We start from the raw sequence: 57,671 nt of genomic DNA on the forward strand, positions 1-57,671 counted from the left end.
GTAGTTTAGGTTGGTAACTTCTTTGAGAATGCCTTTTAGTTTATTGTTGATCATAGCTACACCTTGAATTTCAAAGTAATGATAACTAAATATTAAACCATCAACACCAAACTACAACAGAGCCATAAATAAACATTAGTTTTATTGGTAGAGGTATTTTATAAAATCACCATTTTTAATGGCTATTGCTGAAAGTATGCGTATGAAAAATTATGCAGAAAAAACAATTAAAGCATATATTTATTGGATTACATCTATACATACCCGTTACCAATCAAGATGCATTTATCAGTCGCTAGCTCGAACATCAAGACAAGGCGTAACAGGATGTTAATGACTAGTCCTTATAGAGTGTTGCAACGCTGCATTGATTTTTGAGCGAGTGACCGATAGGGCAAGCCGTGAGGCAAGCATATTCGTTGTTGTAAAGTCTCGATTTAACCCGTTAGATCTTCATCTTTACGCCTAGCCTCTGCTTACCTCACGACTTGCTGATTTTTGCACCTTGAATGATAACGGGTATAAATTTCAATCAAAAAAAACACACTATTAAATGCCACAATCAGGATGTTGAGTCTTTCCTTTCATTTTTAGCTAACCAACGAAATGTGGCCCCTAAAACACAATCATTGGCATTAAATGCACTGGTGTATCTGTATAAAGAATTTTTAGATAACCTTTTAACATTAACACTTAAATTTAACCGCAGTCATATACAACCTAAACTTCCTGTTGTTTTAAACTTAGCAGAAACGGCATTATTATTAAAAAATATACCTACACCACTCTCACTTCCCTGTAATATTTTATATGGTAGCGGTTTACGACTTATGGAAGTGTTAAGGTTACGAATACAAGATATTGATTTTGATTATTCATCACTTCAAATTTGGAATGGTAAAGGAGGTAAACATCGTAGAGTTACGTTGGCAAAAGAACTATTAGGGCCTTTGAGGGACCAAATATCCAGTGTACGTTTGTATTATCAACAAGATATTAAAAATCCTTATTACAATGGTGTTTATTTACCTTTTGCACTCGCTGCTAAATATCCGAATGCATCAAAAGAATTGAGCTGGCATTATTTGTTTCCATCATCAAAACTAAGTTTAGAACCTGGCACAAATAATTTAAGGAGGCATCATTTACATGAAAGTAATTTACAGCGAACAATCAAGCTGACTGCAAAAAAATTAAACTTTGATAAACACGTCACTTGCCACACATTACGTCACTCATTTGCAACACACCTCTTACAAAGAGGTGCAGACATAAGAACAGTTCAAGAGCAATTAGGACATTCAGACTTGCGTACAACCCAAATTTATACCCATGTATTACAAGCTGGTGCAAATGGTGTACGTAGCCCTTTCTCTGATTTACAAACGATAAATGAGTAATAAGCCCTTATGCGTTACCACGGAGACCGTGGATCGAGGAACGAACCCACCTCAAACAACACAAACAAAAAAGGGAGATAACATCACTACTTCTAGCGATATCACCTCCCTTCTTTAAAGCTATTTTTTAAAAGATTAATCTTCTTTTTTAGCTTCTTCTTTCTCAGTCTTAACAACCGCAATATTTAACTCAGCAAGAGCAGCTGGATTAGCAAAACCCGGTGCGTTAGTTAACGGACAAGCAGCAGAAGCAGTTTTCGGGAAGGCAATCACTTCACGAATTGAACTTGAACCAGTCATCAACATCACGATGCGGTCTAAACCAAATGCTAAACCTGCATGCGGTGGAGCACCGTATTGTAATGCTTCTAATAAGAAACCAAATTTATCTAAAGCTTCTTCATCAGAGATATTCAAGATGCGGAAAATCGCTGCTTGCATATCTTGTTTGTGAATACGTACTGAACCACCGCCTAACTCACAACCGTTTAATACCATGTCGTAAGCATCAGAAAGAGCGCCTACTGGGCTCGCTTCTAGTTCTGCTGGTGTCATGTTTAATGGTGCAGTAAATGGGTGATGGATTGGCGTTAATGCGCCGTCTTCTAATGGTTCAAACATTGGAAATTCAATCACCCAAAGTGGTTTCCATTCGTCTTTAATTAAACCAAGATCTTCAGATACTTTCAGACGTAATGCACCAATTGCTTCAGCAACTACATTTGCTTTGTCTGCGCCGAACATGATGATATCGCCATCTTGTGCGTTGGTACGTTTAAGTAACTCAGCAACAATCTCTTCATTTAAGAATTTAGCGATTGGCGATTGAACACCTTCAAGGCCTTTAGCGACTTCATTCACTTTCATCCATGCTAAGCCTTTAGCACCGTAGATAGTGACGAATTTACCGTATTCATCGATATTTTTACGAGACAGTTTTGCGCCGCCTGGTACACAAATAACCGCAACACGGCTATCGGCATCATTAGCAGGGCCAGAGAATACGTTGAACTCAACTTCTTTTAATAAGTCGGCTACGTCAACTAATTCAAAATCGATACGTAAATCAGGTTTGTCACTACCAAAACGACGCATTGCTTCTGCGTAAGTCATTTTAGGGAATGAGCCTAAATCAACATCTAACATTTCTTTGAAAAGTTTAACGACCATCTCTTCTGTTTTTTCCATGACCTGATCACCGGTCATGAATGATGTTTCGATATCTATTTGTGTAAATTCAGGCTGACGGTCAGCACGTAAATCTTCATCTCGGAAACATTTTACAATTTGGTAGTATTTGTCTAAACCAGACATCATCAACAATTGTTTAAATAATTGTGGTGATTGCGGTAAAGCAAAGAATTGACCTTTATGCGTACGACTTGGCACTAAATAGTCACGTGCACCTTCTGGTGTCGCTTTGGTTAAGATTGGAGTTTCAACATCTAAGAAACCATTGTCGTCCAAGAAACGACGTACAAAGCTACTGACTTTAGAACGAAATACCATACGTTCAGCCATTTCTGGACGACGTAAGTCTAGGTAACGGTAACGTAAACGCTGCTCTTCTGAGTTTGTTTGGTTACTATCTAATGGAGATGGTTTAGCACGGTTTAAAACTTCAAGCTCAAGACCACAGATTTCAATGCCACCTGTTGTCATGTTTTTGTTCACTTGTCCTTCAGGGCGAGCACGAACAAGTCCTTTCATTTTAATACAAAACTCATTACGTACTGTTGCAGCAACGGCTGTTGCTTCTGGTGTATCACCATCAAAAAATACTTGAACAATACCTTCACGGTCACGTACATCTAAAAACGTCACACCACCTAAATCGCGCTGTTTGTTTATCCAACCTACTAACTCAACTTCTTGACCAATATTTGCTTCGGTCACTTCACCACAATACATAGTGCGCATTATCGATTCCTGTTTTTAAATACGTTACAAACTAATTGCACGTATTATAGAAGAAAACCACTGAGAGTCATATGCTTAAATAAAAAAATGACCCTGCCACACAATTTAAGTAAAATGCGCGGCAATACGTCATCAATAACACCGTTTAACCTTAAATAATTAGGCAGCCTTATGAGCCAAACCGACAATATTTTCAGTCAACCACTAGATAAAGTAGATAGCTTTAGTTTTGATCAACAAGTGGTACAGGTCTTTCCAGACATGATCAAACGATCTGTTCCAGGTTATGAAAACATTATTAATAGTATTGGAGTGATCACGCAACGTTGTGCGATTGATAATTCAAACCTATATGACTTGGGGTGTTCATTAGGTGCTGCCACTTTATCGATGCGCCGAGGTCTTGATGAAAAGACAGGTTGTAGCATTATTTCCGTTGATAATTCATCGGCGATGGTTGAATCTTGCAAGCAACATATCCATGCTTATAAGTCAGATATTCCGGTCACGGTAATACAGGATGATATTTGTAACATTAAGATTGAAAATGCGTCTGTTGTTGTGCTTAATTTTACTTTGCAGTTTTTAACCCCTGAAAAACGCCTTTCTTTATTAAAAAATATTTACCAAGGGTTATTACCTGGCGGTGTATTAGTACTTTCTGAAAAGTTTATTTTTAATGACTCAACAAGTAACCAATTGTTAGTTGACCTGCATTTAGACTTTAAACGCAGCCATGGTTATAGCGAGTTAGAGATAAGTCAAAAACGTTCGTCTCTCGACAATGTATTGATTTCCGATACCGTTGAGCAACATTATGCGCGTTTACAACAAGCTGGATTTAAACATAACGACCTTTGGTATCAGTATTTTAATTTTGGATCCATTCTTAGCATTAAATAAATTCTTAACTTTAAATAAACTCTTAATATTAAATACATTAATCGTAGCAAGGCATTGACATGATCGATTTTAATAATTTTTACAGCATCATCGCTAACAACCGCTTAAACCATTGGTTACGTACTTTACCTGCACAATTACATGAATGGGAAAATATCCATGTCCATGGCACTTTAGCAAGTTGGATACGTGTATTAAATAAGTTTCCCACCATCAAAACTGAGCATATTGAACTCAAAGATGAAGTGCGTATTGGTAATGACTCTGCACTGTCAGCAGGTGAAACTAAGAAATTAGAGAATCTATTACAAAAGTTTCACCCATGGCGTAAAGGCCCTTTCCATATTCATGGTGTGCATATTGATACTGAATGGCGCAGTGACTGGAAATGGGATCGTGTTTTACCGCATATCAGCCCGCTTAAATATCGTTACGTGCTAGATGTTGGTTGTGGTAGTGGTTATCACATGTGGCGTATGCGTGGTGAAGGTGCTGAATTTGTAGTCGGTATCGACCCGAGCGAGTTGTTTTTATGCCAATTTGAAGCGGTACGTCACTTTGCGAATAAAGACCAAAATGTACATTTATTACCATTAGGTATTCAAGAGTTGCCTAAATTGGAAGCCTTTGATACGGTATTTTCCATGGGTGTTTTATACCATCGTAAATCACCAATGGATCATATTACACAACTACAAGACCAGTTAGTTGAAGGTGGCGAATTAGTGCTTGAAACCTTGGTCATTGCAGGCGATGAAAATGATGTATTAGTGCCTTTTGATCGTTACGCTAAGATGCGTAATATTTGGTTTTTACCAAGTGCAAAAGCGTTAAAATTATGGGTAGAAAAATGTGGTTTTGAAGACGTACGCATTGTGGACATTAACGATACGCTAACTGGCGAACAACGCAGCACCGCTTGGATGACTAATGAATCTTTAGAAGATTACCTAGACCCGAACGATGCGACTAAAACTGTTGAAGGCCACCCTGCGCCAAAACGTGCTTTATTGATTGCTAAAAAAGCAATTAAACCACTGAATTAACTGTTTGCACTGTCATTAACTCTACACAAAGAAGCCTGATATTAGTATTTCAGGCTTCTCTCTTTTACTTTCCTTTTCATCTTCTTCACGTTATAAAATGAGCTTAATTTAATGCTATGTAATTAAAATGAGGCGAGTTTCTTCATGGAGTTAGTATTAATAATATTGTATTAAAATGAGATATAGCTTACTTTAATAAGTAGGCATAAACGTAACGTAATGAAATAACGGCTGTCAATAAACACTAGCAAACAGTCACAGGAGAAGGTTATAAGACATGAATAAACAACACTTTCTTAGTCGTTTCATTTTACAACAAGCAAACTCAACTGCCCCTTCTTCTCATCTTGCACAATTACAATTAACACAAAAAAAACCATTAAAAAAAGCCGCGATATTAATGCTACTCGTTCAACGTGAAACGGGTTTACACATGATATTAACTCAACGAGCATTACATTTAAGGCATCATGCTGGGCAAGTTAGTTTTCCTGGTGGACGATATGAGCTAAGCGATGACTCTTTAGCAGAAACGGCATTACGTGAAACTCAAGAAGAGATAGGTATTCAACAAAAAAGCATACAGTTAGTGGGTAGTTTATCGCCTTTAACCACCACTACTGGATATCACGTCACGCCTTTTATTGGTTTTGTAGAGAATAGTGAGCAAGTGATTATTGATCGTCATGAAGTGAAAGAATGCTTTGAGGTGCCTTTTTCATTTTTATTGAATAGAAACAATTTTACCAAGCAGCACTTAATCGCTAATAAAAAACGTCATTTCACTTATTGTTGTGCTTATCAAAATCATTTAATTTGGGGCGCAACTGCGCAAATGATCATTAATTTGCAACGGCACTTACACCGCTAAAGACAATACTTAAGTGAATTAATGTTAGTTATTTTTTTAAAAACACCCATATAAGATCTTTCTATATTATTATACGTATATAGGGGTAAATATTTCTAAGCTTAACCATCAAAACTAATTTAATAAATGGTTGAAAAACATCACTATACTCTAAGTGATTCTCGTTAATAATTTTAATCCAAACGCTATAAAATAAAAATTTAATAATTCAATGATAGTGTTATTGGATGCATAAAATAATAGTGTCGAAATGAATCAGTTCTCTACTTTGGAGCGATTGACGCAATGGCTAATTTTAATCAGTAATATTAAAAATAACATGGCAACTAAAAAATATATTAAGTTGTATTAACGCTTTATTCATAACATCGCTACTTTTAATTTTACATCTTAGACTCAAAAATACAGTCAGGCATATCGAATGAATTACGTATGCTGCTGACCGCATTAAATAATAATAAACATTGTTTTAACAATGAATTGGAAAAGGAAAGAAATATGGTTGAACACATCACAGGTATGCTGGCATTAATCGGTGTGCTGTCGCTTTTGTGTCAATGGGTAGGTTGGAAATTACGTTTACCCGCTATTTTACCATTACTCGTTTGTGGATTAGTGTTGGGACCTGGTTTAGGCGTATTGGATCCCGATGAAATTTTTGGCGATTTATTATTTCCAATCATCTCTCTAGGGGTTGCGGTTATCCTTTTTGAAGGAGCGCTCACGCTTAACTTTAAGGAAATTAAAGAACACGGCCGCATGGTGACGCATCTTGTAACGATCGGTGCGTTCATTACGTGGGCTTGTATCGCCCCTGCCGCGCATTATATTTTAGGATTTGATTGGCTAATTGCGATGTTATTTGGTGCTTTAGTCGTCGTAACTGGGCCAACAGTAATTGTTCCCATGTTACGTACCGTACAACCGAAATCTAATTTAGCGAGTATTTTACGTTGGGAAGGGATTGTTATTGACCCTATTGGCGCTTTACTTGCCGTACTGGTATTTGAATATATTGCTGTAACAGCAGATCCCACATCACATGTTTTATACGCACTGGGTTTAACATTATTAATTGGTTTTGGCTTAGGGATTATTACTGGTTATTTAACTGGCTTATCGATCAGAAAAAACTTATTCCCACATTATTTACGCAATACCGCGGTGTTAACCATCATGTTGGGTATCTTTGTTGCGTCTAATATTTTACAAGAAGAATCAGGCTTACTAACAGTAACGGTCATGGGGATTTGGTTAGCGAATATGCGTGGCGTGGATATTGCTGACATTTTAGAATTCAAAGAAACACTAACAGTATTACTTATCTCTGCACTATTCATATTACTCGCGGCACGTCTGGATTCGAGTGCGATGTTAGATCTTGGCTGGGGAGGCTTAGGGGTATTATTAGTAGCGATGTTTATTGCTCGTCCTTTAAGTATCTGGGTGTCTGGACTTGGTACTAACCTCTCATCAAAAGATAAATGGTTCCTAAGCTGGGTCGCTCCTCGCGGGATTGTCGCAGCAGCTATTTCATCGCTATTCGCGATCAAGTTAGAATCTGTTGGTTTAGAAGGTGCAAGCTCAATTGTGCCGTTAGTGTTTTTAATTATTATTGGCACCGTTGTGATTCAAAGTTTAACCGCAGGTCGTTGGGCTAAGTTTTTAGGTGTTAAAGAAGGATCTAACGAAGGGTTCTTAATGTTTGGTGCTTCTAAGTTCTCTCGAGAATTAGCAACACTGTTAGTTTCAAGAAATATAAAAGTGATTCTAACGGACAATAACTGGGACAGTATCCGTAAAGCACGTATGCAAAACATCCCTGTTTATTTTGGTAACCCAGCCTCAGAACATGCAACAAACTACATGGATTTAAGTGGTATTGGACGAGTCTTAGTCATGTCGCCTTACCGTCAATTAAACCCTTTGGTCACGTTCCATTTTCAAGATGTATTAGGTGTCGATAATGTTTATGGTTTAAATAACGCTGATATTGCAAGCGCACGACATCAGTTATCTGAATCTTATTTGAAACGTTTAAGTTTATTTGGTGAAAATGTTTCTTATGCCAAAATAGCGAATTTGATGGTAAAAGGTGCAATATTAAAAGTCACTAATATTACCGAAAACTTTACCTTTGAACGCTTTAAAAGACGTTATGGTGAAACAGCAATGCCATTGGTTTATTTAACAAAAGAAGGTGAAGTAACAATCGTCTCAGGCTTAGAAGCAATGAACTTCCCTGTTGGTATTGAGTTAATCAGTTTATTACCACAAGAAGCACAAGACGAAGCAGTTATTCAACGAGCGATAGATGAAGAAGCTGAGCGTAAAGCGAAAGCTATTGCAAAAGCAGAAGCTAAAGCAGCGGCACAAGCAGCAGCTGAAGCTAGAGCAGTTAAAGAAGCGGAGGAAGCCGCACAACGCGCAATTGAAAAAGCACGTCGTGAAGAAGAAGCACTAGCCGAGCAACAAGCAATTGAAAAAGCACGTATAGAAACTGAGGCACTAGCTGAGCAACAAGCGATTGAAAAAGCCCGCATAGAAGCTGAAGCGTTAGCTGAGCAACAAGCGATTGAAAAAGCACGTCGTGAAGAAGAAGCACTAGCCGAGCAACAAGCAATTGAAAAAGCACGTATTGAAGCGGAAGCATTAGCTGAACAACAAGCAATTGAAAAAGCACGTATAGAAGCTGAAGCATTAACTGAGAAAGAAAAAGTTACTGAACAAGATGAAGCTATCGATGCAAATGCTGAGCATGTCGACAATGAGACTAAAAGTGAGAATAAAAGTAGTAGTCACGATAAAAAGAAAGACGAGTAGTCACTAAACGCTTTAAAATATCACCATATAACGGCCTATATAAATTAACTTTTATATAGGCCGTTTTGTTATAACTCACAATAAAGAGATAGCCAAATTCATTATGCCACTACATAGAGGCGTTAATAGAGAGGTTAATAGAGCTCTTCGTAAAGTTATTAATGAAGATATATAACCGTTACTATCCAAAGTGTAAAACTCAGCAAGCGCTGAAATGAACAGATATTAGGTAAGAAGAGGAAATCACTACAACACTATATCGAAACATCACCACATAAAAATAAGGACTATTGCGGTACGAGAGGCTCTGGCTTAGCAAAGTAATAACCTTGCGCATAATCGACGCCCAATGCAGTGAGTGCCTCAACTAAATTGTTGTTTTCAACAAACTCAGCAATAATTTCTTGTTTCGCTGCTTTACCGATTTCACAGATAGATTTGACCGCGGTAAAATCGATTGGATTGGTCAACATATTAGCGATAATCGCCCCGTCTATCTTGATCTTATCTGTAGGTAATTGCTTAATGTAGGCATACGAAGAATGCCCACTACCAAAATCATCAAGTGCAAATTGACAGCCTAATGCTTTTATATTTTCCATAAATAATCGCGCACGCGTAATATTTTTAATCGCAGCCGTTTCTGTAATTTCAAAGCAAATTTTATCAGCGGGTATTAAACTCTCAGTAAGCTTGCTGATAATAAACGTTTCTAATTCAGTATCAGTTAATGAGTGACCAGATAAGTTAATAGCAATCGTTTTAATTGATGTAAGCTGTTCATGATGGGATATAAAGTGTTCACAGACAGCGTTAATAACCCAACGATCTATTTTACTGGTGAGTAAATAACGCTCAGCGACTGGTAAAAAACATGCAGGGCTAATGAGTTGCCCTTCACTGCCTAACATTCTTAATAAAATCTCAAAGCTTTGACCTACTTTTTGCTTCTGTAACGGGATAATATCTTGCTTATACAACACAAATAAGTCGTTATTTAATGCATTATTTAAATGATGAACAGATAATAATTGTTGCTTATCATCTTCTACAATCTGCTGGTTCATCTCAAATAAATGAACACAATTTCTACCTGATTTTTTTGATATGCCACAAGCAATATCTGCCGAATTTAATAATTCAGTCGCACTGCTTTCATCCTTTTTAGGCGCAATACCAATACTCGCACTCAATTGAAAATCTTCGCCTTGGCAATGGTAAGTTAATTGATTAATGCTGCGCTTTATTTGTTCAGCAATATCTAATGCTTTATCCACTGGGCAACGGTTAATTAAAATAGCAAATTCATCCCCACCCAATCTCGCGACCGTATCGTAGCTGCGTACTTTTTGTTTTAATATACGAGCTACATTAACTAATACCTGGTCACCTACCGCATGACCACAAGTGTCATTAATGGTTTTAAAATAATCTAAATCGATAAAACATAAAAACCAATTTTGGGCATTAACGGTTAAATGCACATTATTATATTTCATCACCTCATTTAGATTACGTTCAAAAGCTCGGCGGTTATAGAGCTCTGTTAGCGGATCATGTGAAGCCTGATGAGACAATGTTTGTGTTAATAATTTAAAGTCATTACTTAACTCGGTAATTTCCTTAGGCGCATTATCTGTTGTTTGAAAATCATGACCTGTTAATGCTTTATGTGATGATGCAATAAGGTCATTTAATGGGTTACAAATTTTTCTATTGGCCCACCACCAAATAATGATAATTAATAATAAGAAAAACGTTCGAGCAACCCAAGCAGCCGTTGCAATAAAACTTTTTTCTTCCTTTAAAGATAGCGCCTCTTGCGTTATGACATTCTTAGTTTCAGACATCATAAAGTGGATACTTTCAACTAAAGATAAACTGACGAAATCGTAATCTGGCAATAACTTACGTAAGTGTATGATCAACTCTTTCTCTGGTATTTTGCCTACCGTATCAAGATGATTATTAATTTTTTGAATATTAATAATCGTTTTTTTTATCTCTGTACTAATGATAGAGGAAAGGTTTCCATCTTGGAGTTTGGACAGCTCAGTACTAATGTAATCTCCCATATTTTTTGCACCAAAAATAAGGTAAGTATTACCAGAAGCAATCACCAGATCGGTAGACACTAAAAACTGTGAAGCACTGTTTTCTATTCGCTCAAAATCTTTGGCAAGTAAAAGACTTTGAGTATATTTACTCGCTAATGTTTGAACATGATTATAATGGTACCCTAAAACTTGCTCCAACATATAAGCGCCAAGTAAACAGGCCAGTACAAGTAATGCTAAATAGCTTCTTATTCTCATTCAATACCTTTAATTAGTCTATACGCATCATGAGCGATACTCGTTACCGTTCAAGTGCTTTGCTTAGTCATTAGCTTGGATTCCAAATCAAGACGTAACATGGTGACAATGGCGAGTCCTTATCAAAGGTTGTAATGCAGAGTTGTTTTCAAGCTAACGCGCCACAAGGTAAGCCGAGAGGCAACCACCCTTGTTGTTAGAAAGTCTTAATTTAACTCGTTATATCTTTACCTTTACCTTTATATCTAGAATCTGTTTGCCTCACGACGTGCTGATTTTTGCATCTTGAATGATGACGGATATATATGATAATTAACTGCTTTCCAGCTTTTTAATATCTTTTTCCCAACTAATATCAGTAATAGCTAAGGTTTTTAATGCCGAACGTAATACTAACAATGCTAATACTGGCGAAGTTGAAAATGCACGTTCTCCAGTTTCAGATAACGCCTCTCCATCTGTAGAGAGTAATAACTTTAATTCTTCTATATTTTTATTATGAACTTGTTTATTAATACTTTGGACAACAGTATCGTTACATTCAGGGCTACGACAACGTTGAAAATAAAAGCTTTTTAAGCTCCTATCTATATTGATACCCCATGCAATTTCTACCAATCCCCATTTAGCCCATTCTGACCGAGCTTGTAGAAAACCAGCATGTTTTCCGTCCTTATAGAGTACATATAAAGTATGTTTACTGACTTCGCTTTGATGAATAGTAAAAGGTAATTTATCTTTAACTGCTAACCTATCTTGCTCTGTAACAGTTGCGACCATGGACCGATATTGATAATCACCTTGATAGAGTATTTGAATGGCTGACACGGGATCTCTTAAAGAACAAAAAGCCGCATAAGCAGAAGAGAGAGTAAAAAACTCTACTGTTAGCAATAAAACTAAGACATAAATTTTATTTTTTTTCATAACGTCTACCATTACATTCTATATCTCAATTGCAAACTCAAACTAGGGGCAATATTTACATTCTCTGCTTGTTTTAATTTTTGCTTATATTGCGCACTAATATCGAACCCATCTTCACTTAGCCATTGCACGCCAGTAGTCCAATAACTTGTTGAGTCTCTTTGGCTACTGACTTCATGATCAATTTCGGCACGTTGATAACCCACTTGTGTGTAAATTGATAAGTTCTCTCTTGCGTTGCGCCATAACAATTCAACAAAACCATTCATCGTATTATTACCGACCATTTTTCCAATCGATGACTCCGCCATCAATTGCCACTGGTAATAATAATAAGAGGCATCTATCCCTACTTTTGTCTGTTCAACAACACCATTAGCAGCTAATATTTCACCTGTTAACCATGACAGTCCAGTTACTATATTCTTATTGCTCAGTGTACCAATTCGACCAGAAAATAAATGAGGGTTATCACGACGACTAAAATCAACACCTGAGCCACGGGTAAGAGCTATTTCATATTCAAAACGAGGCATAATACCGTTAAAGGAGAATCCCCAGTCTGTTTTTATACCGCGCTGTGCGGCAGTTAATTGATGTAACGTACCATTGGTATCTATTTGATATTCTAATCCAAAAGGAACCTCGAAATGTCCGAGTCGAATATTGAACTTACCTTGGTTTAAAGCAGTGTAATTAAAGTTTGCAATGCGCCACGTTAGCTTTGTATCGTTACCATCATCAAAAATAAAGTTGGGGTTATTCACGTTATTTAATTTAACGATATAAGGTTGTAGTATTAAGGTACCTATATCACTCGTATCACTGCTAAATACTTTGTGTATATCAATCCCGAACACATGTAGAAAAGAATATTCCTGTGTATCAAGATTACTACTAACACGCGAAGAAAGATCAATTGATCCTCGACTATTTTCACCTAAAAAACCCCAGTCATTTAAACTAGAAAAAGCTAGATGAGGAAATAAAAAACCACAAGTCGCTATAATAAGCCTAATTAAGTAACTCTTTTTCATAGACGACATCCCTTACTCGCGCTAACACTTAAAACAGTCAGAAAAGTGAGATGGTTTATTAACTGATGACATTATCTAATAAATTAATCTGTTAGATTAAATGCATCGTTAACCACCATTCTCTATTAATTCTTATTATAGTATAAAAAAAATATACATAATGAGATAGTTTAATTAAAACTATAAAGAAAAAAGCAAAACAATACGCCTACTTTATTTCATCTCTGTCTTTAGTCATGTTCGAATAGCCAAACTTATTATCTAAAGGAAAAGAATGGCATTTATTTTATAATAAATTATGGTACCAAACGTCTAAAAAGCGGAATCTTAACTAAGAACATCGTCAAGATTAATGACAGTATTAAGGTAACCAAAGAGATCACGGGAATGGCAATCCAATGACTTCCAAAGAAGGCATAAAAACCATTATTTAATTCACGTACAGGAATCAATAAAAGTGGATGGATTAAGTAAATACCTAAGCTATAAGTAGAAATAAGTGTAATCAGTGCGCGAAACTTGCCTGTTATTTTTTCAGCATAGGCTTGGGCTAATACAAATAACATCCCGCCAATAACAGCAGTGTTCAGCGTTTTATATCCCATAAAGAATGAGCTGTATTCACCCGTTTCATTCGCTAAAAACCAGGTACCAAAGAAGTTAAGCAAAAGCATGCTCGTACCAGCAATAAGCCATCGTTTTAGTTGTGGACGATTGTCTCTATTAAATAAGTACCAACCTAAAATGAGATAACCACTGTATAACACTAAGTTTTGTTGTAAGAAGCTTCCGACTTTTAACCAATGCATAATGAATAAAATAGCCCAACTGAACAATGCTAATTTAATATGATCTGGTGATGCTTTTTTTAGTAATGGAATTAAAAATGGAATAACAAAATATAAAGGAATGAAGTCATAGAAAAACCATAAGTGATACCAAACAGGATCAATCGCCGAATTTTTTAAGACATCAATCGCTGTACTGCTGACCCATTGACCAGTAAATACATCATCAATCATAAAGCCTGCGATCAGTCCGTAGATAATACTCCAACCGATAAAAGGAATAGCCACTTTACTCAGGCGTTTAGTGAGGTAATGCTCGCATTGAAAAGTTCTTTCAGTGGAAAGCAACAATGCCCCACTAATTAACATAAAAACAGGCACGGCCCAGCGAGTTAAGCTATTCATTCCAGCCGCCGCTAACCAATCACTATCTGGGATATCACCATACAGAAAACGAAAAGGTCCCAGTACATGGATAGTAATAACTGCAATTGCGGCAATAAAACGTAAAAAATCTATATAAAATATCGATGTGCGTTTTGTTGGCATACTAATAACCCATATTAACTTAATTAAAAAAGAGCACCTACTTGCTACTAAGCTTGCAATGATAGGTAGTTAAGACAATATAACCTACTTGCAGTTCATCCCTTAAAACAATCTTATCGAAGTAAAATAATTTACCGCATTGATATATCTGCAACACCTCAAAAATGAGGTATTGCAGAAAGATGAAAAAACACGATAATAAGCAAAAATACCCTCCTATTAAATCACTATTATTTAACACATATAATTAAGTCTATATATGAGGCTATTAAATAATGGCTTTAACTCTACTCAAGGATTTATCTGTGATTATCACAAAGCACGCTACTCGTTCGCTTTTTTTATTATTCTCTATATCAACGCACAGCTTATTATTTGCAGCAGAAGAGATAATAAGTGATATCCATCAATCAGCGGCAGATGATGTTAATAACACGTCAAGCAAAGTAGCTTATCCCAAAGTGACGTCTACTAAATCACCTATTTCTGAAAATAATGATTTACAAAAAACATCGGTATATGAAGGGACAGATCAACAACTACTGGATCCACTACCAGAAATTCTAGCAGAAGATGTTCAAGCAGAAACAACCGATAGCGAGGAAGAAGAGGCGAAGTACAAAACTGCGTTTACCAACTCAGCTTGGGAACAATTTGATGTGCCAGAAAGCTTTTATGACAATCCTTATAAAGTTTCTTTATTTTCCCCAAAAAATGGAGAAGATAGCGAGCGTCTATTATCACAAACGTCTTCTATTTTTTATTATGGTTTAGGTGTTATTTCAGTACTTGCGGTTATGCCAGAGTCAGTGACTAATTGGAACAACGATGATGATGTGAGCTTAGCGCAAAAGTGGCTTGATCATGTGTCAGAAGGCCCAGTATGGGATCGAGATGACGCCGTATTAAATTATATTATGCACCCTTATTTTGGTGGTGTTTACTACCAAGCAGCACGTAAGTCAGGCTACCGACAATGGGACTCATTTTTATACTCAGCGCTTATGTCTAGTGCATTTTGGGAATATGGTGTTGAAGCTTTTGCAGAAAAACCGTCTATGCAAGATTTAGTGGTGACACCCGTATTAGGTTGGGTTTATGGTGAATGGGCTTTTAATACTGAACGCGAAATTTGGGCTGGCGGTGGTACGGTATGGGGAAATGAATACTTAGGTAACACTGCCCTCTTTTTATTAGACCCGATTGACTCTATTGGACGTAACTTTAACCGTTTATTTGGCAGAGATTTAATTAAAGCCGGTACTGGTTACATTAAAATTTCAGAGCAAGGCGATGATTCAAGAGTCCCTAACGACAGACAAATTATGTTTGAAATAAATTACCTGTTTGGCGAAGATAGTAGCTCAGCTCAATCCGGCATTAGTGGTAAGCGTAAACTAGGCTCTGGTTATACATTTGCAAATTCACGTGATCCCGTTAATTTCGGTATTGTCGGATTAAGTTTAGGATCGGGTTACCTTAATTACGATAATAAACGTGGCCTCATTAATGAGCAATATGCTCAAGTCTCATTAGGTTTATATTTTTCTCCACGCTTTTCAGCGCGTTTAAATTATGGCTCTACAAAAATGATGCAAGCATTGACAACACCAAACGAAACCTATGAAACCTTTAGTGTTGATGGTCAATATTACTTTAATGCCAGTTCAAACTTACGCCCTTATATAACGGCAGGGTTAGGCGAAGAAATTTGGAATGAAGATGATGATCAATACAACTTTCAACTTAATACAGGTGTTGGCCTTCATTACCGTTTAAACGCGAACTGGGCAATACAAGCTGACTATGTCAATTACTTCACTACACATGAAAGCAGTCATGATCAGCAAATGACGGGTAAACTCGTCTACCGTTTTGGTGAAGGCGAAACAATGCAAGTTCAATAAACGTTAAATCAGCTGTAAAAAAAAAGGCCTGTGATAACGTTTATCACAGGCCTTTTTTTAAATTCGAATTGAAGGTTAAGTTTAAGGTAAAATTTAAGGTAAAATTAAGCCGAGTGAGATATCAATTAACCTGTGATACTACAGCTCTCACAGCCCGATTTTTAGCTTCAGACTTTCCACTATTACTGTTTCAACATTCGCTTTTCATTACGTCCACTAATGCTTCCGCAAGGTAGCTAACTTGGGCTTGTTTTAAACCCGCAATGTTAATTCTGCCATTTAACATACCGTATATTGCATGTTTTTCACGTAAAGCGATCATCTGCTCTGGCGTTAACGGTAACAAAGAAAACATACCTTTTTGTCTTGTTACTGCTTGTAAAGAAACCGGTGCATTCATTTCTAACAATAAGTTTCCTAATGCTTTACGTAAATCATTAATACGCTCTCTGCACACTGACAGTTCGGCTAACCAAGGTTCAGGATCTGAGAACAATAACGATGCGACTGCCGCACCATGATTTGGTGGCATAGAATAGTTTGCACGCGTAATACGTTCTAATAAAGTACGTAAAGGAGCATGTTGAGAGTGATCATTTGTTATCACCATCGCGACCCCAGTACGCTCACAATATAACCCCATATTTTTTGAACAACTTGCCGCCACCAGCATGAAATCAACTTGATCAACAAACAGTCTTAAGCCAGCAGCATCTTCTTCAGGCCCATCACCAAAACCTTGATAAGCGATATCAATAAAAGGCACGACTTTTTTAGCAAGACAAAAATCAATAAATTGTTGCCACTGAGCGAGTGAAGGATCTACGCCAGAAGGATTATGACAACTCCCATGTAACAATAAGATATCGCCTTCTTTCGCTTGCTCTAGATCTTCAAAACACGCTTCTATATCTAAAACGCCTCCAACATGCTGCCAACGAAACGGTTCAACGTTGAGGCCAGCCCCTTCCATAATTGGACGATGATTAAGGTAACCTGGGTTAGTATTCCAAATTACAGCATCGGGTGATAGTGTCGCAACAAAGTCGGCGATAACTCTTAACGCACCTGAACCACCAACGGTTTGAATAGTGCATTGATCAGAAAATCGCTCACTGTCACCCAATAAAAATTTGGCCATGTGGTCATTAAACTCAAGATTTCCAGACAACATTTTATAAGACTTTGACTCGGCTGCCGCAGCTAATTTTTGTTCTGCTTTCTGTACTTGTTGCATCACAGGTGTTTGCCCTGTCTCATCACGATACACACCCACTAACATATCAATCTTATGGTCTCGTTGGTCTGCATTAAATTGATGTAATAGCGCCCAAAGAGGATCGCCTTGGACAATAGGTAAGTTTTCTAACATAACGACATTCCTTAAATAACAGGCTTAGAGAAAAGAACTAAATAAAAGTACTAAGTAAAAGTACAGAAATACCCATACTTAAATAAAAAAACTTAAAAAAATAAACTAACAACGACTCGATAAAATAACGCCTATCACTGTTAAGGCGACTCCAATACAAACAAAAACAGATAATGATTCACCTAAAATCGGCACGGCTAATAATGCAGTGGCGGCTGGAGAAAGTGAGCCTAGCACTGAAGATCGAGCTGAACCTAATTGGCTTACAGCATAAGAAAAGCAAATAGTTGCCACTACGCCAATACCAAGCCCTTGGATTAAAATAAATGGTAACGCTTGTTGGAAAGAGAAATGCCCCAAGTTACTTGGCACCATACCCGTTGCAATCAGCAGTAACATAATAAAACCTGAGAGGTAAGAGATAATAAGCGTAATAGTCATTGGTTTCAAAGCGATTTTTCTAAGGCCAATGATATAAACAGACCAAAGAAAACTAGGGCGTGTTGATCTTTCAAGAGTGATTTTTGAACAGCATGGTGGAAATGTATAATGGTTTCGCCAAAAATCAACATACAAGAATACCACCATGCCAAGAACAATGTTAACAGATGCACTGTGGCTAAAGCTATTACAGTTAATGCAACACAGTGGAAGAATTTATAACAAACCCGAACATAGAATGACCTTTGAGGGGATCCTTTTTAGAATGCGGACCGGTTGTCCATGGCGAGACTTACCAACTGAATTTGGGAAATGGAGTGCTGTATTTCGGCGCTTTAATTTATGGTCAAAAAAAGGCGTTTTACTTAATTTATTCAACTGGTTATCAAAAGATACAGAGTCAGAATGGCTGTTTATTGATGGTAGTATAGTCCGTACTCATCAGCATGGAACGGGTGCTGCCACAAATGACGATGAAGCAATAGGTAAAAGCAGAGGCGGTAACTCAACAAAAATTCACTTAGCAGTGGATAGTTATGGGCTCCCCGTTTGTTTTTCATTATCTGGAGGTCAAGTACACGATATTATCCATGCCGAAGAGCTGATAAATCAATCTCCTAAATCATCTTATATTGTTGCAGATAAAGGTTATGACAGTGAAAAGCTTAGAGAGCATATACATGAAAAAGGTGCCATTTCAGTCATCCCTAGACGAAAAAACAATAAAACAGGAAACAATGACATAGATTGGTGCCTGTATAAGTATCGACATTTAGTTGAAAATGCATTTGGAAGAATTAAAAATTTCCGAGCAATAGCAACGAGATACGATAAATTAGAACAAAATTATGCAAGCATGGTTGCTTTAGCATTCACTATTATGTGGCTCCCTATGCATGCAGAGTAATTATTGAGCACCAAAGATCAACACGCCCTAGCACTAAACAAAAAACAAATACCAATAATCACATCCAACGACATATCTTCTGACTCGCCAACAATCATAATTAATATGCCAACTAATATAAATGAGAGTGTAAACAATCGTTTTTTAGAGAGTGCTTGAGCCAGAAAGAAGTAAGAGATAATAGCGACAAAGAATGCAGGAGTACCAGCGAGTATGGTCCCAACGTAAGCCACAGGAACACTTTTAGCACCTAATGCAGCTAAGAAAACAAAAGGAATTCCACCAAGCAAAATAAGTGCAATATCGGATAACTTCACTTTTTTGATAGTTTTACAATGAGAAACCAACCAGGGTGACAATAATATTGCAGGTACTAAAAAACGAATTAACGCGACATCAGCAATCTCTAATGCTGAGCCATCAATAATACGTATAGTCAAAGCAAAGCCAGACCAAATGAATAAAACCAATAACATTGAGATATATCCCCAAATAACAGGGGAATTTAAAGCGATAGAGAAGTTATCGCTTAATCGTTTATAAACGTTGCCTTTATAAACATTACTTTTATAGACATTACCTTTATAAACATTGCTACTAACCTGCTCTTTATGGTGACTATGCTGTTGAATTTTTTGCATTTTTGAAGTCCTACCAATTGTTTATAAAAAGTATCTAATAAACAATATTATCCATTAAAAGCGACGCTCTTATCGCTCAAAGAAAGGCCAAAAACCTCAGATATTAGCTGATACAATCGATATATAAACAAACTAAGCATTAAATCACTAAAAATAAGAGTCAGGTGAAGAATGGATAAAATAGACCAACACATATTGAAGCACCTTCAAAAAGAAGCACGTATATCAATAGCAGACCTTGCCGATAAAGTCGGTTTATCCGCGTCTCCCTGCGCCAGACGCTTAAAACGATTGGAAGATGAAGGCTTCATAAAAGATTACCAAGCCAATCTAAATAAAGAAAAAGTCGGTATTAATATGACCTTTTTTGTTGAAGTGAGCTTAGATAGACACCAAGAAAAAGCCATTGAAGAGTTTGAAATTGCGTTATTAAAAATTGAAGAAGTGATCAATGCACATATCGTTTCAGGCGCTTTTGATTACTTATTAGAAGTTGTTAGCCCAAATTTACAAGGCTATGAAACCTTCACCACTAAACTCCATAAAATCTCCAGCGTTAAAGATATCCATACACATTTATCTGTTAGACAATTAAATACGCAACGAGAACTGCCTATGTATATTTAGGTGTTATGAAAAACTCAGGAGTTATATTAACGAGCTCAGAACTTGGCAGGTTAAACGTTGAAAGTCATAACTTTTGTTGTTGATAAAAATAGCAGAATAACGAAATAGCAAAATAATAAAATAATAAAATAATAAAATAACGATGCACAGCCTTATTTAATCAATGAATATTAAATAGGGTTATGCATTTTCTAAGCTAAATATTAACTTAAGCATCAGCCCTTAAGCATTAACCACAAAAAGAATAATTAAATATAATCTCGTAATGCGAACGATAATTGCTGTTTACGTTGTTGGCAACAGAAACTAGCAGTAATGCTGTTCTCAACCAGTTTAATCATTTGTTCTTGAGTCATATCTAATGATTGAATTAACGCTTCAAAATTCTCAGTCATATAGCCACCAAAATAAGAAGGATCGTCAGAATTCACTGTGACACAAATGCCTAGGCTTAATAGATCTAAAATATTATGCTGGTTCATATCATCAAATACTTTTAACTTAGTATTTGATAATGGACAAACAGTCAATGGTATTTGACTCTCCTGTAAGTATTTAATCAAAGCAGGGTCTTGAATGGCATTAACGCCGTGATCTACTCGTGATACTTTTAAATCATTAATCGCGGTCCAAATATAATCTGCAGGCCCTTCTTCACCGGCATGCGCAACCGTTAATAAACCTAACTCACGTGCTTTAGCAAAAACACGGCTAAACTTCTCAGGCGAATGCCCTAACTCAGAACTATCTAAGCCTACTCCTTTAAGTTTATCTAAGTGGTCCATCGCCAATGTTAAAGTAGCGAAAGCACTTTCTTCATCTAAGTGACGCAGAAAACACATGATCAATTCACTGCTGATACCTAGCTTTTCTTCGCCGTCTTTTAACGCACGATCAATCCCATTGATGACAGTAGCAAAACTAATACCACGTTCAGTATGTGTTTGAGGGTCAAAAAATGGCTCTACATGGAGTACATTTTGCTCTTTACACTTTAATAAATAAGCCCATGTTAAGTCATAAAAATCTTGTTCAGTCACTAAAACGGTTGCAGCTTGATAATAAATATCTAAAAAGTCTTGTAGCTGAGTAAATTGAAATGCTTGCTTTACTTCCTCTACGTTTTGATAAGGTAATGTAAGTTGATTACGAACCGCTAAATCAAATAGCATTTGGGGCTCTAAGCTCCCTTCTAGATGTAAATGCAATTCTACTTTGGGTAATTGCGCTAACCAGCTTAATAACATAGGGTCGGCTTCAGGAGAGCTGTCTGGATTTAATGTTGAATGCGGCATAATGTTCTCTTTTAATTTTACACTGGTTAAGCATAACTAATTTCTCATCCATAAAAATAAAAACAATCATTATTTAACAGTATAAACTCTGAAATAAATGTTAAGTACTTTAATTAAAGCTTGTTTTATAAGCACTAATCATTATGATCACAGGATTAAAGACCCTTCCCAGCTCGACGTAAGACCTGTCATAAAAGCAATAAAAAATTAAGGACATAACATGTATAAATTTTTTGAAAATTTAGTGCCTGCACTAGATGATCAAGAGCCAACTCAACCGCCTAAAACGCTAGTAGCTTTTTGTATGCATTATACAAAAGGTTATAAAAAAGCGCTTTTTGCGATGACACTATTAACCGCTTTATTAGCGATTTTAGAAGTGTCGTTATTTGGTTTTATGGGACAGCTAGTAGATTGGTTAATCACTAAAAACCCAGAAACCCTATTACAAGATGAAGGCCAAAAATTATTAATCATGTCAGTCATTGTATTGGTTTTAATTCCTTTATTAATACTGCTGCATTCTTTAATTGTTCACCAGGTTTTACTCGGCAATTACCCAATGTCGATACGCTGGTTTGCACACCGTTATTTATTAAAACAAAGTGTTTCTTTTTATCAAGATGACTTTGCCGGTCGTATCGCTACCAAAGTAATGCAAACCGCATTAGCAGTACGTGAAACCGTCATGAAGTTATTAAATGTCATGGTCTACATTTTAGTTTACTTAATTTCTATGATTGTGATGGTGGCACAGGCCGATTACCGCTTAGCGATTCCAATGTTAGTATGGTTGGTTATATATACTTGTATTCAATACTATTTCATTCCAAAATTAAAAAAAGTGGCAGTAGAACAAGCTGATGCTCGATCAACGATGACCGGTCGTATTGTTGATAGTTACACCAATATATCAACCGTTAAGTTATTTGCGCATACTGACTCAGAATCAGCTTATGCTAAACAAGGGATGACTGGTTTTTTAGAGACGGTTTACCGCCAAATGCGTTTAGCAACAGGTATCAACATTTGCGTACAAATCTCAAATTACACCTTAGCGTTTGCAATCACAGCCTTGTCAATATCGTTATGGATGCAAAGTGCTATCACAGTCGGCGCGATTGCCGTCGCGATCAGTTTAGCACTGCGTTTAAACGGTATGTCACAATGGATCATGTATGAACTAAGTGCCCTATTTGAAAACATTGGTACCGTAACAGACGGCATGAACACACTTGCTAAACCCAATATTATTAAAGATAAAGAAGGGGCAAAACCATTAGTGGTTTCTGAAGGTAACATCTACTTTAAACAAATGAGTTTCCATTACGGTGAAAATAAAGGCGTGATTGAAAACTTTGATTTGAATATTAAAGCAGGTGAAAAAATTGGTTTAGTCGGCCGTTCAGGCGCAGGTAAATCAACCTTAGTCAATCTATTATTACGCTTTTACGATGTTGAAAAAGGCCAAATTATTATTGATGGTCAAGATATCAAAGCAGTGCAACAAGAAAGCTTACGTTTACAAATAGGCATGGTGACTCAAGATACTTCATTGTTACACCGCTCTATCCGTGAAAACATCCTCTACGGACGCCCAGATGCAACGGAAGAGGAAATGGTCAATGCAACGAAACAAGCGCAAGCACATGAATTTATTTCAACGCTAACAGATAACGAAGGTAATGTTGGATACGACGCGCAAGTAGGCGAACGAGGCGTGAAGCTTTCAGGTGGTCAACGTCAGCGTATTGCTATCTCTCGCGTACTATTAAAAGATGCACCGATTTTAGTGTTAGATGAAGCGACATCAGCCTTAGACTCAGAAGTTGAAGCGGCGATTCAAGAAAGCTTGTATGAATTAATGCAAGGCAAAACGGTGATTGCCATTGCCCACCGTCTATCGACTATTGCCGCTATGGACCGTTTAATAGTATTAGATAAAGGTAATATTATTGAGCAAGGTAGCCACCAAGAATTGATTGCTAAAAATGGTGTTTATGCACAATTATGGGCACATCAAACAGGTGGTTTTTTAGGAAGTGAATAGCTTTATAACGCTTGCGGTTTACGTTAGTAATATAAAAACTAATTATCTAATCATTTACGGTTAATAAAAACTAGCTTAATCATTTACTATTAAGCTAGTTTTTTACCTAATATCTATTTTAAGATCAATAGTTCAAGATACTTAGCTTAATTCACCTCGTTTTAGGAGCTTAGTTTAAAGTAGTAACTTCAAATTTACATTTAAAATAATTTTAAATGTATTACACAAAATAATATATATCTGCCCTATTCAACGAATACACTTTATTAATTACTATTTAAAATAATATTTAATCTATTATTATACTTATTTATTTGATGCCGCTAATCCAATACCAAAACACATAAAAAGACCACCACTCACTTTATTCAGAACTTTTCTTCCTGTTGGTTCTAATAGTTTACTTTTAGCAAAGCTTGATAAAAAAGCATACCCGCTATGAATAATAATAACTAAACCACAAAAAGTTAAAGATAGAAGAATAAATTGGTTAATATAACTTCCTTGAAAACTAATAAATTGAGGAAATAAGGACATAAAAAATAATATAGGTTTAGGATTTGAAATAGTAAGAGAAAGTCCTTCTAGATAGCATTTTTTATTCGATTTATCTTGTAGCATAATGTCACTATCTAAAGATGTTTTAGCTCTCCACATTTTGATACCAAGATAAATCAAATAGACGGCTCCAATTAACTTAACAATGGTAAATGCAATGGATGAGGTCGCTAAGATAATTCCAACGCCTGACGCAGAAAGAATAGAAACAGCCAACATCCCCGTTGCAACTCCTAATATCCCAGAAAAAGTTTTTGAAGACTCTCTCTGTATTGCGTTATTAATAGTTAAAATAATACCAGGGCCTGGAATAGCGATCGTCAATGCAGCAACGGCTATATAGAGTAAATAATTATCCAAAGTTATTCCTTATAAAAACATTATGTTGAACAATAAAAAACTATCATACTTTTTGGAAAACGCATGCTCTAATCACTTAATCATTATCTACACAGCAGTATTTTTATTAGACGATTAAGTAGTGTATTAAATTAATAAACTATCTATTTTATCTAAAATAGTGATGTAAATTACCCTATTCAATATAAATCTAATAGAGGAAGTAGTCTAATATAATAAGCAAATCTCAATACTTAAATTCCAATAGTTAACCCACTACAATCCTTACCTAACCAATATGTTTGATTGCGCTTTTAACAGAACTTGATATGATTTGGCACAATTATAGTCGGGGAGCCTTAGGCTGAGAACGAGTGTGATATCAAGACTTATTGATAAAGCATCGATACCCGTTGAACCTGATACAGTTAACACTGACGCAGGGAACTATTTATAAACCATCCCTGTAGCATCTCTTTGCTGATGTTGGTTGATATAAGTTCCGCTCGCGTTTTCATCGGAGCCATTATGTCTGACCTTATTCTTAACGCTATTTGTACACCTAGTAGCACCCCGATTGTATTGACTATTGCTGGTTCTGACAGCAGTGGCGGTGCAGGCATTCAAGCCGATATCAAAACTATTTCTGCGACAGGCAGTTACGCTTGTTCTGCAATCACTGCCATTACTGCACAAAATACACTTGGCGTATCCGCTATATTTCCGATTCCACTTGAATATGTTGAAAAGCAGTTAGACGCTGTATTTAGTGATCTCAACATTGTTGCTGTAAAAGTGGGTATGTTAGCTGATTGCGACATTATCAAAGTGGTTGCTAAAAAACTCAAGCAATACAAACCAGCCTTTTTAGTCATCGACCCTGTCATGGTAACAACCAATGGCGATTTACTATTAGAAAAAGTAGCCATTCAAACCTTAAAAACAGAATTACTGCCAATGGCTGATTTAATCACGCCAAACTTGCCTGAAGGGGCGGCGTTAATTGATAGCCAACTTCCCACTAGCGAACAAGAAATGCAGACAATGATTGATGCATTACGCCTGTTAGGCGCTAAAGCAGTCTTATTAAAAGGTGGGCATTTAGAACAAGACGAAAACAGTAATGATTTATTAATTTTACCGAATTCAGTACAGCAACTTACAGCAAAACGCGTTGATACTAATAACAATCACGGTACAGGCTGCACCTTATCTTCAGCCATCGCTTCTTATCTCGCTCAAGGTAATGAACTGACAACAGCAGTGCAACTGGGTAAAGACTATATTACGCAAGCACTACAACATGCCGACCAACTTAAAATTGGTAAAGGTCGCGGCCCTGTTGACCATTTTTACAAGCTGAATCGATAGATGTTAAGCATGACCAATAAGCATTCGTCGAAGCAAGTAGTGCCAAAGCAAACAATGCCAAAGGAATCAGTCTCAAAGCAAGCAATATCGAATGAAATAAATGCACCGAGTATTGATATTAAAGATGCAAGCTTACGTTATCACCATAGTGAACAGTACGTATTGTCATCGCTGAACATGCACTTTCCTGCTGCACAATGGACCTGTATTTTAGGGCGAAGTGGTTGCGGTAAAAGCTCCCTATTACGTTATCTCGCTAATTTATTGGTTGATAAAGTAACATGGTCAGGACAACTATCCACCAGCAGCAACCTACCTTTACAAAACCAAATTGCTTATATGGCCCAGCAAGATTTATTAATGCCATGGTTATCGGTATTAGATAACGTTCTGTTAAGTGAAAAGCTCAGTAACAAAAGTCACAAGACTGATAGACAACAAAAATCACTACACATTGCAAAAGCACAACAGCTATTAGAGCAAGTAGGCCTGTCCGATAAAACACATTATTTACCGCAGCAATTATCTGGTGGCATGCGTCAACGAGTTGCACTAGCGAGAACCTTAATGCAAAACAAACCAGTGGTATTGATGGACGAACCTTTTTCAGCATTAGATGCAGTCACTCGCTATCGTTTACAAAACCTAGCCCATCAATTATTAAAAGATAAAACGGTGGTGTTGATTACTCACGATCCACAAGAAGCGATTCGCTTAGCTAATCAGCTGTACATTATGCAAGGTCAACCTGCCTTTGCAGAATCATTAACAGTGCCTGATAGCCAGATACCAAGATCCTTTGATACTCAAAGTGCCAGCTTGCAACAACAAATTCTGGATCGATTGGAGCAAGATTATGAGTAATTTACCTCCCATGATTAACCTAGCGAAACCGATTAAAAGTAAGGACAAAACCCTACATCCAGTATTACGTTCGTTACTTACTTTTGCAGTGATTATTGCCATTTGGCAAGCTGTTGTGATCGTATTTAAATTACCTGCTTTTATTCTACCTGAGCCTTTATCTGTGTTCGAACGTTTGATTGCACGCTATGACGTTTTATTAAGGCATAGTTGGGTGACCACTCAAGAGATCATACTCGGCTTATTATTAGGCTTATCCATGGGCTTATGTTTTGCCTTGCAGATGTTGTTATTTAAACCAATCAAACGTTGGTTATTGCCGATTTTAATTACTAGCCAAGCGATCCCCGTTTTTGCCATCGCGCCTATTTTGATGATCTGGTTAGGTTATGGCATTGCTTCAAAAATAGTCATGGCTGCGATGATCATCTTTTTCCCTGTTACAACTTGTTGTTATGACGGGTTAAAAAACACACCGACGGGTTATCTCGACTTAGCTAAGACCATGAATGCCAGTAAATGGAAGATGTTACGCCATATTCAATTGCCAGCGTCATTACCTACTTTGGCCTCTGGTATTCGTGTCGCTGTGGTTATTGCACCGATTGGCGCCGTTGCTGGTGAATGGGTTGGTTCAAGTGAAGGCTTGGGTTATTTAATGCTGCAAGCTAATGCTCGTATGTTAATAGATGAAATGTTTGCTGCTTTATTCATCCTGTCTACGATTTCAGTCGGCTTATATTTCATCACCGATAAGTTATTAAAAAAACTGATCCCATGGGAGGTCTAAAAGCGCGTTTTCTATTATTCAAAATAGCAAATCAAAGTAGCAAAAATGAGTACCCGTTTGCGCTCAACTAAAGCGCAACCATATTAATTTATAAACAATGCACACTCTTTAAATACAATAAGGAAATACACTACATGAAAAAGAATTTCATCTTAACCACGCTTACTTTAGCGGCAACCTTGTTCTCATTTTCAGCACAAGCTGAGGATAAAAAAGTCACTCTGATGTTGGATTGGTTTGTTAACCCGAACCATGGCCCAATTATCGTGGCACAGCAACGTGGTTATTTTAAAGAACAAGGCTTGAACGTCATTATTCAAGAGCCTGCCGATCCAAGTATGCCACCAAAACTAGTAGCTGCAGGCAACATTGACCTTGCTATAACTTATCAACCGAACCTAATTATTGATGTTGCAGAAGGGTTACCTTTAGTGCGCTCAGCAACATTAATCGCTACGCCATTAAACACATTAATGGTATTGGATAACGGAAAAATTAATTCGCTAAGCGATTTGAAAGGTAAAAAAGTAGGTATTGCTATTTCAGGAAGCGAAGAAGCGACCATCGGTAAAATGCTAGAAACCGTTAATGTCAGTTACGATGAGTTAGAGATCATTAACGTGGGTTGGGCATTATCAGCGTCATTAGCATCGGGTAAAGTTGATGCAATTTGGGGTGGTCTACGCAACTTTGAAACGAACCAATTGGCATTAGAAGGTTTTAAAGCTAAGGCTTATTTCCCTGAAGAACATGGTGTTCCAGCTTATGATGAACTTATATTTGTAGCTAATGCTAAAAAATATGATGCTGCGATGATTAATGCTTTTAATAAAGCCCTAGAACAAGCCACTATTTATATTGTTAACCATCCAAAAGAAGCTTGGAATGAGTTTGTTAACTATGCACCAGATACCTTAAACAATGAGCTTAATAAACGAGCATGGCGCGATACGTTAACACGTTTTGCATTACGCCCTGCTGCTATCGATTTAAAACGTTACGATGATTACGCGCAATTTATGTTTGATAACAAGCTAATTAAAAGCCTGCCAAAAGCAAAAGATTATATGCCTACATTCAAGTAATGAAATAGCTTAATGTCCGTTGAAAAAACGGACTAAAAATTCACTCAATAGCAAATTTAAAACAGTGAGAAAATCATGAACCATAAAGATTTAATCAATGCTTGCCAGTCTGACTGGAATGACTATACAAAGCACCCTTTTGTGATGCAATTAGGCAACGGAAGCTTAGCGCAACCCTGCTTTTTACATTACCTAAAACAAGACTTTTTGTTCTTGAAGCAATATTCGCGTGCCTATGCATTAGCGATTTATAAAGCGAATACGTTAGCAGAAATGCGTAAAGGCCTTGCGAGTGTGCAAGCATTGTTGAGCTTTGAGATTAATCACCACATCACTTACTGTGCAAATTGGGGATTAACCGAGGCTGATTTAGAAGCAGAAGATGAAGACTTTGGCACGGTCGCCTATACACGTTACGTTTTAGATACTGGCATGTCTGGCGATATTGTTGATCTTTATGTTGCGTTAGCACCTTGTTCAATTGGTTATGCTGAAATTGGTCGCTTATTAGCAAATGACAAAAACACTAAAATTGAGGGCAATGAATTTGCTAGTTGGATTGATTTATATAGTGGTGATGAGTTTCAACAAAGCATCATCGACAGCACCGAACATTTAGACCAATTACTCGCAGAGATTGATATCAATAGCCAACGTGGCCAGCACCTTCTAAAAGTATTCAGAACAGCGACTAGAATGGAAGTGGCTTTCTGGCAGCAAGGTTTAAATGCCGCGATTTAGCAAATACTGTATTAAGTTTTGTATTAAAGCCACCTTGTATTAAAGAGATCTTGTCATAAATAAAACAGTGAGCGGAGGATTAACGATGCAAACAATACCGAAAGAAGATACCCAGAAAGAAAGTATACAAAAAGAAAAAACCAAGCTAATTGTCGATGCGTTACACGCATTACGTACGCAAAAACCGTTAGTCGTCAACATTACTAATTATGTGGTTATGAACAATACAGCGAATGCTTTATTAGCAATTGGTGCATCACCGATCATGGCACATTCTCGTCAAGAAATGGCTGAAATGATGTCATTTAGTGGTGCATTGGTTATTAATATCGGTACCCTAGATAGCCAATGGGTTCCGCGTATGATTTACGCGGTTGAACAAGCAAACGTACATGAAAAAGTCGTGATATTAGACCCCGTTGGTTGTGGTGCGAGTACATTACGTACGGAGACTTCGCGCCAAATAGCAGCATTGGCAAAACATTTAATTATTCGAGCAAATGCTTCTGAAATAATAGCGTTAGCCGGTGAAAAAGCGCAAAGCAAAGGTGTAGATTCACTTGATAGTAGTGAAATGGCCGTGGATGCCGCTCGCTACTTAACTGAAACTTATCATTGTAAGGTAGTTATTTCTGGCGAAGTCGATTACATCATTACCGCTGACAGTGAAATCACATTGCATAACGGTCATGCAATGATGCCAAGTATCACGGGAATGGGGTGTAGTTTAAGTGCTTTAACCGGCGCTTTTGCTGCGATTGGGGAAGACTCTGGTTTAGCCGCAGCCGCTATATTAGGTGTTGCAGGTGAAATTGCAGCAGAGCAATCCGCCGGCCCTGGCAGTTTACAAATGAATTTGCTTGATGTGTTATATCAATTAGATGCCACTGCTATTAATAAACGTTTAAAAATGACTGTAAAATAGTGGCTAATTTAAAGGTGTTTTTTATTCTTCATGGAATATTAAGCGCCTTTATTAGGTACCATTACTCACTCTATTTTCAAGGAAAACACCATGAACCCGTACCGCTTATATTTAGTGACAGATGATCAGCAAGATCTACAAACACTAAAGCACGTTGTCAAAGAAGCCGTTGTAGGCGGTGTTACCATGGTACAAGTCCGAGAAAAAAGGGGTGATGTACGATCTTTTATTGTTCGCGCTCAAGCAATTAAAACTATTCTAAAAGGCACTAACGTAGCACTTATCATTAACGATCGTGTTGATGTCGCATTAGCCGTTGATGCTGACGGAGTTCACTTAGGACAATCGGATATGCCCGCTGAATTAGCACGACAATTGATTGGCCCTAACAAGTTACTCGGCCTATCTATTGAAAATGAACACCAGCTATTAGAAGCGAATGCACTCTCCTTGGATTACATTGGTTTAAGTGCAATTTTTGCAACACCAACTAAAACAGATACTAAAAAAGAATGGGGAATAGCAGGCTTAACGAATGCATTAACAAAAACAAATTTTCCAGTCGTTGCGATTGGCGGCATCAACCAAAGCAATTTAGATGACATTATAAAAACCGGTGTTGATGGTGTCGCGTTAGTGTCTGCTATTTGCCATACAGATGATCCTAAATCGGCTGCTGCAGCCCTGTTAAAACAAATACACGCAGCTATGCCATAAGCTTTTACAATCAAAGCACTTAACCACAAAGTTAAAGAGATAAAAAAGTTAAAAGAAGGTTAAGTCAAAAACCTTAAAATTAACAACTAATTTTAACGGTCTGAGTTCTACATATTTTCACTTTCATCTATTCTTGTTGCCTTTCTTCGTGCCCTTCGTGTAGCGCAGCGCTTCGTGGTTAATATTTTTTAATTTTTAAACTTTTTCTTTGCTTCTGACTTAATATTTTTCTATTCATGGCTCCTCAAACGCAGCATTTCTATTAAGAATAACTTACACTAATATTCATCTTGTTAATTAAATCGAAACCCTTGGCTGATTATGAATATCACACTTAAGCAATTACATGTCTTTATGACGATCACACAAGAAAAAACCCTAACCACGGCGGCAGAAAAGCTATTTTTAAGCAAACCAGCGGTGAGCATGGCATTAGCCGAATTAGAAAAACAACTTGGCCATAAACTGTTTGAGCGTACTAAGAATCGATTATTAATTAATGAAATGGGGAGAGCCTTATTACCCTTAGCCGATGAACAATTAGAGCGTAGTAAGGCAATCACTAGTTTATTTGATAATCATAACTTCCAAGGAAAGCTAAGAATTGGTTCAAGTAACACAGTCGGCAATCATTTATTACCGGCTTTATTAGCGCAGTTTCGAGACATTAAAAATCATCAAGACCAGCTTCTATGTATTGATAACAGCACCACTATTGGCGAAAAGCTAAAAGAATACGAATTAGATATTGGGTTAGTTGAAGCTTTATTAGTGGATAAACAATTACATATCGAACGTTGGATACAAGATGAAATGGTTGTGGTTGCGCCCCCTGAACATCCCTTAACCAGTAAAAAATCAATTACTGTAGAAGATTTAAATCACCAACATTGGATATTACGAGAGCAAGGCTCGGGTACTCGTGACTTTTTTATTACGCACATTGGTCAGCATTTAACAGACCTAGACATTACCTTTGAACTGACGACTACTGAAGCCATCATTAATTGCTGTGCAGCGGGTTTAGGGGTTTCTTGTATGTCACGAACAGCCGCTAGGCATGCACTGCAAGATAAACGCTTATGTACTCTACCTATTGATATCGACATGTCTCGCGATCTTTATTTAGTGTGGCACAAAGATAAATACCAAAGCCCGATACTAAAAGAATTTATAGAATACGCACGACAATGGAATTTGCCTTTTTAAACGAGTGAGCGCCAGTAACTAATAGTGAAAGCAGGCAATAGGCTAAGTAACTAATAGGTTACACAGCGAGTAGATTAAGCACTCAGTGAACTCACCTAAAAATAAAATAAGATAAAAAGTTCACCTAATGCAAATAATAAAAAAGCTTGATGGGTTTCCCCATCAAGCTTTTTAGTTAATTAAACTATTTAATTAACTATTTAGTCATCACTATCTACTGATCGCAATGCTTCTCTTATAGCGAATGGTACTTAAGCTTTCGAGTCAGCATATTTTTGTTGGAAAGCGGCAAACTCTGTATTTGATACTTTACCGTTACCATCAGTATCTAACATTTCAAATGTCGGACGCTTGTTACCTTTACGGTCTGCACGCTTTGCATCTAATTCTTGAGCTGTTATTTTACCGTCAGCATTACCGTCAATTTTATCGAAGTTGTTAAGTAAACGCCCTTTTGCTTCGTCTTTAGTAATGGCACCGTCATTATTTGCATCAATTGTTGAGAATGATACTTTTTGATCATGCTTACCTTTCTTCATGTTTTTAACTAATTCAAATTCAGCAGATGTAATAGAGCCATTTGCATCTGTATCTACTTTCTCAAAATGTTTAGCTAAACGACCTTTTGCTTCATCTTTAGTAATGGCACCGTCATTATTTGCATCAATTGTTGAGAATGATACTTTTTGGTTATGCTTACCTTTCTTCATGTTTTTAACTAATTCAAATTCAGCAGATGTAATAGAGCCATTTGCGTCTGTATCTACTTTATCAAAATGTTTAGCTAAACGACCTTTTGCCTCATCTTTAGTGATAGCACCATCGCTGTTTGCATCTAATTTAGCAAAGCTAACTTCTTTATTACCTTTTTTATGACCTTTTCCTTTATGCATTTTTTGCATTTCTGAGAATTCAGCTTGAGTAATAACACCGTTTTTATCGCCATCGACTTTATCAAAATGTTTCGATAGGCGGCCTTTTGCTTCATCTTTTGTAATTTTACTATCGTTGTTTGTATCGAAAGAACCAAAGTCTAATTTATGATTGCCCTTGCCTTTATGCATTTTTTCTAAGGCTGCAAATTCAGTTGTTGAAATAGAGCCGTTTGCATCACTGTCGATTTTATCAAAACCTTTTAACAAACGACCTTTTGCTTCATCTTTTGTAATTTGATTATCATTGTTTGCATCAATAGAACCGAAATCTAGTTTATGATTACCTTTGCCTTTATGCATTTTTTCTAAGGCTGCAAATTCAGTTGTTGAAATAGAACCGTTTGCATCACTGTCGATTTTATCAAAACCTTTTAACAAACGACCTTTTGCTTCATCTTTAGTGATTTGACCATCTTTGTTAACATCGACTTTAACGAAGTCTACTTTATGGTGACGCTTACCTTGCTTCATTTTTTTAGCTGCATCAAATTCAGCGCTAGAAATTGAACCATCATTATTTTTATCGAAATCAGCAAATGTAGGTTTTTTAGCTTCTCTCATTTTTTTCATTTCAGCAAACTCAGCTTCACTGATTAAATCATTGCTATCTGCATCAATTTTATCAAAATGCTTCGCTAATTTACCCGTCGCTTCTACGACACTAATTTGGCCATCTTTATTAAGATCGAACTTTGCAAAGTCATATTTAGCTGAGTTATTACCAGCAGCCATTGTTAGCGAACTTGAAACGATTAATGCAACACCACTTAAAATAAATAACTTTTTCATATAAACCTCTTTTTTACTTAGAATATAAAGCTCTCTTCTGAGCCGATGTAGAGACTATAGATAAGCATTGTGTAGAGAATATGGATAAAAAAAGGAGTTAACTCTTTTGCTGGATTTCTAGGGATATAATTTAAACGAGTAAAAAATCAAATAGGTCATAAAGGAAGTAAGTAGGAATTCTATAAAATGTTAACAGGTGATATTAATAATACAACCAATAACACTTAACCAAGATCGAGCATACAAATGAAGCACATTAAAAAATAACTAAAGTGGCATCACCTAACACTCGCCCCTAAAGCCAAATACCTAATACTCCATTTATAAAGCTAACCTTCAAAAAATGTATCAATATAGGCTTTAAAATTATACCAATCTAAGTCATTATCTAGCCATTTATGCTTGTTAAAATGAAGCCTAACTTCGTTGTTGATTTTGTAATGAGAATAACGAGTTACTGCAATCAACGTATTGCTATTATCCATTTTCCCTAACGCCTAAATAGACCATTTACTTATCCAGATTGGTATTAATGGAACCAGCGACCTGCTTATTAAAAATGCAGGTTTATTCAAATCGCTGGTTTACTGGCTATGATGAGAGCAACTACAGAGCAAATTTGTAACCGACACCGTAGATAGATTGAATGCAATCAACCTCTGCATCAACGTTTTGAATTTTGCGACGTAAGTTTTTAATATGACTATCGATAGTTCTATCTGTCACTACACGGTTATCTGAGTAGATTTGAGTCATTAACTGCTCTCGACTAAAGACTTGCTCTTTATGTTGGTGAAAATGCGATAGAAGGCGAAATTCAGCACGTGTTAAGCTAACTTCTTTGCCTTTCACTAATACTTGCATCGTACTTTCATTAATACTTAATATTTTATCAACCATTTTAATTTCATCGGTTGAGCGGCGTAGGATATTTTTGACTCTTACAACGACCTCTCTTGGGCTATACGGCTTACAAATATAATCATCCGCACCTAGCTCCAAACCAATTAAGCGATCAATCTCATCGATTCTAGCGGTCGCCATTACCACTGGAATATCGGTAAAAGTACGTAACTCTCTGTAAATATCTAATCCATTTTTCCCTGGTAACATTAAATCTAAGATTAATAAATCAACTGGATTTTGTTTAACCCATTCAATCACCTGCGAACCATCAGTAATAATATGAGTGATTAAACCAGACTGAGTAAGATACTCGCCTAAGACTTGCGCTAATGATTCTTCATCTTCCACAATTAAAACATGCTGTGACATTGTAATTCCTTTATTAACTCTCTGAGATAGGTAGATAAATAGTAATAGTTAATCCACCTAAAGCTGAATGTGTTGCTATCATTTCACCTTGATGTGCTTTTACAATTGTTTGGCAAATGGATAACCCTAAACCAGAACCGCCACTCAAACGACTGCGAGACTCGTCAACACGATATAAACGTTCAAACAATTTAGGTAAAGCCTGATCGGGCACACCTGGTGCGCTGTCTTCAATACATATTTGAAGCTGCTGCTTATTTTGTTTTAATTTAACCTGTAATAATCCCGGCGCATCGGTGTAACGTAAACTGTTCTCTAGTAAGTTAGAGAACAACTGTGTTAATGATTTTTTATCGCCTTTAATATAAACAGGCTTTTTAAGGTTAAAGTCACTTTGTAATTGAATTTGCTTTTCTTGGCAACGTAATTGGTATTGTGAACAACTCGTTGCTAGCACTTGTTGTACGTCAACAGACTCAGCCAAATCAAACTGCACTCCTGCATCAGACAACGACAGCTGATATAAATCATTTACTAATTGGCTCAAGTTTTGTACTTGGTTATGTAATGAATCAATATACTTAGGCTCTGGCTTACGAATGCCATCCTGTAATGCTTCTATTTCACTTTTTAAGACAGAAATAGGAGTACGTAATTCATGAGAAATATCGGCTAACCATTGCTCTCTATTTTCTTTTTGACGCAATAGGCTGCTACTTAATTCATTAAATCGTAACGATAGCGCCGCTAATTCGTCTTCTCCTTTAACGTCTATTTGCGTTAAGTAATCACCTTCTTGTAATGAATTTGCTGCATTTTCAAGACGCTTTAAAGGCGTTAAAAAGTGCCTAACTAACAACAAAGCTAAGGTAAATGACAGCAACGTTACCCATAAAACAATCCACATTAAATTATATTGTTGTTGATGATAGAAAGTACTCTCAAGCTCCCCTGGAATAACGTAACGCTTTTGTGTTGTCACCCAACCCACGGTTTTTTGTTGGTATATAACAGGCACTTTAATAATTTCATTTGTCGATTTAGATTTTCTTTGACTAAAAATCGGCTGATCGTTTTCATCCAACACGACGATACGTTTAAACAAACGTCTTATAAGCTCTTTTCGCGCCTTTTTAGGTTCATTGCCATCGCCTCTTGGACGATTAAATACCTGTGATAATACGCTTAACATCGTATCAGGCGTTAACCCTTGCCAGCCATTTTGCTCAGAGTAATAAGGTGCAATATATTCAGAGACAATTTCTAATCGCTCCTCTTCCCCATGATTTAGATACTTTTGTAGACCAGTTTGAAAACTGTCGTTAATAGACCACGCCATTCCCAGCACCATCAAAGCACTAATAAATAACATCGAGAATAGAATTTTTTTGAATAAAGTAAGACGCATCAGCACCCTTTTCACTAAAATGAATGAAATAAACATTGTTAACTTTAACGCAAAGCAGCTTGATTGAGGTTATTATTTTTTAATTTTTCGTTAAATTAGTTTAATCGCAACATCTAATAGCACTTTTCATTTATCGGATAAATTGAGGATACTCTGAGAAATTAATACCAATTACATTAAATAAGCATTCTAAATTTTGCGCAAAAAAAAGCCACTAAGTGAATCACTTAATGGCTTTATGGATACTCACGTTATAAAACGTTTACGTTGAGCTTTCCCCACTCAACATAATGACTACAATCGAAAATTAAATATTATCGACAGCAGCGTTTAACGTTTTACTTGGACGCATTGCAGCAGATACTTTAACAGGGTCTGTATGGAAGTAGCCACCTAGGTCAACAACAACACCTTGTGCATCGTTAAGCTCTTGAACAATAACCGCTTCATTGCTTAGTAATGCTTCAGCCAATGTTTTGAACTGTGCTTGTAATTCAGCATCTTTAGTTTGTTCAGCAAGCGCTTCAGCCCAGTACATAGCTAAGTAGAAATGGCTACCACGGTTATCTAATTCACCGACTTTACGTGAAGGAGATTTATCTTCTTTTAGGAATTTACCATTTGCTACATGTAATGCTTCAGCCAAAATAACTGCTTTCTCATTACCTGTTTTAGCAGCGATATCTTCAATCGATACAGCCAATGCTAAGAACTCACCTAAAGAATCCCAACGTAAGTGGTTTTCTTCAACAAATTGTTGAACGTGTTTAGGAGCAGAACCACCAGCGCCAGTTTCAAATAAACCACCACCTGCAAGTAATGGAACAATTGAAAGCATTTTAGCACTTGTACCCAACTCTAAAATTGGGAATAAATCTGTTAGGTAATCACGTAATACGTTACCAGTTACAGAGATAGTGTTTTTACCTTCTTTAACACGTTGTAATGAGAACTTACATGCTTCAACAGGCGTTAAGATTTGAATATCTATACCTGTTGTATCGTGATCTTTTAAGTAAGCATTTACTTTAGCGATTAAGTTTTTATCGTGTGCACGATTTTCATCTAACCAGAAGATGGCTGGTTGGCCAGTTGCTTGTGCACGGCTTACTGCTAAACGAACCCAATCACGGATTGGAATGTCTTTAGCTTGACACATACGCCAGATATCACCTTGCTCAACATCGTGAGACATTAGCGTGTTACCTGCTGAATCAATTACTTTAACCGTACCCGCTTCAGTGATTTGGAATGTTTTGTCGTGTGAACCGTATTCTTCAGCTTTTTGAGCCATTAGACCTACGTTTGATACGTTACCCATTGTTGCTGGATCAAACGCACCATTTTCACGACAGAATTTAATTGTTTCTTCGTAGATACCTGAGTAACAACGATCTGGGATCAATGCTTTAGTATCTTCAAGATTACCTTCTGCATTCCACATCTGGCCGCTAGAACGAACCATAGCAGGCATAGAAGCATCGATGATCACATCACTTGGTACGTGTAAGTTAGTGATACCTTTATCAGAATCAACCATTGCTAAGCTAGGACGAGTTGCGTAAACCGCTTGGATATCAGCTTCTACTTCTGCTTTTTTAGCTGCATCGATATCAGCAATCTTAGCGTAAACATCACCTAGACCATTACGCTCATCAACACCTAACTCTTTAAATAAGTCTGCATGTTTAGCAAATACATCTTTAAAGTAAACAGTTACCGCGTGACCAAACATGATTGGGTCTGATACTTTCATCATGGTTGCTTTAAGATGTAAAGAAAGCATGATGTTGTTTTCTTTTGCTTCAGTCATTTCTTTTTCGAAGAAATCACGTAATGCTTTAGCGCTCATACGAGATGAATCGATTAGTTCATCTTTTAAAACAGGGGTAGATGCTTTAAGTACTGTGCTTACGCCAGCTTTATTAGTGAATTCAATTTTCACATCGTCATCTTGACCCAATACAACTGATTGCTCAGAGCTGTAGAAATCGCCATCAGACATATCAGCAACGTGTGATTTAGACTCTTTAGACCACTTACCCATACGGTGTGGATGATCTTGAGCGTACTGTTTAACCGCATCAGCAACACGACGGTCCGAGTTACCTTCACGTAATACAGGGTTTACTGCACTGCCTAATACTTTTGCATAAACTGCTTTTATTTCTTCTTCTTCAGGCGTTTTTGCTACTTCAGGGTAATTAGGTAGCGCAAAACCGTGAGATTGTAGTTCTTTAATCGCCGCTTGTAATTGTGGGATTGATGCACTTACATTCGGTAATTTAATGATGTTTGCTTCTGGTGTTTTTGCTAAATCACCTAATTCTGCTAATGAGTCTGCTTGCTGTTGTGCAGCTGGCAACTTGTAAGAAAAGTTGGCAATAATTCGACCAGCTAAAGAGATGTCACGCGTTTCTACAACAATGTTTGCCGCTTTAGTGAATGCATTAACAATAGGTAATAGAGAGTGAGTTGCAAGCGCAGGTGCTTCATCTGTTTGTGTATAGATGATCTTTGCTGATTTATCTGTCATTTTATTTCCTTTAACAAAAAATTATGAAGTGAATTAATATCGTTAAAAATGTTATCAAATTGTTACGCATAATAATTACGCGCATATCATATCGAAAAAAACAAAATTATCTAGTTTCATACCCTTAAGTCATCGATTTTAACGTGATCTTGATCGTTATTTGTGAACTCGTACTTGTTAACATAAAGTAACAAGATTCCAATGGGCTATCGTTTTTGATGTTATAAACATAACATTTAATAAGCAATACTGTCTGCACTATTTATTCTGATACAATAACTCTTTTGACTGCTTTAAGGGCAACAAGTGAATCAACCTCCAATAAATAAAACCAATAACAAATTTAAAGCAGACTCAACAGCAAGTAAGCGATCTGGTAAAAAACCTACTCACTTTAATGTAAAAAAAGCAGCGCATAAAAAGTTTGTACCGAAAAAGGTACTACCTAAGTCAATGCAAAAAGTAGTCTTATTTAACAAACCCTTTGATGTATTAAGTCAATTTACCGATGAAGGTAATGAAGATTCAATGCGTGAAACATTAAAAGACTATATTGATATTCCAAATATCTATGCTGCAGGGCGCTTAGACAGAGATAGCGAAGGTTTATTAGTATTAACCAATGATGGACAACTTCAATCAGAGATTACCCAACCAGGTAAAAAGACAGAAAAGACTTATTGGGTACAAGTTGAAGGTGCACCTAGCGAAGCTGACTTAGATAAGTTACGCAAAGGCGTTAAATTAAAAGATGGCATGACCATGCCAGCAAAAGTAAAAATAATGGATAACCCTGATATTTGGGAACGTTACCCTGCAATTCGTGAACGCGCTAATATTCCAACAACGTGGTTAAGCATTACCATATCAGAAGGTCGTAACCGCCAAGTGCGTCGTATGACTGCTAACATCGGCTTTCCAACGTTACGTTTAATACGTTACTCCATTGGCGAATGGACAATTAAAGGCTTAGCTAACGGTACTTACACCGTGCTTAAAAATACTTAACACAAAACTAGCCATTGATAGTGAATGGCTAGTTTTAGCGAAACTAAGTTAAGTTCGCTTATATTAACAATAACGATGCTATGAAATACGTCATCGTTATTGTCGATTGCTATAAAGCTTGCTTATAGATTACAAAAGCTTAATTGTGTAAATCCATAGTCAATGAAGCGTTTGTGTAAAGCAGATAAATACGTTTGATTAGCAAATGTTTGAGTATAAAAAGCTTGATGGCTTTGTAATGCTAAATCACCTACCTCTTTTTCAAGCTTTAATAACTTTTGTACTCTCAGTGCAATTGCCTTACCAGAATCCACTAAACAAATAGAACGTGTAAAACACGCTGATATTTCTTGTTTAAGTAAAGGAAAATGCGTGCAACCTAAGACTAATGTGTCAGGCATATTTTTTTCATCTTTAATCCAAGGTGCCAATATTGCTTCAAAATCACTTTGCAGTAACGTTTTTCCCATTAACTTATCTTCGGCTAACTTAACCAATTTCGTAGAACCAATGCGCAGCACCGTTTTATCAGCGGCAAATTCATTGATCAAAGCAGTGGTATAAACGCGCTCAATAGTGCCTGGTGTTGCTAATAATCCAATGATATTGTTATTAGTGACTAAGGTAGCCGGTTTAATCGCAGGAACGACACCAACAATGGGAATAGAAAAATGTTGACGCAAATCTTCAAGAGCAATGGTACTCGCTGAGTTACAAGCGATCACAATCATATCTGTGGGGTATTCTTTTATAAAATCAGCAAGTAATTGTGTAATGCGTTTAATGAGCTTTTCTCTTGATAGCTCACCGTAAGGAAAATAAGCATTATCAAACAAATAATGACATTTGATGGTTGGATTAACGTTAATAATCTGTTCATAAACCGATAAGCCCCCTACTCCAGAATCAAATATAAGCACTCGTTTAGCTGACATATCACTGCTTCCTCAATAAAAAAAGTATTTTAGCCTGTAATCGAAGGAGAAAGAAATAAAATGATCAACTAGATAGGTACAGAAATACCATGACATTCTGTTTTCACTAGCCAAGTTCTACTGCCTGCTTTAGAATGCCCCTCCATTTATATGCTATTGATTGAATAGTGACATACAGATTTAGAATACAGAGGTAATAATGAGCTTAGAATTTGTTGATCCGGACAATTATGAATCACAATTAGACGCTAAAAAAGAGCAATTTACACAACTCTTTTCAACCTTTGAACTACCTGAATTAGATTGTTTTGCTTCAGAAAAACAACATTACCGTATGCGTAGTCAGTTTCGTGTTTGGCATGAAGATGAAGATCTGTATTTTTACATGACTAATCAAGAGACGCGTCAGCGTATTCGTGTTGAGCAATTCTTACCAGCAAGCACCTTAATTAATAAATTAATGCCAATGTTAGTTGAAGAGTTAAAAGTCTCTCCTATTCTACGTTTTAAACTATTCCAAGCTAACTTCCTATCGAGTTTAAGTGGCGAAATCATGGTTAGCTTGCTTTATCACAAAGTATTAGATGACGAATGGTTAACTGCAATAAAAGCCTTAAAAGAACGTTTATCTGAACACTTCACCATCAATATCATTGGCCGAGCAAGACGTCAGAAGTTTATTGTTGATAATGATTTCGTGATTGAAAAGCTAGAGGTTGATGGACAACAATTAATCTATCAGCAAGTTGAAAATAGTTTTACACAACCGAATGCTAAAGTGTCTGTCGATATGTTGGAATGGGCCATTGATTGTACGCGTGATAGTGAAGGTGATTTGTTAGAGCTGTATTGTGGTAACGGTAACTTCTCGTTAGCGCTCGCTAAAAACTTTAACCGCGTGTTAGCAACCGAAGTTTCAACGCCGTCAGTTAATTCTGCACAATTTAATATTGCTGCAAATAACATAGATAACGTAACCATCGTGCGTATGTCCGCTGAAGAGTTTACACAGGCGATTAATGGTGTTCGTGAGTTTAATCGTTTAAAAGAGAAGAATGTTGAGTTATCTAGCTACCAATGCAACACTATTTTTGTTGATCCACCGCGTGCAGGCTTAGATGACGATACAGTTAAAATGGTACAGCAGTACGAGAATATAATGTACATCAGCTGTAACCCTGAAACATTAAAAGATAACCTAGAAGTCTTTACTCAAACGCATGACATTAAGAAGTTTTCTCTGTTTGATCAATTCCCTTACACACACCACACTGAAGCGGGTGTATTCTTAGTAAGAAAATAAAGCGCTAATATCAAGTGCCCATACTTAGTATTAGTATTTAGTATTTAGTATTTAGTGCTTAGTGCTTAGTGCTTAGGTAAACAATATAGCTAAACAAAAAAAGAGCTCAATATGCAAATATTGAGCTCTTTTTTTAACACTTAATTAAATATAACGTCATGAAATAAGTGTCGTTCAGTTTCTAGGACTACAAAGCTATATCGCTTAGCTCGTCGCTAAATGCTTATTAAAGAAGTCGATGCTTCTATCCCATGCTAGGTCAGCCATGGTTGGTACATAACGCGCTGTCGAATCATTATGGAAGCCATGATTGGCTTTTTCATACATAAACATTTCGTAATCAACATTATATTTTTTCAAATCAGCTTCATATTCAGGCCAATACGCATTAACTCTTTTATCAAGCTCAGCTAATTGAATTAATAACGGTGCTTTAATATTTTTTCTTAACTCTGAAGCGGCTGGAGTACCGTAAAATGGGACGCCTGCATCTAATGTTTCAGGTACCGTTGCGGCTAGCATGTTAACAATATAGCCACCAAAACAGAAACCAACCGCCCCTAGCTTGCCGTTACTTTGTGGATGCTCTTTCAAAAATGATGCTGCCGCAATAAAGTCTTGTTCAATTTTGACTTTATCAAGTGACTTCTGCATCACTTTACCTTCGTCATCATTACCTGGATAGCCACCTAGTGGATACAAGGCATCAGGTGCAAATGCGATAAATCCAGCTTTCGCTAAACGACGCGCTACGTCTTTAATGTAAGGGTTTAAACCACGGTTTTCATGAATAACTAATACAACAGGTAGTTTACCATCCACTTTTTTAGGTGTTACAAAATACCCTTGTCCTTCACCATGGCCTTGTGGCGATGAGAACTTTTCATAGGTTGCAGTAATATCAGCATCATTAAATGAAATTTGCTCCGCTAATGCATAGTTAGGAGATAAAGCAGTAGAAAGTGTGGCTAAAGTAATACCTGCTCCAGCAATGCCCGCAAGCCTTCTCAAAAAGGTACGTCGATCAATATCTCCATGTGCATATTCATCGTACCAATCAAAAGCTTCTTGAGGAATTTGCACTGTATTTTGTTCTTCTGTTCCTGATGTTAACTGCGGTGATTGTTGCTGCATAGGGTTAGTCATATTCACACTCTCATTATTAAACGTTACGGACATTATTGAAATGCTATGGAAAACAAAAAAACGATCGTTCAAAAGATAACTATTTTTTAAACAACTGTAAATCAAATAATAACCATTAAAATAATAAGTGAAATTAACATATAGAACAAAAAACATTATTAATTATCTTTGAAGATGGCTATTTATATGGGGTTTTAGAAGATAAAAAAATAACAGGAATAGTAATAAGACATATTCAAAAGAGACTAATTAGCTTGAATATGTGATCTAAACCTTGTGTAGAGCAATTAAATTTGAGGAAGAAATAGTTGTAAATGGTGATTATTTTTACAACGTTGATAATAAAGTAGCAGTAGAGTTGATAGTAAAATTAATCGTACAAAAATGGGTTATTTTAACTAATAAAATGAGAACGTCTATTTATTGCCATTAGTATTAATCGCTTTAATATAAGATCCAACAACAGTGACATCATATTGCGCTTGTATTTCTGTTAGTGCAGCAGAGATATGTGCATCTTCTTGGTGCCCATCAATATCAATAAAAAAGTGATAATTACCAATTTGAGAACGCGTAGGACGCGACATAATCGAGGTTAAATTCACTTTTTGTAATGCAAAAGCACTCACAATATTGCCTAGTACACCGGGACAATCTTGTTTGTTATTAACAACTAACGTGGTTTTATACTCTTTACCTTGAATACGCGCTTGTGGTGTTTCTGAAAGGACTAAAAAACGCGTCTGGTTATTCCTATAATTAGTAACATCATTATCAATGAGCTTGGCATCATTAGCATGTGACAATGCATGTTGCGGAATAATCGCTCCTGCTGTTTTGCCTTTTTTCTGTGCTAATACCAAAGACTCAATATTGCTTTGTGTCATGTGGATCTGCACACCTTCCAAACCGTTAATGAACTCAGAACATTGTCCGTGGGCAACAAACTGAACATATAAGTCAGTTAGCTCTGATAGCTGCTCACAAAAACCAACAAATGAAAATTGAATAGGTAATAGTAACTCAGAGATCACTGATAACTTAGTATCAAGTAGTTGATCTAGTACGACTTGTACATAACCTTCCGATAAATTCTCAATCGGTAGTACGCCTAATTGGCAATCTTTACCAATGGCTTCAAAGGTTTGTGACAACGTTGCATAGTATTGAATATGTGTTGTTTGTAGCGGCTCTTTAGCTTGTATAGCTTGAATGTATTGCTTAGTTGCGAGATCAGAGAATGTATCTTTAGGGCCAAGCGTTGCAATGTTAAGCATAAAGTACCGAGTTGATGTGTTATAGAAAGGAATAAAAAAGGTGAGCTAAAGCTCACCTAATCAAATTGTTACTCGTTAGAAATCCATATTGGTCTTGAGTTTCTTCAATGCGTTAGCTTCTAACTGGCGAACACGTTCTGCTGAAATACCATAACGATCAGCTAAATCATGTAACGTCGCTTTAGGTTCACTTAACCAACGAGAACTTAAAATATCTTGGCTACGTGCATCTAATGTTGATAACGCAGAATACAGTTTATTTTTAGTATGAGACTCTGTGTTTTCTTGCTCAATTTGCGTTTCTACACTTGCGCTTTTGTCTTCAAGATAATGCATTGGTGCGAAATTGTTATCGTCATCATCATTAACACTTAAATCAAATGAATGATCCTGTGCATTTAAACGCGATTCCATTTCAAGTACATCTTTAGTACTTACATTTAAGTCTTCTGCTACCGCTTCAACTTCTTCTTTTTTAAACCAGCCTAAACGTTTTTTAGATTTACGAAGGTTAAAGAACAATTTACGTTGTGCTTTAGTGGTTGCAATTTTAACTACGCGCCAGTTACGAATAACGTACTCATGAATTTCAGCTTTAATCCAATGCACAGCAAAAGATACAAGACGCACACCCACAGTTGGGTCAAAGCGTTTAACTGCTTTCATTAAGCCTACGTTACCTTCTTGAATTAAATCAGCTTGTGCTAGACCATAACCGGCATAGCTTTTAGCAATGTAAGCCACAAAACGAAGATGTGACATGACTAACTTTTTAGCTGCTTCTAAATCACCTTGGTAAAATAGACGCTCTGCTAACTCTTGTTCTTCTTCAGCGCTTAGCTTTGAGAATGAGTTTACAGATTGAACATAGGCTCCAATACTTCCTTGAGGAACGATACTCATTGAATTTATTGTTTCACTCATGATTCACCTTTGAAATACTTTAGGTTTAGATAATAGATGTTTTCTTAAAAAGATAACAATTTATTATACAGTAGCAAACACAAAAGAAAAATACATTAACCAATGTAATAAAGTTAACTGGCTATCAAAAAATTCAAATAGCATTTTCTTTCAAGTTTACGTTTTACATAACGAGATAACCAGTATTGCCCTAATACATGATGTTGAAAAATATCTCGGAAATGTAAAGAATTAATACGCATAATCTGACCTTCATACAGGTCAAAAGTTCCATAGGCAATCAATCGACCATCAACCCGAATGACAAGGATTTCCTTACAGTCGGCAGTTAGCTCAATTAGCTTCATTTCTTTTTGGAAAGCCATTTGTTCTTGAATAAGTGCTTGGCAAGTAGGCGACGAGATTGGTAACAACTTAATATCAACAATTTTCATAAAACACCTGAAATCAAATCTTCTCAAGAAATCCCCGTGAAGTAGATCACATAATACATGCAAAAAAAAAGAGATCAAGGTTGATCTCTTTAATTTATAAGTGCATAGGCTTAGCTATGACTTATTCAAATATTATTTAATGAAGTGTTTAAATTACTTTGGTTCTATTGTAACAAGGTATTGTTTCACTGAGATGAACGAAGCAATTAAACCTAATAATGCACTCGTTACCAACAATATAATTGTTCCATCAAAACTGAGTGATATAAGTTCAAAGTTAGCTTGATAAAGTCCCGTTAAATTCATCACGCCAGACTCTAACCAAATCACCAGCACAAAAGAAAATAACCAAGCAATAACACCTCCTAAGAATCCATACCAAGCCCCTATATATAAATAAGGTAATTGAATAAAGCTATTGGTTGCCCCTACTAACTTTAAGACTTCAATTTCGGCGCGTTGGTTAAGAATATTCAAACGAATAGTATTACTAACGATCAGAAGCACTGAAAGTAATAATAAAGTAGCAATACCTATCACTACATCAACAACTAGATAGAATATAGCTTGTAATTTTTCTATCCAATCAATATCAACTCGTACTAAATCAATGTCTTGTTCACGCTCTAATTTAGCGACCAATAGCTTACTACCAGCAGTATTCATCGCGCCTTTAACTGGTACAACAACCAGTACTGCAGGTAATGGGTTTTCGTCTAAATAGTTTAATGCCTTTGAAAAACCAGACATTTCTTTAAACTCCTCCAATGCTTGATGGCGAGAAATATAAGTAACGGTTTCAATATCTTTATATAAACCCAGTTTATTGATCAGTACTTGCACTCTTTCTTCTGAAATATCTTTTTTCAAAAACAAGCTAACTTCTGAAGCACTATCCCATTGCCCACTAACACGTTCTACGTTCTTATAAACAACGTGAAAGACAGTCGGTAGTGAAAGTGCAATACCGAGTACTAAAATGGTCATTAAGGTAGCAAAAGGTGTTTTCCATAGCTCAAAAAAGCTGCTTGAAAGTTGATGAACATGCTGACTAAGTGACGCTTTAACTCGAGCCAAAAAAGAGACTTTATTAATTTTTGGAGAGCCTGATAGCTTTCTTTTTGCACCCATTGAATTACTCATTACGTTCCCTTAATAAGCCATCATTAATCATATCGCCTTCACGCAACGTCAATGTGCGATAACGCATTTTTGCAATCAGACCTAAATCATGTGTCGCGATCAATACTGACATACCAAATTGATTTAACGATTCAAATAAACTCAAAATCTCTAATGATAATTTTGGATCTAAGTTACCTGTCGGTTCATCCGCTAATAATAGTGGAGGTTGATTAATGATTGCACGCGCAATACCAACACGTTGTTGCTCACCACCCGATAAATTAATAGGGAAAGAATGTTCTTTACCTGTTAACCCTACTTTATCTAATGCAGCTAAACTACGACGTCTTATTTCAAAGCTGCTATAGCCTTCAATCAATAAAGGTAAGCCTACATTATCAAGCACCGTACGGTTCATTAATAAACGATGATCTTGAAAGATCATACCGATATGGCGACGTAAGTAAGGAATATCATCACCTTTAATATGGCTGATATCATTACCGTTTAAAACAATGCGACCTGTTGTTGGGCGTTCCATTAAACTAACTAATTTTAATAGTGTACTTTTACCAGAGCCTGAGTGACCTGTTAAAAAAGCCATTTCACCTTGTTTTAAATGAAAATCTACTTTATTTAAAGCGATTTGATTATCGCCATAAATTTTGCTGACTTCTTCAAATAATATCATTGTCTATTTTTACCTTGTTATGATTCATCTTCTTTAGAAAAAAGAGCATCAATAAACTCTTTAGCATTAAACTCTCGTAAATCATCAATGCCTTCACCAACGCCGATATAACGAATTGGGAGTTTGAATTGATCAGCGATAGAGAAAATAATACCGCCTTTTGCTGTGCCGTCTAACTTAGTAAATGTAACGCCTGTTAAACCAACCGCTTCATTAAATAGCTTAACCTGACTAATGGCATTTTGACCTGTGCCAGCATCAATAGTTAACATAATCTCATGTGGTGCAGTAGCATCTTTTTTGCGCATAATACGCACAACTTTTGCCAGCTCTCCCATTAAATGTTCTTTATTTTGTAGGCGACCAGCAGTATCTGCAATCAATACATCGGCACCACGAGCTTGGGCTGCATCCATTGCATCAAACAATACTGATGCACTATCTGCACCTGTTTGTTGAGCAATAACAGGGATATTATTACGGTCACCCCAGACTTGTAACTGTTCAACAGCAGCGGCACGGAATGTATCACCTGCAGCCAGCATCACTGATTTACCTTCGCTTTGATATTTTTTAGCTAACTTACCAATAGTCGTGGTTTTACCTACGCCATTAACCCCAACCATTAAAATAACATAAGGTTTTTTAGTTTCGTCTATCACTAAAGGTTGTTCAACTTTTTCTAAGATATCAGAAAGGTCTTTTTTCAATAACTCATAAAGCACTTCTGCATCTTTTAATTGTTTTCTATCGGCATGATCCGTTAAGTTTTGAATAATACGTAATGTTGTTTCAACACCAATATCCGCAACAATAAGCTGCTCTTCTAACTCTTCAAATAAATCATCATCGATTTTTTTACCTTTAAATAAAGATAATAAACCACTACCAATACTAAGACGTGTTCTTTTTAAACTATGTGCAAAACGAGCGAAAAAACCAAGTTTTTTAGTTTCATCAGTTTCTAATGACTCTTCCGTTTTTTCAGGCTCTTCGACCACTGCGGGTGTTAACTCGATCTCAGCTTTAACTTCTTCGTTAAGATCTTGTTCTACTTGTTGGCGTGCAATCTCAGCATTTCGTTGTGCTTCTTGATAAGCTGCTCGTGCTTTAGCGGCTTGCTCTTGGGCTTCAAGTTCAGCTTGTTGACGTGCTAATAAATCAGCTTGTTTTTGCGCTTCTTCGACTGCTGCTTTTTCTTGAGCTGCAAGTTCTGCTTGTTCTTTTGCTAATAAGGCTGCAACTTGTTTAGCCTCTTCAGCGGCTTGCTCTTGGGCAGCTAACTCTGCTTGCTCACGAGCGAATATCTCAGCTTGTTTTTGTGCTTCTTCAGCTGCTGCTTTTTCTCGTTCCGCTATTTCGGCCTGCTCACGAGCTTCTAATTCAGCTTGTTTTTGTGCTTCTTCAGCGGCTGCTATTTCTCGCGCCGCTAATTCTGCTTGCTCACGAGCTTCTAATTCAGCTTGTTTTTGCGCTTCTTCGGCGGCTGCTTTTTCTCGCGCCGCTATTTCGGCTTGCTCACGAGCTTCTAATTCAGCTTGTTTTTGCGCTTCTTCGGCAGCTACTTTTTCTAGTGCGGCTTCTTTTTCAGCCTGCTCACGAACTAATAATTCAGCTTTTTCTTGCTCTGTTTCTTTCGCTGGCTTTTTAGAAAACCATGAAAACAATCCTTTCTTCTTAGACATTAATTAAAAACCTTACTAACAACCTGTTTACCCTGCTAAAATAGCAAGCGTATTGAATTGCTATATTAGCACTATTGCTTGCCGGACTAAAAATAATATGCGTAAAAATCAACGTGTTTCACCCAAAGAAAAAAGTAAAAAGCCAACTAGTGATGGATTTATCCGTCTAATCTCAGGTCAATGGCGAGGAAAAAAGTTACCAGTCAAAGATAAACAAGGTTTACGTCCAACAACCGATCGTACCAAAGAGACGCTTTTTAATTGGTTAATGCATGATATTCGAGATGCAAACTGCTTAGATTGTTTTAGTGGCAGTGGCAGTTTAGGCTTTGAAGCTTTATCTCGTTATAGCCGATATTGCACTTTTTTAGAACTCGATAAACAAGTCGCGATTCAATTACAAAGCAATATAAATACGCTTAAAGTAGAAAACGCGCAAGTTATTCAGGGTGACTCTTTAAAATATTTAACACAGCCTGCTGCTAAACAATATAATGTGGTATTTGTAGATCCGCCATTTAATTTAGGTTTAGCACAACCTTGTATTGAACAATTAGAATCTCAAGGTCACTTAACAGATAATTGCCTGGTTTATGTCGAAGTCGAAAGTACATTAACCACCTTAACAACACCTGACAATTGGGAGTTGTTAAAAGAAAAAATTTCCGGTCAAGTTCGTTACCAATTATTTAGTAGAGGTTAATCATGAAGTACTTTATTCCCTTTGCTAAAGCGTTAATGGTCATTATTTGGGGATTATTAATTGCTAACTTATTTTTTCCTTTCCCTGGCAAAGCCGCCCTCGCCTTTTACTTTTTGTTAGCTTTTGTGGTGGCCATGCATGCCATCCAACTATTAGTTATTTATGGTGCATTCGCTGAAAAGCTCAAATTAACTAAAAAAGAGGGATTCGCTATATTCTTTTTTGGTGTATTTAAAATGTGGCAGCTAAAAGACCGATTAAATTAGTTTTAAAGCCTATTTTAGGCCGAGACTTGAAAACTAAAAAGGGTGAACATTTATATGTTCACCCTTTTTTAATGAAGTAGATTGAGGCTATGGCGTTAATATATTTAGAACTGACTCACCTATTCTTAACCTTATTAAGCTCGCTCAGCTATTTTAACTTATTAAACCCGCTCAGCAGTTTATAACTTATTGAACCCACTCAGCTATTTTAACTTATTAAACCCGCTCAGCAGTTTATAACTTATTGAGCCCACTCAATGATGCCATCTACTTTTTTACCATCCTCACTTACCACTAGCCATTTAATGTGTTTTTCACGCATTAACTCTTCAGCTTCAGTTAAACGCGCAGATGCTGATATTAAACGAGGTGTTGAATTCATTAAGTGTGACGCTTGGCTATCAACAATGCTTTCACCCGCAATTAAGAATCGGCGAACATCACCATCGGTGATCACGCCTTGTAGGTTATCGCCATCTAACACTAATGCTAATCCCGTACGTGTTTCCGTCATCACCATTAATACATCTGTCACTGACGTATCGGCAGAAACGATTGGTAAATTATCACTGCGCATCTCATCACGAACGAAAGTTAATAAGCGCTTACCTAAACTGCCTCCTGGATGAAAACGAGCAAAGTCCATTGGGCTAAAATCTTTTTCTAAGGTTAAGGTATTGGCTAAAGCATCACCAATCACTAAAGTGAGTGTTGTTGATGTACTTGGCGCTAAATTATTTGGACACGTTTCTTTTTCGACACTCGCATCTAATACAACATCAGAATGTTTAGCTAATGTAGAGTTTTTACCACCGGTAATCGAAATTATTTTATTACCGAAATGTTGTAGTGAAGGAATGATCTTCAATAGCTCATCCGTTTCACCGCTGTATGAAATCAGTAATAACACGTCATCTTTAGTCACCATCCCTAAGTCACCGTGAAATGCTTCACCTGGGTGCATAAAAAATGAGGGTGTACCAACAGATGCAAGTGTCGCTGCGATCTTAGTACCGATGTGCCCTGATTTTCCCATACCACAAACAATCACTCGTCCTTGGCAGTTTTTCATTAATGATAAAGCTTGTAAGTAAGGTTCACCGACTAATTTACTGTGTGCGCTAATCGCTGCACTTTGTACTTCAAATACGGTTTGAACTTCTTTTAATAATTGAGACTCAGGTAATGAAAAACGAGACATGAAACGTCCTTTATATAAGAGGAAAGATAATAAAAGAGGAATTGGTCGGTATGAGAAGATTCGAACTTCTGACCCCTGACACCCCATGACAGTGCGCTACCAAGCTGCGCTACATACCGATGGCCATAATTTTAATTATTTACCATCAAGTTGCAACAAAAAAGTCACGTATCGGTTAGCACTCTAAAATAAATGACTAAAAAACAATTATTTTACTAAAAAAATACCCGCATATAAGCGGGTATTTTTAATATTTAACTTTCAGCTTAACGCTGATTATAGACAGTCGAATTCAACTAAAGGTTCAACGTCAGCATCGTAGTCAACACCATCGATACCAAAACCAAATAATTGTAAAAATTCATCTTTATAATCTTGGTAATCTGTTAGTTCAAACAGGTTTTCAGTAGTAATTTGTGGCCACAAGTCTGTACATGCTTGTTGTACTTCATCACGAAGTTCCCAATCATCAAGACGTAAACGACGAGCTTCATCTGTAGTAGGAGAAGAACCGTCAGCTTTGAATAATTGTGTTGTGAATAGACGGTGAATCTGTTCCATACAACCTTCATGTAAGCCTTTTTCTTTCATGATTCTAAATACCATTGAAAGGTATAGAGGCATGACTGGAATAGCAGAACTTGCTTGTGTTACGACACTTTTTTGTACTGAAACATAAGCTTCACCACCTAAAGGTGTTAATTGAGCTTGAATAGCAGTAGAAGCACGGTCTAAATCTAATTTAGCTTTGCCTAATGCGCCATTCCAATAGATAGGCCATGTTAATTCAGTACCAATGTAAGAGTAAGCAACTGTTTTAACACCTTCAGCTAATACACCAGCATCTGCTAGCGCGTTCATCCAAAGTTCCCAATCTTGTCCGCCCATTACCGTGACAGTATTAGCAACTTCTTCTTCTGTTGCTGGCTCTACTGATGCTTCGATGATCACGTCTTTGTTAGTATCGATAGCAGTTGAAGTGTAAGTTTCGCCAATTGGTTTTAGGCTTGAACGAATCACTTCACCTGTGTCAGGTAATTTACGTACAGGTGCAGCAACTGAATAGATAATCGCATCGATTTGACCTAAGTCAGCTTTGATTGTATCGATAACAAGTTGCTTTGTTTCATTCGAGAATGCATCACCATTAACGCTTTTAGCGTATAGACCATCTTCTTTAGCTTGTTTTTCAAATGCAGCACTATTGTACCAACCTGCAGAACCTACTTTACGATCGGTTGCTGGCTTCTCAAAAAACACACCGATTGTTGAAGCATCACTTCCGTATGCAGCAGCAATACGAGATGACATGCCGTAACCAGCAGAAGAACCAATCACTAATACACGTTTAGGGCCTTTTTCAATTTTGCCTTGTTTCTTAGTGTATTCAATTTGTGCTTGAATGTTTTTTTCACAGCCCGTTGGGTGTGTAGTTGTACAAATAAAGCCACGAATCTTTGGTTTAATGATCATATTATTTCGCTCTTATGGTATTTGAAACCTTCAATCTGGACACAATTTATTAAACATAATGATTAACAAAGTGCCGTTTCAATCAAAGGCGTAAGTAAAATTATCGCTAATATACCTGTTCTCAGGAAAAATGCCAAAAAACAACAAGTATCGTTAAAATTTTATCAGTATTAATTTATTCAACCGATGTACTTGGCGAACATAAATTAGGCTTATTACCGCCTAACCCCATTGCCTGTTTAATAAATTGTTTTTTTAATGGACTAATATTATCAGCCATTAATAGTGCAACATCTCTTAATACTTTTTGTACAGGATTGACACCATTAAAGAGTTGCTTTAATAGCTCCATCGACGCGATCATCTCTGTTGCTTCTGTTTTACGCCAGCGCTCAAAATGGCGTAGATTATTGTACAAGCCAATATCATTACCTAATGATGCATTTTGTAATATTTCTTGCCCTAAACAAGCAGCATCAAGTAATCCTAGGTTCACCCCTTGCCCCGCTAACGGATGAATCGTATGGGCTGCATCGCCAATTAACGCAACGCGATGTTTAGCAAAATCTCTCGCATAACGCATGCTTAAAGGAATACTTTTACGCTCCCCTTGTACTTCACATAGCCCTAAACGATTATCGAAAGCACGATTTAATTGTTGATTGAAAGCTTGATCATCTAATGCGAGTAACATCTCTGCTTGCATTGGCGGTAAAGACCACACTATCGAACAAGTATTTTGATCATATAAAGGTAAGAATGCCAAAGGCCCTTGCCCTGTAAATATTTGACGCGCACAAGCTTGATGTGGTTCGACTGTTTTTACCGTTGCTACAATCGCATGATGTTGATAATCCCATTGTGTTAATGGGATATTAAGCTGTTGTCTCACCCATGAATTAGCACCATCAGCTGCCACGACTAATTTTGAGGTTAATTGTTTGCCGCTACTCAAGGTTAACCACGCTTCACCATCGCCAATGGCCATACCTTGTAACGAGTCAGGGCAAAAGAAAGTGACGTTGTCTTGTTGTTCAACACCGCTTAAGAGTGCTTGTTGCAGGTTTTTGTTTTCAACGATATAACCTAAATCTTTTTGATTCACTTGTTCAGCAGCAAAGTCTATTTTGCCAAAACTGTCTTTTTCCCATACTTGCATGGTGTGATAAGGCGTGATGCGTTGTGCTTTTAATAATGACCAAATGCCTAAATTATCAAGTAAGGTTTTACTAGCAAAACTCACTGCACTCACTCGACTTTCTGGCGTTGCTGATAAATCAGTCGTTTCATTAGCCTCAATAATGGCTATCGATAAACGACTATTAGCCAATGATCTCGCTAAGGTTAATCCAACCATTCCGCCACCGACTATGGTCACGTCATAAGACTGCATCATGATAAACTCTCTCTTTTAAACAAATCAAACTGGCCTTTCGCTTGTTCGATAATAGGCTGAGATAAAAAGGGGAAAAGACTCATTGCCTGAAGACCAATATTGCGAGGAATACTTAATACAGGATATTGATTACTGAACGCACGTACTAAACTATCGGTCATTAAAATAGTACGATGATGATCTTTTGCTCGGCACTGCCAATAATGATTGAGCATTGAAAATGAGCCAATCTGTTTAACATCAGATTCTACAATCACTTTTGCTAATACAAACAAATCTCTTAAGCCTAAATTAAACCCCTGTCCTGCGACGGGGTGTAAGCTATGCGCAGCATTACCAATACACACAACACGATGTGCTATTGGCTTTGTTGTTTTTAATAAGTTTAAAGGGTAAATATCGCGCTTACCTGCCACTTCAAATAAACCACATCGATAACCAAAGGTTTTCTGTAGTTCAGCTAAAAACAGTGAATCAGATAAACCTGCGATCGACTCAGCCTGATCACCTTCAACACAGTAAACTAAAGAATAACGATTTTTTGTTAGTGGCAATAAAGCAATTGGACCGCTTTTAGTAAAACGCTCATAGGCGACACTCTGATGAGGTTCAGAACAACTAACATTACAAATGATCGCACTACGTTGATAAGCCACATTGGTACTACTGATATTAGCGAGTTCTCTCACTTGGCTATTGCTACCATCAGCACCAACACACAACTTAGCTTCGATAGATTGACCGTTACTTAATTCACAAGTAACGGAGTTCAGCGTTTGTTGTATATTATCTAACTTAACCTGATATAACGTGGTTAATGATGAAAAAGCAGCGAGAGCATTCGATAATATTTTACCGACATGTTGTAACTCCACTACATAGCCAAACGCTGTTTTTTTAATTTCAGGCGTTAACTCAACCGCTCCAAAATAACCTTTATCAGAGACTTGGATTTGATCAATCGCTTGTGCATTTACTTTGATATCAGACCACATCGATAAGCCATCTAAAATATCGACTGACCCCGCATTAAGGGCAATACAACGCCCATCAAAACTTGGATTGCTATGTTCACGTTGAGTTTGTTTAGGCACTATAGAGGCCGAATGGTTAACTCTTTGTGCATTCTCATCAAGCAATAACACGTTGAGCTGTGAGTTTTGCTTTAATAACGACAATGCGAGTAAAGAGCCAGACATACCAGCACCAACAATCACTACATCATATAATGTATTGTTACCGGTTATTTTTGATGTTGTTTCTGTGTGAGTTTGATTAGCCATTCATTAAAGCTTCAATTTCTAGGATACTTTTAGGCACAGCTGACGTTAACACTTCACATCCACTGTCTGTGACCATCACATCATCCTCGATACGAATACCAATTCCTTTCCAACGTTCTTCAACATCAGCATCATGACTAATATATAAACCAGGCTCAATAGTAATGGCCATACCGGCCTCTAATGGACGCGGTTGGTCAATGGTGCCTGCGTTGCCAACATCATGTACATCTAAACCAATAAAGTGCCCTAAACCATGCATATAAAATGCTTTATGTTTATCTTCTTTAATTAAGGTTTCAATGTCACCTTGTAAAATGCCTAAAGCCAATAAACCTTCGCACATTTTACGAACCACTAACTTGTTAATACCTAATACGCTCGAACCGGGCTTAACTTGCTCAATCGCCAATAACTGACAATCTAATACTAGTTGATAAATGGTTGCTTGCTCTTTAGAAAAACGACCGTTAACAGGGAAAGTACGTGTAATATCCCCCGCATAACCTTGGTATTCAGCCCCTGCATCTATTAGCACTAAATCACCGTCTTTTAACGGTTGATCATTCTCAGTGTAATGTAAAATACAAGCGTTATTACCACCAGCAACAATACTGTTATAAGCAACGTCACGTGTGCCTTGTTTAGCAAACTCATATTCAACTTCTAACTGTAATTGAAACTCAATCATACCCGGCTTACAGCGTTGCATAGCACGAACATGTCCTAATGCAGATATTTCACCCGCTTTACGCATAATTTGCTTTTCAGCTTCACTTTTAAATAGACGCATTTCATGTATCTGAGGCTTCCAGTTTAAAAATTGATTGGCAGCAATCAAACCACTTCGAGAACGACTACGTAATTTATTTAATACATTTTGTAGTTTTTGGTCTAATACTAAGCCACTTAACACTGGGTAATATACACTTTCAATACCCGTTAATAGTTCACTTAACTTCTCTTCAAAATCATCAATAGGAAATGCTTGATCGACTTCTAATTGGATAATGGCATCAGCTTGTCCTAAACGATAGCCATGCCAAATCTCGGCTGTTTTATCTTTTTTACGATTAAATAAAACGGTATTTAATTGTCCATTTTGTTTAATCAATAACAAACAAGCATCTGGCTCATTGAATCCACACAAGTAATAGAAATCACTATTTTGACGAAAACGGAATTCAGTATCATTACTACGCGTTAATTCTTCATTGGCAGGAAAAATAGCCATGCTGTTATCCAGCATGCTATTAGCAAATACATTACGACGGGTTATAAATTCAGTCATGGGTTCTCACTTTAATGCAGAGTCTTAGAAACAGGTAACGGCGTATTACGAGAAAAAGTATTAAAACATAACATCGCACTAACTCGAAGGTACTCAACAATTTCAGTAAAAGCAATTTCAGAGTCTTCATCTTCTTGTTCAAAATCTAACGATAATTGTGAAATGTCGC

General features: G+C 36.9%; 50 protein-coding genes, 1 tRNA gene, 1 pseudogene and 1 riboswitch (1 of these 53 running past the window's edge). Of the genes and pseudogenes, 22 read left to right on the plus strand and 30 right to left on the minus strand.

Annotation, left to right across the window (positions count from 1 at the left end; all coding sequences use genetic code 11):
* The first annotated feature begins 202 nt into the window (after positions 1-202).
* Both SP041_RS21420 and SP041_RS12780 read left to right on the plus strand, forming a co-directional pair.
* Entirely contained in the window at positions 203-334 is a 132-nt protein-coding gene (locus SP041_RS21420) for a hypothetical protein (RefSeq protein WP_346763647.1), read from the plus strand.
* Between the two features lie 175 nt (positions 335-509).
* Complete coding sequence (locus SP041_RS12780) at positions 510-1,400, plus strand: integron integrase (RefSeq protein WP_081695291.1); 891 nt, start codon at positions 510-512, stop codon at positions 1,398-1,400.
* A gap of 135 nt (positions 1,401-1,535) precedes the next feature.
* Here the strand turns inward: SP041_RS12780 and aspS are convergent, their stop codons facing one another.
* Positions 1,536-3,320, minus strand: a complete 1,785-nt coding sequence (gene aspS, locus SP041_RS12785) for an aspartate--tRNA ligase (RefSeq protein WP_025562262.1) — start codon at positions 3,318-3,320, stop codon at positions 1,536-1,538.
* Between the two features lie 171 nt (positions 3,321-3,491).
* Here aspS and cmoA point away from each other — a divergent pair, with 171 nt between their 5' ends.
* The 4 genes and pseudogenes from cmoA to SP041_RS12805 all read left to right on the plus strand — a co-directional run.
* Entirely contained in the window at positions 3,492-4,223 is a 732-nt protein-coding gene (gene cmoA, locus SP041_RS12790) for a carboxy-S-adenosyl-L-methionine synthase CmoA (protein WP_025562261.1), read from the plus strand.
* 59 nt (positions 4,224-4,282) lie between these two features.
* Positions 4,283-5,269, plus strand: a complete 987-nt coding sequence (gene cmoB, locus SP041_RS12795; RefSeq protein ID WP_025562260.1) for a tRNA 5-methoxyuridine(34)/uridine 5-oxyacetic acid(34) synthase CmoB — start codon at positions 4,283-4,285, stop codon at positions 5,267-5,269.
* 277 nt (positions 5,270-5,546) lie between these two features.
* The gene (locus SP041_RS12800; RefSeq protein WP_025562259.1) at positions 5,547-6,140 is read left to right on the plus strand and encodes a CoA pyrophosphatase; all 594 of its coding nucleotides are present in this window, start codon (positions 5,547-5,549) and stop codon (positions 6,138-6,140) included.
* Positions 6,141-6,638: 498 nt separating this feature from the next.
* A pseudogene (locus tag SP041_RS12805) lies at positions 6,639-8,582 on the plus strand (sodium:proton antiporter); the annotation flags it as partial.
* 668 nt (positions 8,583-9,250) lie between these two features.
* Here SP041_RS12805 and SP041_RS12810 read toward each other — a convergent pair.
* The 4 genes from SP041_RS12810 to SP041_RS12825 form a co-directional block, all read right to left on the minus strand.
* Complete coding sequence (locus SP041_RS12810; protein WP_025562257.1) at positions 9,251-11,278, minus strand: EAL domain-containing protein; 2,028 nt, start codon at positions 11,276-11,278, stop codon at positions 9,251-9,253.
* A gap of 312 nt (positions 11,279-11,590) precedes the next feature.
* A complete protein-coding gene (locus tag SP041_RS12815) occupies positions 11,591-12,205 on the minus strand; it encodes a hypothetical protein (RefSeq protein WP_037047276.1) in 615 nt (204 codons plus the stop codon).
* A gap of 11 nt (positions 12,206-12,216) precedes the next feature.
* Complete coding sequence (locus SP041_RS12820) at positions 12,217-13,242, minus strand: hypothetical protein (protein WP_025562254.1); 1,026 nt, start codon at positions 13,240-13,242, stop codon at positions 12,217-12,219.
* A 296-nt stretch (positions 13,243-13,538) separates the two neighbouring features.
* Positions 13,539-14,579, minus strand: a complete 1,041-nt coding sequence (locus SP041_RS12825; protein ID WP_025562253.1) for an acyltransferase family protein — start codon at positions 14,577-14,579, stop codon at positions 13,539-13,541.
* A 305-nt stretch (positions 14,580-14,884) separates the two neighbouring features.
* On the opposite strand from SP041_RS12825, the gene SP041_RS12830 reads away from it, so the two are divergent.
* Entirely contained in the window at positions 14,885-16,486 is a 1,602-nt protein-coding gene (locus SP041_RS12830; RefSeq protein ID WP_025562252.1) for a DUF3943 domain-containing protein, read from the plus strand.
* 190 nt (positions 16,487-16,676) lie between these two features.
* Here the strand turns inward: SP041_RS12830 and SP041_RS12835 are convergent, their stop codons facing one another.
* Positions 16,677-17,858: an aromatic amino acid transaminase gene (locus SP041_RS12835; protein ID WP_025562251.1), complete on the minus strand. Its 1,182-nt coding sequence runs from the start codon at positions 17,856-17,858 to the stop codon at positions 16,677-16,679.
* 105 nt (positions 17,859-17,963) lie between these two features.
* A complete protein-coding gene (locus SP041_RS12840; RefSeq protein WP_137297875.1) occupies positions 17,964-18,446 on the minus strand; it encodes an EamA family transporter in 483 nt (160 codons plus the stop codon).
* Here SP041_RS12840 and SP041_RS12845 point away from each other — a divergent pair.
* Positions 18,445-19,206, plus strand: a complete 762-nt coding sequence (locus SP041_RS12845) for an IS5 family transposase (RefSeq protein ID WP_137297876.1) — start codon at positions 18,445-18,447, stop codon at positions 19,204-19,206. The genes SP041_RS12840 and SP041_RS12845 overlap by 2 nt on opposite strands.
* 17 nt (positions 19,207-19,223) lie before the next feature.
* Here the strand turns inward: SP041_RS12845 and SP041_RS12850 are convergent, their stop codons facing one another.
* Positions 19,224-19,847: a DMT family transporter gene (locus SP041_RS12850; protein WP_025563829.1), complete on the minus strand. Its 624-nt coding sequence runs from the start codon at positions 19,845-19,847 to the stop codon at positions 19,224-19,226.
* A gap of 171 nt (positions 19,848-20,018) precedes the next feature.
* On the opposite strand from SP041_RS12850, the gene SP041_RS12855 reads away from it, so the two are divergent.
* The gene (locus SP041_RS12855) at positions 20,019-20,474 is read left to right on the plus strand and encodes an Lrp/AsnC family transcriptional regulator (RefSeq protein WP_025563831.1); all 456 of its coding nucleotides are present in this window, start codon (positions 20,019-20,021) and stop codon (positions 20,472-20,474) included.
* Positions 20,475-20,722: 248 nt separating this feature from the next.
* Here SP041_RS12855 and SP041_RS12860 read toward each other — a convergent pair whose 3' ends face one another.
* Complete coding sequence (locus SP041_RS12860; RefSeq protein ID WP_025563832.1) at positions 20,723-21,769, minus strand: adenosine deaminase; 1,047 nt, start codon at positions 21,767-21,769, stop codon at positions 20,723-20,725.
* 220 nt (positions 21,770-21,989) lie between these two features.
* Between SP041_RS12860 and SP041_RS12865 the strand changes: the two genes are divergently transcribed.
* Positions 21,990-23,819, plus strand: a complete 1,830-nt coding sequence (locus SP041_RS12865) for an ABC transporter ATP-binding protein (RefSeq protein ID WP_025563834.1) — start codon at positions 21,990-21,992, stop codon at positions 23,817-23,819.
* 306 nt (positions 23,820-24,125) lie between these two features.
* Here SP041_RS12865 and SP041_RS12870 read toward each other — a convergent pair whose 3' ends face one another.
* On the minus strand, positions 24,126-24,737 hold the full coding sequence (locus SP041_RS12870) for a LysE family translocator (protein ID WP_025563835.1): 612 nt from the start codon (positions 24,735-24,737) through the stop codon (positions 24,126-24,128).
* A 319-nt stretch (positions 24,738-25,056) separates the two neighbouring features.
* Positions 25,057-25,179: riboswitch (TPP riboswitch) on the plus strand.
* 65 nt (positions 25,180-25,244) lie between these two features.
* On the opposite strand from SP041_RS12870, the gene thiD reads away from it, so the two are divergent.
* From thiD to SP041_RS12910, 8 genes are all read left to right on the plus strand, one after another.
* The gene (gene thiD / locus SP041_RS12875) at positions 25,245-26,087 is read left to right on the plus strand and encodes a bifunctional hydroxymethylpyrimidine kinase/phosphomethylpyrimidine kinase (RefSeq protein ID WP_025563837.1); all 843 of its coding nucleotides are present in this window, start codon (positions 25,245-25,247) and stop codon (positions 26,085-26,087) included.
* 9 nt (positions 26,088-26,096) lie between these two features.
* On the plus strand, positions 26,097-26,951 hold the full coding sequence (locus tag SP041_RS12880) for an ABC transporter ATP-binding protein (protein WP_346763648.1): 855 nt from the start codon (positions 26,097-26,099) through the stop codon (positions 26,949-26,951).
* Positions 26,944-27,741, plus strand: a complete 798-nt coding sequence (locus SP041_RS12885; RefSeq protein WP_025563841.1) for an ABC transporter permease — start codon at positions 26,944-26,946, stop codon at positions 27,739-27,741. Before SP041_RS12880 ends, SP041_RS12885 begins: the two co-directional genes overlap by 8 nt.
* A 134-nt stretch (positions 27,742-27,875) precedes the next feature.
* Entirely contained in the window at positions 27,876-28,826 is a 951-nt protein-coding gene (locus SP041_RS12890) for an ABC transporter substrate-binding protein (protein WP_025563843.1), read from the plus strand.
* Between the two features lie 75 nt (positions 28,827-28,901).
* The gene (locus SP041_RS12895) at positions 28,902-29,567 is read left to right on the plus strand and encodes a TenA family protein (protein WP_025563845.1); all 666 of its coding nucleotides are present in this window, start codon (positions 28,902-28,904) and stop codon (positions 29,565-29,567) included.
* A gap of 85 nt (positions 29,568-29,652) precedes the next feature.
* On the plus strand, positions 29,653-30,492 hold the full coding sequence (thiM, locus tag SP041_RS12900; RefSeq protein ID WP_025563847.1) for a hydroxyethylthiazole kinase: 840 nt from the start codon (positions 29,653-29,655) through the stop codon (positions 30,490-30,492).
* A 90-nt stretch (positions 30,493-30,582) separates the two neighbouring features.
* Positions 30,583-31,209: a thiamine phosphate synthase gene (gene thiE / locus SP041_RS12905; protein WP_025563850.1), complete on the plus strand. Its 627-nt coding sequence runs from the start codon at positions 30,583-30,585 to the stop codon at positions 31,207-31,209.
* 321 nt (positions 31,210-31,530) lie between these two features.
* A complete protein-coding gene (locus tag SP041_RS12910) occupies positions 31,531-32,418 on the plus strand; it encodes a LysR family transcriptional regulator (RefSeq protein WP_037048603.1) in 888 nt (295 codons plus the stop codon).
* Between the two features lie 251 nt (positions 32,419-32,669).
* Here SP041_RS12910 and SP041_RS12915 read toward each other — a convergent pair whose 3' ends face one another.
* The 5 genes from SP041_RS12915 to SP041_RS12930 all read right to left on the minus strand — a co-directional run bounded on the left by SP041_RS12915 (position 32,670) and on the right by SP041_RS12930 (position 39,361).
* Positions 32,670-34,142 carry an EF-hand domain-containing protein gene (locus tag SP041_RS12915; protein ID WP_137297877.1) on the minus strand — a complete coding sequence of 491 codons (1,473 nt, stop codon included), beginning with the start codon at positions 34,140-34,142 and terminating at the stop codon, positions 32,670-32,672.
* Positions 34,143-34,471: 329 nt separating this feature from the next.
* On the minus strand, positions 34,472-34,627 hold the full coding sequence (locus SP041_RS20875) for a hypothetical protein (RefSeq protein ID WP_170968551.1): 156 nt from the start codon (positions 34,625-34,627) through the stop codon (positions 34,472-34,474).
* 121 nt (positions 34,628-34,748) lie between these two features.
* On the minus strand, positions 34,749-35,417 hold the full coding sequence (locus SP041_RS12920) for a response regulator (protein WP_025563854.1): 669 nt from the start codon (positions 35,415-35,417) through the stop codon (positions 34,749-34,751).
* A gap of 13 nt (positions 35,418-35,430) precedes the next feature.
* Positions 35,431-36,756, minus strand: coding sequence for an ATP-binding protein (locus SP041_RS12925; protein WP_240791466.1), 1,326 nt, complete (start codon positions 36,754-36,756; stop codon positions 35,431-35,433).
* A gap of 376 nt (positions 36,757-37,132) precedes the next feature.
* Complete coding sequence (locus SP041_RS12930) at positions 37,133-39,361, minus strand: NADP-dependent isocitrate dehydrogenase (RefSeq protein ID WP_025563858.1); 2,229 nt, start codon at positions 39,359-39,361, stop codon at positions 37,133-37,135.
* A gap of 306 nt (positions 39,362-39,667) precedes the next feature.
* On the opposite strand from SP041_RS12930, the gene SP041_RS12935 reads away from it, so the two are divergent.
* Positions 39,668-40,369, plus strand: coding sequence for a pseudouridine synthase (locus SP041_RS12935; protein ID WP_025563860.1), 702 nt, complete (start codon positions 39,668-39,670; stop codon positions 40,367-40,369).
* A gap of 122 nt (positions 40,370-40,491) precedes the next feature.
* On the opposite strand, the gene murI is transcribed toward SP041_RS12935, so the two are convergent.
* Positions 40,492-41,304, minus strand: coding sequence for a glutamate racemase (murI, locus tag SP041_RS12940; RefSeq protein ID WP_025563862.1), 813 nt, complete (start codon positions 41,302-41,304; stop codon positions 40,492-40,494).
* Between the two features lie 199 nt (positions 41,305-41,503).
* On the opposite strand from murI, the gene trmA reads away from it, so the two are divergent.
* A complete protein-coding gene (trmA, locus tag SP041_RS12945) occupies positions 41,504-42,607 on the plus strand; it encodes a tRNA (uridine(54)-C5)-methyltransferase TrmA (protein ID WP_025563864.1) in 1,104 nt (367 codons plus the stop codon).
* Between the two features lie 204 nt (positions 42,608-42,811).
* Here the strand turns inward: trmA and SP041_RS12950 are convergent, their stop codons facing one another.
* The 7 genes from SP041_RS12950 to ftsY all read right to left on the minus strand — a co-directional run bounded on the left by SP041_RS12950 (position 42,812) and on the right by ftsY (position 49,889).
* The gene (locus SP041_RS12950) at positions 42,812-43,741 is read right to left on the minus strand and encodes a dienelactone hydrolase family protein (RefSeq protein ID WP_051368495.1); all 930 of its coding nucleotides are present in this window, start codon (positions 43,739-43,741) and stop codon (positions 42,812-42,814) included.
* 428 nt (positions 43,742-44,169) lie between these two features.
* Positions 44,170-45,030 carry a prephenate dehydratase domain-containing protein gene (locus SP041_RS12955; RefSeq protein WP_025563868.1) on the minus strand — a complete coding sequence of 287 codons (861 nt, stop codon included), beginning with the start codon at positions 45,028-45,030 and terminating at the stop codon, positions 44,170-44,172.
* Between the two features lie 75 nt (positions 45,031-45,105).
* Positions 45,106-45,954, minus strand: coding sequence for an RNA polymerase sigma factor RpoH (gene rpoH, locus SP041_RS12960; protein WP_025563871.1), 849 nt, complete (start codon positions 45,952-45,954; stop codon positions 45,106-45,108).
* A gap of 113 nt (positions 45,955-46,067) precedes the next feature.
* Positions 46,068-46,388, minus strand: a complete 321-nt coding sequence (locus tag SP041_RS12965) for a hypothetical protein (RefSeq protein ID WP_025563873.1) — start codon at positions 46,386-46,388, stop codon at positions 46,068-46,070.
* A 153-nt stretch (positions 46,389-46,541) separates the two neighbouring features.
* Positions 46,542-47,531 carry a permease-like cell division protein FtsX gene (gene ftsX, locus SP041_RS12970; RefSeq protein WP_025563875.1) on the minus strand — a complete coding sequence of 330 codons (990 nt, stop codon included), beginning with the start codon at positions 47,529-47,531 and terminating at the stop codon, positions 46,542-46,544.
* Positions 47,524-48,204: a cell division ATP-binding protein FtsE gene (gene ftsE / locus SP041_RS12975; RefSeq protein ID WP_025563877.1), complete on the minus strand. Its 681-nt coding sequence runs from the start codon at positions 48,202-48,204 to the stop codon at positions 47,524-47,526. Before ftsE ends, ftsX begins: the two co-directional genes overlap by 8 nt.
* 17 nt (positions 48,205-48,221) lie before the next feature.
* A complete protein-coding gene (ftsY, locus tag SP041_RS12980) occupies positions 48,222-49,889 on the minus strand; it encodes a signal recognition particle-docking protein FtsY (RefSeq protein WP_137297878.1) in 1,668 nt (555 codons plus the stop codon).
* Positions 49,890-49,986: 97 nt separating this feature from the next.
* On the opposite strand from ftsY, the gene rsmD reads away from it, so the two are divergent.
* The gene (rsmD, locus tag SP041_RS12985) at positions 49,987-50,592 is read left to right on the plus strand and encodes a 16S rRNA (guanine(966)-N(2))-methyltransferase RsmD (RefSeq protein ID WP_025564113.1); all 606 of its coding nucleotides are present in this window, start codon (positions 49,987-49,989) and stop codon (positions 50,590-50,592) included.
* A gap of 2 nt (positions 50,593-50,594) precedes the next feature.
* Positions 50,595-50,858, plus strand: coding sequence for a DUF1145 domain-containing protein (locus SP041_RS12990; protein ID WP_025564115.1), 264 nt, complete (start codon positions 50,595-50,597; stop codon positions 50,856-50,858).
* Positions 50,859-51,099: 241 nt separating this feature from the next.
* Here the strand turns inward: SP041_RS12990 and SP041_RS12995 are convergent, their stop codons facing one another.
* From SP041_RS12995 to SP041_RS13025, 7 genes are all read right to left on the minus strand, one after another.
* Positions 51,100-52,059 carry a KpsF/GutQ family sugar-phosphate isomerase gene (locus SP041_RS12995; protein WP_025564117.1) on the minus strand — a complete coding sequence of 320 codons (960 nt, stop codon included), beginning with the start codon at positions 52,057-52,059 and terminating at the stop codon, positions 51,100-51,102.
* A gap of 42 nt (positions 52,060-52,101) precedes the next feature.
* A tRNA-Pro gene (locus tag SP041_RS13000) sits at positions 52,102-52,178 on the minus strand.
* Between the two features lie 157 nt (positions 52,179-52,335).
* On the minus strand, positions 52,336-53,532 hold the full coding sequence (gene fabV / locus SP041_RS13005; RefSeq protein ID WP_025564119.1) for an enoyl-ACP reductase FabV: 1,197 nt from the start codon (positions 53,530-53,532) through the stop codon (positions 52,336-52,338).
* A 175-nt stretch (positions 53,533-53,707) separates the two neighbouring features.
* Positions 53,708-54,928: an FAD-dependent monooxygenase gene (locus SP041_RS13010; RefSeq protein ID WP_025564121.1), complete on the minus strand. Its 1,221-nt coding sequence runs from the start codon at positions 54,926-54,928 to the stop codon at positions 53,708-53,710.
* On the minus strand, positions 54,925-56,211 hold the full coding sequence (ubiH, locus tag SP041_RS13015) for a 2-octaprenyl-6-methoxyphenyl hydroxylase (RefSeq protein ID WP_025564123.1): 1,287 nt from the start codon (positions 56,209-56,211) through the stop codon (positions 54,925-54,927). Before ubiH ends, SP041_RS13010 begins: the two co-directional genes overlap by 4 nt.
* Positions 56,204-57,502, minus strand: a complete 1,299-nt coding sequence (gene pepP / locus SP041_RS13020; RefSeq protein WP_025564125.1) for a Xaa-Pro aminopeptidase — start codon at positions 57,500-57,502, stop codon at positions 56,204-56,206. Before pepP ends, ubiH begins: the two co-directional genes overlap by 8 nt.
* A gap of 11 nt (positions 57,503-57,513) precedes the next feature.
* Positions 57,514-57,671: the end of a UPF0149 family protein gene (locus tag SP041_RS13025; RefSeq protein ID WP_025564127.1), read on the minus strand. It continues 412 nt past the right edge of the window; the window shows 158 of its 570 coding nt (coding positions 413-570); its start codon lies off the right edge, out of view; its stop codon occupies positions 57,514-57,516.

This window comes from Psychromonas sp. SP041 (assembly GCF_000470315.2).
Lineage (GTDB): Bacteria > Pseudomonadota > Gammaproteobacteria > Enterobacterales > Psychromonadaceae > Psychromonas.

Excerpts from the sequence above, each read along its gene's own strand:
- SP041_RS12990 (WP_025564115.1), top strand. The coding sequence starts at position 50,595 with ATGAAGTACTTTATTCCCTTTGCTAAAGCGTTAATGGTCATTATTTGG.
- rsmD (WP_025564113.1), top strand. The coding sequence starts at position 49,987 with ATGCGTAAAAATCAACGTGTTTCACCCAAAGAAAAAAGTAAAAAGCCA.
- ftsY (WP_137297878.1), bottom strand. The coding sequence starts at position 49,889 with ATGTCTAAGAAGAAAGGATTGTTTTCATGGTTTTCTAAAAAGCCAGCG.
- SP041_RS12815 (WP_037047276.1), bottom strand. The coding sequence starts at position 12,205 with ATGAAAAAAAATAAAATTTATGTCTTAGTTTTATTGCTAACAGTAGAG.
- ftsE (WP_025563877.1), bottom strand. The coding sequence starts at position 48,204 with ATGATATTATTTGAAGAAGTCAGCAAAATTTATGGCGATAATCAAATC.
- SP041_RS12835 (WP_025562251.1), bottom strand. The coding sequence starts at position 17,858 with ATGTTAGAAAACTTACCTATTGTCCAAGGCGATCCTCTTTGGGCGCTA.
- SP041_RS12800 (WP_025562259.1), top strand. The coding sequence starts at position 5,547 with ATGAATAAACAACACTTTCTTAGTCGTTTCATTTTACAACAAGCAAAC.
- SP041_RS20875 (WP_170968551.1), bottom strand. The coding sequence starts at position 34,627 with ATGGATAATAGCAATACGTTGATTGCAGTAACTCGTTATTCTCATTAC.
- SP041_RS12995 (WP_025564117.1), bottom strand. The coding sequence starts at position 52,059 with ATGTCTCGTTTTTCATTACCTGAGTCTCAATTATTAAAAGAAGTTCAA.
- aspS (WP_025562262.1), bottom strand. The coding sequence starts at position 3,320 with ATGCGCACTATGTATTGTGGTGAAGTGACCGAAGCAAATATTGGTCAA.
- SP041_RS12780 (WP_081695291.1), top strand. The coding sequence starts at position 510 with ATGATAACGGGTATAAATTTCAATCAAAAAAAACACACTATTAAATGC.
- SP041_RS12885 (WP_025563841.1), top strand. The coding sequence starts at position 26,944 with ATGAGTAATTTACCTCCCATGATTAACCTAGCGAAACCGATTAAAAGT.
- trmA (WP_025563864.1), top strand. The coding sequence starts at position 41,504 with ATGAGCTTAGAATTTGTTGATCCGGACAATTATGAATCACAATTAGAC.
- SP041_RS12840 (WP_137297875.1), bottom strand. The coding sequence starts at position 18,446 with ATGGTGGTATTCTTGTATGTTGATTTTTGGCGAAACCATTATACATTT.
- SP041_RS12915 (WP_137297877.1), bottom strand. The coding sequence starts at position 34,142 with ATGAAAAAGTTATTTATTTTAAGTGGTGTTGCATTAATCGTTTCAAGT.
- SP041_RS12880 (WP_346763648.1), top strand. The coding sequence starts at position 26,097 with ATGACCAATAAGCATTCGTCGAAGCAAGTAGTGCCAAAGCAAACAATG.
- cmoB (WP_025562260.1), top strand. The coding sequence starts at position 4,283 with ATGATCGATTTTAATAATTTTTACAGCATCATCGCTAACAACCGCTTA.
- thiM (WP_025563847.1), top strand. The coding sequence starts at position 29,653 with ATGCAAACAATACCGAAAGAAGATACCCAGAAAGAAAGTATACAAAAA.
- SP041_RS12860 (WP_025563832.1), bottom strand. The coding sequence starts at position 21,769 with ATGCCGCATTCAACATTAAATCCAGACAGCTCTCCTGAAGCCGACCCT.
- thiD (WP_025563837.1), top strand. The coding sequence starts at position 25,245 with ATGTCTGACCTTATTCTTAACGCTATTTGTACACCTAGTAGCACCCCG.
- cmoA (WP_025562261.1), top strand. The coding sequence starts at position 3,492 with ATGAGCCAAACCGACAATATTTTCAGTCAACCACTAGATAAAGTAGAT.
- SP041_RS12850 (WP_025563829.1), bottom strand. The coding sequence starts at position 19,847 with ATGCAAAAAATTCAACAGCATAGTCACCATAAAGAGCAGGTTAGTAGC.
- ubiH (WP_025564123.1), bottom strand. The coding sequence starts at position 56,211 with ATGGCTAATCAAACTCACACAGAAACAACATCAAAAATAACCGGTAAC.
- fabV (WP_025564119.1), bottom strand. The coding sequence starts at position 53,532 with ATGATCATTAAACCAAAGATTCGTGGCTTTATTTGTACAACTACACAC.
- SP041_RS12950 (WP_051368495.1), bottom strand. The coding sequence starts at position 43,741 with ATGCAGCAACAATCACCGCAGTTAACATCAGGAACAGAAGAACAAAAT.
- SP041_RS12965 (WP_025563873.1), bottom strand. The coding sequence starts at position 46,388 with ATGAAAATTGTTGATATTAAGTTGTTACCAATCTCGTCGCCTACTTGC.
- SP041_RS12920 (WP_025563854.1), bottom strand. The coding sequence starts at position 35,417 with ATGTCACAGCATGTTTTAATTGTGGAAGATGAAGAATCATTAGCGCAA.
- SP041_RS12810 (WP_025562257.1), bottom strand. The coding sequence starts at position 11,278 with ATGAGAATAAGAAGCTATTTAGCATTACTTGTACTGGCCTGTTTACTT.
- SP041_RS12865 (WP_025563834.1), top strand. The coding sequence starts at position 21,990 with ATGTATAAATTTTTTGAAAATTTAGTGCCTGCACTAGATGATCAAGAG.
- SP041_RS12925 (WP_240791466.1), bottom strand. The coding sequence starts at position 36,756 with ATGGCGTGGTCTATTAACGACAGTTTTCAAACTGGTCTACAAAAGTAT.
- SP041_RS21420 (WP_346763647.1), top strand. The coding sequence starts at position 203 with ATGAAAAATTATGCAGAAAAAACAATTAAAGCATATATTTATTGGATT.
- ftsX (WP_025563875.1), bottom strand. The coding sequence starts at position 47,531 with ATGAGTAATTCAATGGGTGCAAAAAGAAAGCTATCAGGCTCTCCAAAA.
- pepP (WP_025564125.1), bottom strand. The coding sequence starts at position 57,502 with ATGACTGAATTTATAACCCGTCGTAATGTATTTGCTAATAGCATGCTG.
- SP041_RS12845 (WP_137297876.1), top strand. The coding sequence starts at position 18,445 with ATGCCAAGAACAATGTTAACAGATGCACTGTGGCTAAAGCTATTACAG.
- SP041_RS12955 (WP_025563868.1), bottom strand. The coding sequence starts at position 45,030 with ATGCTTAACATTGCAACGCTTGGCCCTAAAGATACATTCTCTGATCTC.
- SP041_RS12820 (WP_025562254.1), bottom strand. The coding sequence starts at position 13,242 with ATGAAAAAGAGTTACTTAATTAGGCTTATTATAGCGACTTGTGGTTTT.
- SP041_RS12930 (WP_025563858.1), bottom strand. The coding sequence starts at position 39,361 with ATGACAGATAAATCAGCAAAGATCATCTATACACAAACAGATGAAGCA.
- SP041_RS12895 (WP_025563845.1), top strand. The coding sequence starts at position 28,902 with ATGAACCATAAAGATTTAATCAATGCTTGCCAGTCTGACTGGAATGAC.
- rpoH (WP_025563871.1), bottom strand. The coding sequence starts at position 45,954 with ATGAGTGAAACAATAAATTCAATGAGTATCGTTCCTCAAGGAAGTATT.
- SP041_RS12890 (WP_025563843.1), top strand. The coding sequence starts at position 27,876 with ATGAAAAAGAATTTCATCTTAACCACGCTTACTTTAGCGGCAACCTTG.
- SP041_RS13010 (WP_025564121.1), bottom strand. The coding sequence starts at position 54,928 with ATGATGCAGTCTTATGACGTGACCATAGTCGGTGGCGGAATGGTTGGA.
- murI (WP_025563862.1), bottom strand. The coding sequence starts at position 41,304 with ATGTCAGCTAAACGAGTGCTTATATTTGATTCTGGAGTAGGGGGCTTA.
- thiE (WP_025563850.1), top strand. The coding sequence starts at position 30,583 with ATGAACCCGTACCGCTTATATTTAGTGACAGATGATCAGCAAGATCTA.
- SP041_RS12855 (WP_025563831.1), top strand. The coding sequence starts at position 20,019 with ATGGATAAAATAGACCAACACATATTGAAGCACCTTCAAAAAGAAGCA.
- SP041_RS12910 (WP_037048603.1), top strand. The coding sequence starts at position 31,531 with ATGAATATCACACTTAAGCAATTACATGTCTTTATGACGATCACACAA.
- SP041_RS12825 (WP_025562253.1), bottom strand. The coding sequence starts at position 14,579 with ATGCCAACAAAACGCACATCGATATTTTATATAGATTTTTTACGTTTT.